This is a genomic window from Mycobacterium sp., assembly GCF_004298145.1.
In the GTDB taxonomy this organism is placed as follows: domain Bacteria; phylum Actinomycetota; class Actinomycetes; order Mycobacteriales; family Mycobacteriaceae; genus Mycobacterium.
The window spans coordinates 340,441-384,008 of record NZ_SCRH01000038.1 but is presented as its reverse complement, the minus strand read 5'-3'; the positions used below and the strand labels follow the sequence as shown (position 1 = coordinate 384,008).

Here is a 43,568-nt window from a genome sequence, read left to right as displayed (position 1 = left end):
TTCTCCGACCGATACAGCCGACGAATCTCCGCCCAATCCTCCACAGTGATCACTCTCCAATCAGAAGGGTGCTCACTTTTCGACCGGAACTACCTGCTCACTTTTCAACCGGAGCCGACAGGCAGATTGTTTGACGGTTCGGATTGCGTGTTCTAGTCGGTCGCAACGCAAGAGGGCTGCCTGCAGGCGGCAATTCTCTGCCTAGCCGAGCGGGCATACACAACGAAGGAACAATCGGAAAACTAGACGCGCGGCAAGTCCCGGGTTGATCTTGGCCACGATCGAATACCGGGGGGTGTGACAAGCGAGCAGGCCTACAACCGCCGAGCGTCTACCCCGCGATCACAATTGGCCATAGCGGGCCCGCTGAGCCCGCCCGCCACCTTCGAGGCGGTAGTGGCATACCAGCTGCCCCATGGAAGTGGTGCAGCGGACCGGGACAGAGGACCGAACATCGGCGCCCGGAGCACTCTTCGCCCCTATGTAAGCGGTACCCGGAAATAAGAGATCTTTTCCGGGTTGGGGTCGAAAGGACTTATGTTCAGCTCCACACTGGTGTAGCCCAACGTGTCCTTAGGCCAAGCGACCAGAGAAGTCCCATAATCGGGAGGTTTGAGTTTGCTGACCGTCTCGGCGGGTACGGGTACTGCGCAACTGTTACTGACGATTACGCTCGCTCCTAAGGCGAGGACGTCATCGGTTGCGGCCTTGTGCTCCCAGAAGAACCGCCTGATGGGCTCTGAAAAAATTGGGACGAATATCAACGTAGGACCATGTTCAACAAGATTGGCAACTTCTTGGACCAAGCGGCCGTGATCTTCGCAGATGAGTATGGCAACACGGCCTGCCCGGAAGTCTCGAATCCGGCGGACTGTCCCCTCAGTCATCCCTTCAACGAGGTCTTGCTTCCCTAAATAACTGGCCAGTTGCCAACGATCAACCGTATCGGCCGACATGTCAAACGGCCGGAGTTTGTCTTGGCCCATAACTTCGTCGCCACCGTCACTCAGAAGCATCGCTCTATTGGGCGGTAAGGGGCCACCGTGGCTCGACCCCAGCTTGCCCGTGCCCGCCAGGAGCCATTGAGGGCTGCGTGTGCTCGCTCGGAGCTTGGCTTGCCATGCCTTCAGTAAATTGTTGCTTAGGGCTAATTCTGGCAGGATAGCAAAGTGAATCTTCTTCGATTCAAGTTCGCGCAGAATCCGATCCATTCGATCTTCCCAGTACGCAAGCGTCTTACCTGGCTGAATGGAGTAATAATTGGTGCTCGGTGGGGCGAAGAGACCGTGTGTTATGTCTAACTCGTTGTATTGGCCTAAAAACGGTATGCAGGCAATTTCTAGAGTGTCTGTACGGCGTATTTCTTCAACAGTCATGTCGTGCTGCGGGTCGGCTATTGCATAGTCGATGGAGCTCGTGGGAGAGGGCTGTATCAGTAAGAGATGCTCGAACTCTTCGTCCAGCTTTTCGGGATTTCCGCGACCACGAACTGGAATAGCTCTGCGAGGCAAGACGCGCGCCGGAGACGCCAGTCCGGTATCCAGTCGGTTGTCCTTCCACAGCCGTGCGCGGTACTTCCAAAGCTCGTCCCGGTCGTCGCTTCTAAACGGGTCGAGTCCGGCGAAGGCTCTGTCTATACCGAGCAATAACGCAAAGGCCTCTTGAATGGCCTCCATTCGGTCTGTCGGATAGCCCAGATTAGTGATGATCTCATCGACGAGGTTGGCAGGTACCCCGCCAGTGTTGGTAACGGCGTCGGCGATCGCAGCGATGCGGTCAACGACAAGTGGGTCCACCTTCCAGTTGGCCCGGGTCTGACGGGACGGATTGTTGGCCTCCTGCGCGAGCAAGGGCAGCACCTGGGCAAATGCGTCGCAAGCGTCGGCTATATCAACACTTGACATAGGTTTGACATCCTCTGATACTGGAGTCGTGCTGGTGTATGAGACCCTAACCGGCTGCGGAGGTGAGTGGTGAGTGCATTCGAGAAGTACGCGGATGCGTTGGATGCCGCGCGGAAGTTAGGCGCGTACGGCGTTGACGGCACGCGCGCGAGTAGACAATCGCGATTCCAGGAGCTTGTTGACGCTGGCGTTGTCGGCCTGCACGATGGCTCACTCAACCAGCGTTGGTTTCGAGGCGTTGCCCATCTGCTAGCCCTGGCTATCGCCCAAAAGGACGAGCCGGCCTTGCTGTCAGCGGAAACTGCATTACGCGACTTGTATTTGGCGATTGAGGCAGTCGATTGCCAGCCAATGGACGGCAACAGGCGGGTGAACCTGGGCCAGGATTTCACAGCAGCAGGCCTGGAGATGGCTCAAGCCGGGCTTGCGGCCGTGGGTACTGAAGTGAGTGCCGACTTCGTGGACGGAAGTGTCGTGCGGAAGCAGTTTTTGTCGGCAGTCGCTGGAACTCCCGACATCGCCGGTAGGTCCCTCGCTGCGGCCCTTGGCAAAGAGGGTCGTCCGCTAGACGAGGGTCAGCTGAGCCGTACTGCCAAGGAGTTGAACGATCGAGGACTAGTCGATCGACGCAGAGTCGGTCGCAGGGTTCTTTGGCGTTTGACGCCTCGGGGGAAGCGTGTTGTTGAGTTGTTGGATTTGGCACCATTCTCATCTCTTCAATCTGCACCTGATGGGAACCAGTTATCGGAAGACCTGACGAACTTGTTGGCCGAATTTAAACTCGAGGCTTCTCCGGATCCATATGAGGCGAGACAAGGTTCGGCGAGCTATATCTCAGTGCCCCAAGCGGATGGGTCATTGGATCTTTTTATTGAGGGCACAAGCCTCAATGGCGACACGTTCGGGATAGTGTTGTGGAATTCGGAACACGTGTTTTACGGACGGTTCGCCGATGGCTTCGCGCACTTCGAACGAATCGAACCAGATGTCTACTCCGGAACTCTGACAAAAATGCACAACGTTGCCGGGGCGGAACTTGTGGAATTAGAGCCGCAAACGACGGTCGCGGCTACAGCTCGGGAGTTCAGAACCGCAGATGGAGCATTGCACGTAGCAATTCAGGCCCGGCCGAATCGCGTGCTTGAAGCAGCGTTTGAGACGACAGCATCGAGTTGGGGGGGCGAGGCCGCCGTATTGCAGTGGACGCGCGAGGATGGAGTAGACGAGAGGATCATTGCGCCGCTTGCTGAAATCAGCGAGGGGATATGGCGCGGGTCGGTCCACATGGAAGATGTAGCTGAATTGGGTTTACAAGTTCCAGCAGAGCCCGTGCTTTGGCGGGATTTGCCTGGTGATGACGAAACGGCGGCAATGGTCGTACGGTCGATTTCAGCCGCGAGCGATTCCCCGGATGCGCTCGCTGGTTGGCGCCATGCATCTGAACAAATGAACGAGCCCGTACGATCCGAAGCGACTGCCGCTCTTAAGGAATACGGTTACTGCTAAGCGACTACTCGCTGGTTCCACAGGACATGGCAAGGGCATCTGGCGAACTGGGCGGCGCTTCACCATATGGCTGTCGTCGGTTGTGCGGGTCGTCGCAAACCTCTCAACCATGAGCAGCATTTGTATCTTGGAGCAACCCCACGCGATCCCACTCGGATTCAGAAGTCGCTGCTGATGCGCGTAGTGGGTAAGTTTGAGTACCGCAGCGGCAAACTGATCGCGTTACCAGTGCCGGGCGCCTGGCAATCCCCCTTTTTGGTCAGCGCCTAGCCCCGATTTTTCGTCCAGGGTGGTGGTGGTCGGATTCGCTGCTGGGGTGTGTTGATGGGGCTGGGTTTTGTGGGTGGGGTCATGTTGGATGGTCCCGTGTCGCCGGGTGGTGCGGGCTTTCCAGTGCCAGTGGATCTTTCATCGTTGGTGGTCAAGGGTGTGTCGGATCAGCCGAAGGCGGTGCGGATGGTCTGCCAGGCGGTCGCGATGATGGCTGCCCAGCGCCAGGTGCGTCGATACGGAGTCGGACTTGGCGGGCGCTGCGGGTGATGCGGGCGGCCACGTGTAGGACGCGGTAGCGAACGTGTTGATCTCGGCGCGGGCCAGGCGGGGATGGCCGCTGAAGGCGATGAGTCGGGTCCAGGTGACCAGATCGGCGGCGGCCAGGACGATTTCGAGCCAGGCGGTGTTGGCGTCGAAGGAGTGACAGGGCAGGTTGGTCAGGCCGGTGGCTTTGAGTTCGCGGATACGGTCCGTGATCCGACCGCGATATTCTTCACCTGCGAGGTGCCTTCCCGTCAGCGATATCGAACCCTAGAGAAGTCCGATTATCTCTTGCAGGACAGGCACTTTCGCGTATCTACACCCCGAAACTCACAAAACCCCGCGAAAAATCCGGGCTAGAGTCCGGCGTGGCCGTTGAGGACTTGACCGCTGCATTGCGTCGCCGGACCGCCGAGCGCGATGAGCTGAAGGCCCGCCTTGAGCGGGCCGAAAGACCCAGCGCCATCTCTGCCGCGCAGATCAGTGAAATCGTCGAGGAGTTGGGCGGGCTGTCCGACGTGCTTGGTGCGGCAACCGGGGCGGAACGCGCACGGGTTTACGCCAGTCTGGGTCTGCGTCTTGATTACGACCCCTACCTGCGCCAGCTCAAAGCGACGGCGGACCTGAGTCGTGTCGCCCGATGTGTCCGAGGGGGGACTTGAACCCCCACGCCCATTAGTAGGGCACTAGCACCTCAAGCTAGCGCGTCTGCCATTCCGCCACTCGGACAAGGCCAAACCAGCATCGGTTGGCAGCTAAGGCTATCGGATTGCCCGCCGCGAACCCAATCCAGCTCGCCGGGACGTCCCGATACTCGGCATCGGAGCCGTCCGGCCCCGGCAATGGTAGGAAAGGGGGTTGTGACCATTCAGAGCGGGGCGACCGACGTGCCGACCAACCGGAGCGACGATGTGGTCGAGGTGGTCAGCAAGCTGATCCGGTTCGACACCACCAACACCGGCGAACCGGAGACCACGAAGGGCGAGGCCGACTGCGCGCAGTGGATCGGCGAGCAACTCGCCGAGGTCGGCTACGCCCCACAGTATGTCGAGTCCGGCGGCCCGGGCCGCGGCAACGTCTTCGTCCGCCTGCCGGGGGCCGACTCCTCGCGCGGCGGGCTACTGATTCATGGGCATCTCGACGTGGTGCCGGCCGAGCCGACCGAATGGAGCGTGCACCCGTTCTCCGGCGCGGTCAAAGACGGCTTTGTCTGGGGTCGCGGGGCGATCGACATGAAGGACATGGTCGGCATGATGATCGTCGTGGCCCGCCACTTGAAGCGGGCCGGCATCGTGCCCCCGCGCGACCTGGTCTTCGCGTTCATCGCCGACGAAGAGCACGGCGGGACCTACGGGGCGCAGTGGCTGGTCGACAACCGGCCGGACCTGTTCGACGGAGTCACCGAGGCGATCGGCGAGGTGGGCGGATTCTCGCTGACCGTGCCGCGCCGCGACGGCGGCGAACGCCGGCTCTACCTGATCGAGACGGCCGAGAAGGGGCTGTCGTGGATGAGGCTCACCGCCCGCGGCACGGCCGGCCACGGGTCGATGGTGCACGACCACAACGCCGTCACCGCCGTCGCCGAGGCCGTCGCCCGGCTGGGCCGGCACCAGTTTCCGCTGGTGCTGACCGACACCGTCGCGCAGTTCCTCGCGGCCGTCAGCGAGGAGACCGGACTCACCTTCGACACCGACTCGGGTGACCTGCGGGGGGCGATCGAAAAGCTCGGCCCGATGGCCCGCATGCTCAAGGCCGTGCTGCACGACACCGCGAACCCCACGATGCTCAAGGCCGGGTACAAGGCCAACGTCGTCCCGGCGATCGCCGAGGCGGTGGTGGACTGCCGGATCCTGCCCGGTCGCAAGGCGGCGTTCGAGGCCGAGATCGACGAGCTGATCGGACCGGACGTGACCCGCGAGTGGATCAAGGACTTCCCGTCCTATGAGACCAGCTTCGACGGTGACCTGGTCGACGCGATGAACGACGCCGTGCTGGCGCTGGACCCGGACGCGCGGACCGTGCCGTATATGCTCTCCGGTGGTACCGACGCGAAATCCTTCGCGCGCTTGGGTATTCGCTGCTTCGGTTTCAGCCCGCTGCGGCTGCCGCCGGATCTGGATTTCACCGCGCTGTTCCATGGCGTCGATGAACGGGTACCCATCGACGCGTTGCGGTTCGGCACCGACGTGCTGACCCACTTCCTGACCCACTGCTAGTTGACGAACGCAAGCCGATCACCCGAGAGGACCGCCATGACCACCGCGCCCGACCCGTACGCATTGTTGCCGAAGCTGCCGACGTTCACGTTGACTTCGCGATCGCTTACCGACGGTGGAACTCTGGCCAAGCCTCAGGTCAGCGGGATCATGGGTGCGGGCGGGGAAGACGTCAGCCCCCAGCTGAGCTGGTCGGGATTCCCGGAGGGGACCCGCAGCTTCGCCGTCACCGTCTATGACCCCGACGCGCCGACGGCCTCGGGGTTCTGGCACTGGGCGGTGGCCAACCTGCCGGCCGACGTCACCGAGCTGGCCGAGGGCGCCGGCGACGGCAGCAATCTGCCCGGCGATGCGCTGACGCTGGTCAACGACGCCGGGCTGCGCCGCTACCTCGGCGCCGCGCCGCCGGCCGGGCACGGTCCGCATCGCTACTACATCGCCGTGCACGCCGTGGACACCGGCAAACTGGATCTACCCGAGGACGCCAGCCCGGCTTTCCTCGGGTTCAACCTGTTCCAGCACGCCATCGCGCGGGCGGTCATCCACGCCACCTACGAACAGAAGTAGGGCGGTTCTCACCCGCGAAAGTGCAAATACCGACGCGTCTACTCGCGAAACGCGTCGCCCACTGCACTCTCGCGCGGCTCAGCGCGCCGCCGAGCCGACCGCGTCACTGAGCGAGGCGAATCCGCCGTCGTGCAGCCGCCGCGCGATACCGTCGTGAATCTGCTTGGCCCACAAGCCTCCTCCGTAGATGAAGCCGGTGTAGCCCTGCAGCAGCGAGGCGCCCGCGGTGATCCGCTCCCAGGCGTCGTCGGCGGTCTCGATGCCGCCCACGCTGATCAACACCAGGCGGTCGCCGACCCGGCCGTAGAGCCGGCGCAGCACCTCGACGGCGCGGCGCGCCACCGGAGGCCCGGAGATACCGCCGGCGCCCAGCGCCTCGACGCCCGGCGTTTTCAGGTCGTGGCGCGACACCGTGGTGTTGGTGGCGACGATGCCGGCCAGGCCCAGTTCGACCGCCAGATCCGCGATGTCGTCCACGTCGGAATCGGAGAGGTCCGGCGCGATCTTCACCAGTACCGGTGTGGTCGTCTCGGCGAGGACGGCCGACAAGATGGGCCGCAGCGACTCGACCGCCTGCAGATCACGCAGCCCGGGGGTGTTCGGCGAGCTGACGTTGACCACCAGGTAGGAGGCCAGCGGGCCGACCAGCCGGGCGCTCGCCCGGTAGTCGTCGGCGGCCTGATCCGACGGCGTTGCCTTCGTCTTGCCGATGTTGACCCCGATCGGCACCTCGGGCCGCTGCCGCGCGAGCCGCATCGCGAGCGCGCCCGCACCGAGATTGTTGAAGCCCATCCGGTTCAGCAGGGCCCGGTCGGCGGGCAGTCGGAACATGCGGGGGGCCGGGTTGCCGGGCTGCGGATGGGCGGTGACGGTCCCGACCTCGGCATGCCCGAAACCCAGCGCGCCCCAGGTGAGCACGCCCAGACCGTCCTTGTCGAAGCCGGCCGCCAGCCCCAACGGCCCCGGGAAACGCACCCCGAACACGGTGCTGGCCAGCGCCGGATCGGTGGGGGCCAGCAGCCGGCGCAACAATCGCCGCGTCCAGGCGACGGCCGTGACACCGCGCAGACCCGCGAAAACCAGTGTGTGGATGCACTCGGGCGGGATCGCGAAAAACAGCCTGCGCACCAGGCCGTACAACCGGTGGCCGCCCTGGCGTGGTCGGGCGGGCGTCACAGTTCGGGCTGGTCGGGCCGTCGCCCCTCGAGACCGGCACCGTCTACACGAGACTTCTTGCGGCGCAACAATACTCGCCTGCTTCCATCGGTGTAGAGCCGCACCCTGGTCAACTCCCAGCCGCGGTATTCGGCCTCGATGGACAATCGGGTGGACGCGCTGACCCGGGTCACTTCCGGGGGCAGGCGCAGCGGTACCCATTCATAGTCGTCGGACATCTCGGTGTCCCAGCCCGTGGGTAGCCGGCTCCGCCGCGCCGCGGCTTCGCTCGTCACGGATTGCCCGCCGCGTGGTCGATGACCTGAACCCCGGCACCGGAACCCGACACCACGTACAAGGTGTCTGACGCTTCGTCGAAGGCCAGCGAGTTCGGTTGCTGCACGGTCGGGTAACGCACCTTTTCGACGGGAATTCCGGTGGACAGATCGTAACCAATGACGATATTGGAAAGGGTCGCCGAAACCCAGGCCAACGCGCGGGAACCGGCCAGGCCGTAGGGCGCCTGGGGAACCGGGTAGGCCTGGCGCAGGATCAGCGGGTCCACGCCATAGACCAGCAGCTGGCCGCCGCGGGTATCGGCTACCAGAACCCGGCCCAGCGTATCGGCGGCCATCGTGGTGGCGCCCCTGCCCGCCCGCAGCGCCTGCTGGACGTGACCGTCGGCGCCGATCGTGGTCACCGACGTCTGTCCGCGGTCCAACACGACCGTCGTATTACCTTGTGTGGCAAGCCAATCGACGCGCGCGAAGATCTTGTTCCGGTTGGCGACGCTCGCGCTGGTCACCGCGCCCGGCGTGGGGGAGTCAAGGGTGTAGACGGCGCCGTCGGCGCTGCCCAGCACCAGCTTGCCGTCGGCGCGCCGGGCCACCGCGGTGAATTCGGTGTCGGGGGCCCCGGCGACGCCCACCCGCGCCGTGTGACCGGTGGCCAGGTCGACCACGAAGTAACCGCCGCGCGCGGCGAGGTAGACGGTTCCGTGGCCGTCATCGGTCAACGCGGTCGCCGGCCCCGGCAGGTCGACGACGCGCGGCGGAGCCTGTGGGCCACCGAAGACGGTGACGCTGGCCGGGGCCGCCGGGTCGGCACCTGGCGCCAGGACCGCCAGCTGATGGGTGCCGTCATCGAACACGGCGGCCGCGGCGTGAGCGGCCAGGGGGCGCACCGCGCCGGCCGGAGGTTGCGACACCGGCGGCGACACGGCCGCCAGCGCGGGTTCGATGGTGGGCGGCGCGCTCTGAAGCGGATTCGATGAACAGCCAACCGTCGCACCGAGCAAAACCGCAATGCTCAGTAAACCGCTGTGAGCTGCGAGTTTGTGGCGTCCTTGTCGTGACAGCAATTCTCTTCCCTCGTGGTGCGGCGGTGGAACACAAATTCTAGGGAATGCTTTCGCATGCAACAGGGCCATGCCGCCCGCATCCAGCCGCACTGGCGAGGTATCGTCGGCTGATGGCCGTCGTTGCTGACCGTCATATGACGCAGAATGAGTTTGCTGTCGAAGACATGTCGACAGGTATTTGCGCTAGCGGATACGGACAAGTCGGTGATGGACGAAGTTTTTCGTTCCACATCGAGAACGGATTACTTGTCGTCGAGGTTTACCGGCCGCGTCTCGCCGGGCCCGTTCCGCAGGCCGACGAGGTGGTCGCCACCGCAGTCCGAAGCCTGGTCGATCTCGACCTCACCGACGAACGAAGCCTGAGTGCGGCGGTTCGCGACTCCGTGGCGCGCGCGGTGCCGGTTTCTCGCTAGTGGCGATCGCCAGCGCGGCGTAGCCGGGTGCAGCGGGTCGCCACCCATGGGGCCAGTGGCGATCGCCAGCGCGGCGTAGCCGGGTGCAGCGGGTCGCCACCCATGGGGCCAGACCTCCGGTCGCGGAGCCGCGTACCGGGTAGCGTCGTGGTCGACATGACCGTCATTCTGTTGCGACACGGCCGATCCAGTTCGAACACCGCGGGCATTCTCGCGGGTCGTTCGGAGGGCGTCGATCTCGATGACAAGGGTCGCGAGCAAGCCGCCGGGCTGATCGACCGGATCGGTGATCTGCCGATCCGGGGATTGATCAGTTCGCCGCTTTTGCGCTGCCGTCGCACCCTCGAGCCGCTGGCCGACTCGCTGTGTCTCGCGCCGCTCGTCGACGATCGGCTCGCCGAGGTCGACTACGGGGAATGGACCGGCCGCAAAATCGGCGAGCTGGTGAGCGAGCCGTTGTGGAAGGTTGTGCAGGCCCATCCCAGCGCGGCGGTGTTTCCCGGTGGGGAGGGTCTGGCACAGGTGCAGGCGCGGGCGGTGGCCGCCGTCCGCGAGCACGATCGCCGGCTCGCGGCGGAACATGGCGGCGACGCGTTGTGGGTCGCCTGCACTCACGGCGATGTCATCAAAGCGGTGATCGCCGACGCGTACGGCCTACATCTGGACGGGTTCCAGCGCGTCACCGCCGACCCGGCGTCGGTGAGCGTGATCCGGTACACCGAACTGCGCCCGTTTGTGTTGCACGTCAACCACACCGGCGCCCGGCTGGCCGCGGCGTTGCGGGCCGGGCCCCCGCCGAAGGAAGAGACAAAGGCGGAAACGGACGGGCAGTCCAACGGCGAACCGCAGGCACCGGCCACAGGAGTGCCGTCCAGCGACGCCGTGGTCGGCGGTTCGACGGATTAATTCGGCTGCCACCTTGATCGGATCGCGCGGCGACGGCAACAGCCGGTATTTTGGAGGTGCCATGTCCCGCGCAATTCACGTCTTCCGCACCCCCGACCGCTTCGTGGCCGGGACCGTTGGCCAGCCCGGAAATCGCACCTTCTACATCCAGGCGGTGCACGACGCCCGGGTGGTGTCGGTGATCTTGGAGAAGCAGCAGGTTGCCGTGCTCGCCGAACGTATCGGTGCGCTGCTGCTCGAGGTGAATCGCAGGTTCGGCACGCCGGTTCCCCCGGAGCCCGCCGAGGTCGAGGACCTGAAACCGTTGATCACCCCGGTGGACGCCGAGTTCCGGGTCGGAACCATGGGCCTGGGCTGGGATTCGGAGGCCCAAACCGTGGTGGTCGAGTTGCTGGCCGTCACCGACGCCGAGTTCGACGCGTCGGTGGTGCTCGACGACACCGAGGAGGGCCCCGACGCGGTGCGGGTGTTCTTGACGCCGGAGTCGGCGCGGCAGTTCGCCACCCGCTCCAATCGGGTCATCTCAGCGGGTCGTCCGCCGTGCCCGCTGTGCGACGAACCGTTGGACCCTGAGGGCCATATCTGCGCACGCGCCAACGGCTATCGGCGCACTGCGCTGCTCGGGTCTGACGATGACCCCGAGATATGACGACCGTGAGGTGTTGCGCAACGGCGAGCTGACGGTCATCGGACGGATCCGCTCAGCTTCCAACGCCACCTTCTTGTGCGAAGCGACGCTCGACGAGCGCGCGGTGCATTGCGTCTACAAGCCGGTCGCCGGCGAAGCGCCGCTGTGGGACTTTCCGGACGGCACGTTGGCCGGCCGCGAGCTGGGCGCGTACCTGGTGTCGGCGCAATTGGGGTGGAACATCGTGCCCTACACCATGATTCGCCACGGGCCGGCGGGCCCAGGCATGCTGCAGCAATGGGTGCAGCAGCCCGGCGACACGGTGGACAGCGATCCGCGGCCGGGGCCGGATCTGGTCGACCTGTTTCCCGCCGGCAAAGCCCAGCCCGGCTATCTGCCGGTGCTGCGGGCCCACGACTACGCCGGTGACGAGGTCGTCCTGATGCACGCCGACGATATTCGCTTGTGGCGCATGGCGGTGTTCGACGTGCTGGTCAACAACGCCGACCGCAAGGGCGGCCACGTCCTGCGCGACCTCGACGGTCACATTTTCGGGGTCGACCACGGCGTGTGCCTGCACGTGGAGGACAAGCTGCGGACCGTGCTGTGGGGATGGGCCGGCAAGCCGATCGACTCTCAAACCCTGACGGCCGTCGCCGGCCTGGCCGAGGCCCTCACCGGTCCGTTGGGTGACGAACTGGCCGAGCAGATCACCCGCGCGGAGATCGCCGCGCTGCGCATGCGCGCGCACGCACTGCTCGACAATCCGGTGATGCCCGGACCCAACCGTCATCGTCCGATTCCGTGGCCGGCTTTTTAGCGGCGATCGCAAGCGCGGCGGGGCCGGGCGCAGCGGGTCGCCGCCATCGGGATTAGCGGCGATCGCAAGCGCGGCGGGGCCGGGCGCAGCGGGTCGCCGCCATCGGGATTAGCGGTGATCGCAAGCGCGGCGGGGCCATCGGTGACGGCCGTGGCATGGCGTCGGCGATACTGAAGCGGTGAGCCCCGCCGCCGATGACGAGCCGGACGAGATGACCGATGCCGCGCTGGCCGCCGATCTCGCCGCCGAAGCGGGGGAGTTGCTGCTCAAAGTCCGCGACGAAGTCGGGTTCGGCTATCCCTGGGCGCTGGGCGACGCAGGTGACAGCCTGGCGAACGAACTGATCCTGCGACGGTTGCACGTCGAGCGGCCCGGCGACGCGGTGCTCAGCGAGGAGGCCTACGACGACCTGTCCCGGCTGCAGCACGACCGGGTGTGGATCATCGACCCGCTGGACGGCACCCGTGAGTTCTCCACGCCGGGCCGTGACGACTGGGCGGTCCACGTCGCGCTGTGGCAGCGGCCCAGCAACGGCCAGCGCGAGATCACCGACGCGGCGGTGTCGTTGCCCGCCCGCGGGAACATCGTCTATCGCAGCGACACCGTGAGCGCCGGCGCTGCGCGCGTCGGCGTCACCGACACGATCCGCATCGCCGTCAGCGCCACCCGGCCCCCGGCGGTCCTGCACCGGATGCGGCAGACGTTGCCCATCCAACCCGTGGCGATCGGGTCGGCGGGCGCCAAGGCGATGGCCATCATCGATGGTGACGTCGACGCCTACGTGCACGCCGGCGGCCAGTGGGAATGGGACTCGGCGGCCCCGGCCGGGGTGGTGATGGCCGCCGGGATGCACGCGTCGCGGCTCGACGGATCACCGATGCGCTACAACCAACTCGACCCGTACCTGCCCGACTTCGTCATGTGCCGCGCCGAGCTGGCGCCGATCCTGCTGGGCGCCATTCGCGACGCATGGCGCTAGGGGCCTGACGTCGAGCCGGCGTCGCCCGTCTTTCGCTCGTCGACACTGAGCGACTTTGCTCGATACCGGACTTAACAAACCACAAATCACGCAGGGGCGATGGCGCTCCGGGGGTCCAGGTGGCCGGGCAGTTCGGTCGCACATCGTCGCCGCGCTTAGGCTGATTGCCATGCAGTCCTGGCCCTCCCCACAGGTTCCCGCGTTGGCGGGACGCGGCCCGGAGCTTCGGCTGTATGACACGTCTGACCGGCAGGTGCGCCCCGTGGCGGCCGGCTCGACCGCCACGATGTATGTCTGTGGCATCACCCCGTATGACGCGACCCACCTGGGCCACGCCGCAACCTATCTGGCGTTCGATCTGATCTACCGGCAGTGGCTGGATCTCGGCCACGACGTCCACTACGTGCAAAACGTCACCGACATCGACGATCCCCTGCTCGAACGCGCCGAGCGCGACGGCATCGACTGGCGCGCGCTGGCCGAGCGCGAGGTGTCGCTGTTCCGCGAGGACATGGTGGCGCTGCGCATGCTGGCGCCCCGCGATTACGTTGGGGCGACCGAGGCGATCGCCGAGGTCGTCGAGCTTGTCGAGAAGATGCTGGCGTCCGGGGCGGCCTACGTCGTCGACGGCGAATACCCGGACATCTACTACCGGGCCGATGCCACGCCCCAGTTCGGCTACGAATCGGGCTACGAGCGCGAAACCATGCTGCGGTTGTTCTCCGAGCGCGGCGGCGACCCGCAGCGGCCCGGCAAGACCGACGAGCTCGACGCCCTGCTGTGGCGGGCCGCGCGCCCCGGGGAGCCCAGCTGGCCATCGCCCTTCGGCGACGGCCGGCCCGGCTGGCATGTCGAGTGCGCGGCGATCGCGCTCAGCCGCATCGGCAGCGGCCTGGATATTCAGGGTGGGGGCAGCGACCTGATCTTCCCGCATCACGAATTCACCGCGGCGCACGCCGAATGTGTCCGGGGCGAAAGGCGATTCGCGCGCCACTACGTGCACGCCGGGATGATCGGCTGGGACGGGCACAAGATGTCCAAGAGCCGCGGCAACCTGGTACTGGTGTCGAGGCTGCGCGCGCAAGGGGTGGAGCCGGCGGCCATCCGGCTGGGGCTGCTGGCCGGGCACTACCGCCGCGATCGCTATTGGAGCGACCAAGTGCTCGACGAGGCCATCACTCGGCTGCAGCGCTGGCGCGCTGCGGCCGCGCTACCGGCCGGCCCGGACGCCGCCGACGTGATCGCGCGGGTGCGCCAGTATCTGGCCGACGACCTCGATACCCCCAAAGCGCTGGCCGCACTTGATGGTTGGACGACCGATGCGCTCGACTACGGTGGCCACGACACGGTGGCGCCCCGGCTGGTAGCGGCCGCGATCGACGCGTTACTGGGCGTGGTGCTGTAATCGCCGCGGTCGTAGCGTTCGTGCATCCATTCGCACCGGTACGGTGGCTGTCATGACATCGCTGCAGGACAAAGTCGTTTTCATCACCGGCGGTGCTCGAGGGATCGGGGCCGAGGTCGCCCGCCGGCTGTGCGCCCAGGGCGCGAAACTCGTCCTGACCGATCTCGACGAAGCCGACCTGAAGGCGCTCGCCGCTGAGCTCGGCGAAGACCGGGTGCTGACCGCCGTGGCCGACGTGCGCGATCTGTCCGCGATGCAGGCCGCCGCGGCGCGTGCCGTCGACCGGTTCGGCGGCATCGACGTGGTGGTGGCCAACGCCGGCATCATGAGTTACGGCTCGGTGGCCCAAGTGGATCCCGACGCTTTCGCGCGGTTGCTCGACATCAACGTCCTCGGCGTCTTTCACACCGTGCGCGCCGCATTGCCCGCGGTGATCGAGCGACACGGCTACGTGCTGATCGTCTCGTCACTGGCCGCGTACGCGGCGGCTCCCGGCCTGGCGCCGTACAACGCGTCGAAGGCCGGCGTGGAGATGCTGGCCAACGCGCTGCGGCTGGAGGTGGCCCGCCACGGCGTTCGGGTCGGCTCGGCGCACATGTCCTGGATCAACACCGCCCTGGTTCGCGACACCCAGACCGACCTGCCGGCCTTCAACCAACTGCTCGCCAGCCTGCCCTGGCCGCTGAACAAGACGACGACCGTCGACAAATGCGCGGCCGCATTCGTCAAGGGCATCCAGCGTCGGCGCACCCGCGTCTACTGCCCCCGCTGGGTGGCGCTGCTCCGCTGGATCAAGCCGGTGCTGTCCACCCCGGTCGGCGAAATCCCCTTGCATAAACTCACCGCCGAGCTGTTGCCCCAGCTGGACGCCCAGGTCGCCGCGCTCGGCCGCTCGATGTCGGCGTCCAACGTCGAGTTGTTGCGGGAAGACCGCGGGGGTTCGGCACCCAACTAGTCGACGCTCGGCGCGAGGTTATTTGCGCCGGCGACGCAGATATCGCTCGAACTCGGCGGCCAGCGCGTCGCCGTCGATCTTGCCCAGCGCGTCATTCATGTCGACCTCGGCGTCGCCGCGCTGTTCCAGCGACAGCACGTATTCGGCGAGGTCCTCGTCCTCGGCGGTCATCTCGGTGACCGCCTGCTCCCATTCCTCGGCATCGGTCGGAAGATCCGCCAGCGGAACCTCGATGTCGAGCACGTCTTCGACGCGGCGCAGCAGGGCCACCGTCGCCTTCGGGTTCGGCGGCTGCGACACGTAATGCGGCACCGCGGCCCAGAACGTCACCGCCGGGATCCCGGCGGCCACACAGGCTTCCTGAAACACCCCGGCGATGCCGGTGGGGCCCTCGTAGCGGCTCTCCTCGAGACCGAAGCGCTTGGCCGACTCGGGAGAGTAGGCCGCGCCCGAAACCGGAACCGGCCGGGTGTGCGGGGTGTCGGCCAGCAGGGCGCCCAGGATCACCACGGTGTCCACGTTGAGCTTGTCGGCGATGGCCACCAACTCTGCGCAGAAGGTGCGCCAGCGCATGTTGGGTTCCACCCCGTGCATCAGGACGACGTCGCGATCGCTGCCCGGGGGCCGGCAGTGCGAGATCCGCATCGCCGGCCACACCAGCTCGCGGGTGACCCCGTCCACCTGCCGGATCACCGGGCGATTTACCTGGTAGTCGTAGTAGGACTCGTCGTCGATCTCCAAGATCGGGTCGGCTTCCCAGATGGCCTCGAGGTGTTCGAGCGCGTCGCTGGCCGCGTCGCCGGCGTCGTTCCAGCCCTCGAACGCGGCGACGACGACGGTGTCGTGCAGTTCGGGCAATGCGGCTGCGCCAAAGGGAGGGCCGTCAGGCGGGGTCACAGAATTAGCGTACGGCCTTCCGCCCGGCGACGATGCGGACCGTGCGCGCTCCGGTGCGGAGTCGGGCAATTGGATCGCGGCCCCGATCTTCGGGGCGCGGTGGCCGCGGAGTGCCGGCCGATCGCCGCTCGACCGGGGGTTTTGCATAGGACGACTAATCTTATGGCGTGACCGCCGCTAACGAACGCCGCTACGACACTGACATCCTCGACACATTGGCGCAGCGCGTGGTGGTCGGCGACGGCGCAACGGGCACCCAGTCACCGGCCGCGGACCCGACCCTGCACGACTGCGACAACGGCTTCGCCGCGGTCAAGGCGCGAAATACGTTCGGCTGCAAACTGGTTAACCTTGGTAACTACGACATTGCCGACAATCCGCAAGCTGGCGCTCTCGGGCACCGCGGTCGCCAAGCGGCTCGGGTCGAGCTGGGCGTCCGGACGTCGGGTGGCAACGTAGACTTTTCTGGTCGAGAGGCGTTGCAACGGTTCCGGGCCCCTGCCCGTATCCGCCACGCTCGGCAGAGTCAAGGACGCCTTCCGCTATGGAAGGAGTGCACGTGACCGCTGTTGACTCGAAGACCTTTGAGCCGAACATCCGCCCCGACTGCACCGACGAACTGACGGCCGCTCTGCGCCAGCGGATCATGGTGATCGACGGCGCGATGGGGACGGCGATCCAGCGGGACCGGCCGGACGAGGCCGGCTACCGCGGCGAGCGGTTCGCGGAGTGGCCGACCGCTCTTCAGGGCAACAACGACCTGCTCAACCTGACGCAGCCGCAGATCATCGAGGGGATCCACCGCGAGTACCTCGAGGCGGGCGCCGACATCCTGGAAACCAACACATTCAACGCGACCGCGATCTCGCTCTCCGACTACGACATGGCGGATCTGAGCTATGAGCTGAATTACGCCGGCGCCGCCCTGGCGCGGGCGGCCTGCGACGAGTTCAGCACCCCGGAGAAGCCCCGCTACGTCGCCGGCGCCATCGGGCCGACGACGCGGACCGCGTCGATCTCGCCGGACGTCAACGACCCCGGAGCCCGCAACGTCTCCTATGACCAGCTGGTGGCCGCCTACCTCGAAGCCGCCAACGGCCTGGTCGACGGCGGTGCCGACCTCCTCATCGTCGAGACGATTTTCGACTCGCTGAACGCCAAGGCGGCGGTGTTCGCCGTCGAGACGCTGTTCGAGGACCGCGGGCGGCGCTGGCCGGTGATCATCTCGGGCACCATCACCGATGCTTCCGGGCGGACGTTGTCCGGTCAGGTCACCGAAGCATTCTGGAACGCGATCAGGCACGCGAAGCCGATCGCGGTGGGCCTCAACTGCGCCCTGGGGGCGCCGGAGATGAGGCCCTACATCGCCGAGATGGCGCGGATCGCGGACACGTTCGTCTCCTGCTACCCGAACGCCGGCCTGCCCAACGCCTTCGGCGAGTACGACGAGTCCCCGGAGCGTCAGGCCGGCTACATCGCCGACTTCGCCGAGGCCGGCCTGGTCAACCTGGTCGGTGGTTGCTGCGGAACGGCGCCGCCGCACATCGCCGAGATCGCCAAGGTCGTCGAGGGCAAGCCACCGCGCGAGCTGCCGACGATCGAGGTGGCCACCCGCCTGTCGGGCCTGGAGCCGCTCAACATCACCGACGATTCCCTATTCGTGAACATCGGTGAGCGCACCAACATCACCGGCTCCGCCCGGTTCCGCAACCTGATCAAGGCCGAGGACTACGACACCGCACTGTCGGTCGCTCTGCAACAGGTCGAGGTTGGTGCGCAGGTCCTCGACATCAACATGGACGAAGGCATGATCGACGGTGTCGCCGCGATGGACCGGTTCACCAAGCTGATCGCGGCCGAGCCGGACATCAGCCGCGTCCCGGTGATGATCGACTCCTCCAAGTTCGAGGTCATCGAGGCGGGCCTGAAGAACGTGCAGGGCAAGCCGATCGTCAACTCGATCTCCATGAAGGAGGGCGAGGAGAAGTTCATCCGCGAGGCACGGCTGTGCCGCAAGTACGGCGCCGCCGTCGTCGTGATGGCCTTCGACGAGCAGGGTCAGGCCGACAACCTGGAGCGCCGCAAGGAGATCTGCGGGCGCGCCTACCGGATCCTGACCGAAGAGGTCGGCTTTCCGCCCGAGGACATCATCTTCGACCCGAACTGCTTCGCGCTGGCGACCGGTATCGAGGAGCACGCGACGTACGGGATCGACTTCATCGAGGCCTGCGCCTGGATCAAGGAGAACCTTCCGGGGGTGCACATCTCCGGCGGTATCTCGAACGTGTCGTTCTCGTTCCGGGGCAACAATCCGGTCCGCGAGGCGATCCACGCCGTGTTCCTGTTCCACGCCATCAAGGCCGGCCTGGACATGGGCATCGTCAACGCCGGCGCGCTGGTGCCCTACGACTCGATCGACCCCGAGTTGCGGGAGCGCATCGAGGACGTCGTCCTGAACCGTCGCGAGGATGCGGCCGAAAGGCTCCTGGAGATCGCCGAACGGTTCAACAGGTCGGAGACCTCCGAGGATCCGGCGGAAGCCGAGTGGCGCAGCCTCCAGGTTCGCGAGCGGATCACGCACGCTTTGGTCAAGGGCATCGACGCACACGTCGATGCCGACACCGAGGAAATGCGGGCCGAGATCTCCGCCGCGGGCGGTCGCCCGATCGAGGTGATCGAGGGCCCGCTGATGGACGGCATGAACGTCGTCGGCGACCTCTTCGGCGCGGGCAAGATGTTCCTGCCCCAGGTCGTGAAGTCGGCCCGGGTGATGAAGAAGGCCGTGGCGTACCTGCTGCCGTTCATCGAGGCGGAGAAGCAGCCCGGCGAGGGCGATCACACCAACGGCACGATCGTGATGGCGACCGTGAAGGGCGACGTCCACGACATCGGCAAGAACATCGTCGGGGTCGTGCTGCAGTGCAACAACTACACCGTCGTCGACCTCGGTGTGATGGTGCCCGCCGACAAGATCCTGGCCGCGGTCAACGAGTACGACGCCGACATGGTTGGCCTGTCCGGCCTGATCACCCCGTCGCTGGAGGAGATGGCCGGCTTCGCCGCCGAGATGGAACGCGAAGGTCTGGAGATCCCGCTGCTGATCGGCGGCGCGACCACCTCGAGCGCCCACACGGCAGTGAAGATAGCGCCGCGGCGCCGTGGTCCGGTGATCTGGGTCAAAGACGCGTCCCGCTCGGTGCCGGTCGCTGCCGCGCTGCTCGACGACAAGCAACGGCCGGCATTGCTGGAGCAGACCGCGGCTGACTACGCGTCGCTGCGGGAACGGCACGCTCAGAAGAACGAGCGGCCGATGGTGCCGCTGGAGAAGGCCCGTGCGAACCGGACGCCGATCGAGTGGGACGGCTACACGCCGCCGGTGCCCGCCCAGGGCCTCGGGGTCCGAGAGTTCCTCAATTACGACCTCGCCGAGTTGCGCGAGTACATCGACTGGCAGCCGTTCTTCAACGCTTGGGAGATGAAGGGCCGCTTTCCCGACATCCTCAACAACCCGGCTTCGGGTGAGGCGGCCCGCAAGCTGTACGACGACGCCCAGCAGATGCTTGACAGGGCGATCGAGGAGAAGTGGCTGACGGCCAACGCGGTGATCGGGTTCTTCCCGGCCAACGCGGTCGGTGACGATGTCGAGGTCTACACCGATGAGACCCGCACCGAGGTGCTGACCGTGTTCCACAACCTGCGCCAGCAGGGCCAGCACCGGGCGGGTATCCCGAGCCGGTCGCTGGGTGATTTCATCGCCCCCAAAGAAACGGGTCTGGCGGACTACATCGGCGCCTTCGCCGTCACCGCGGGGCTCGGCAGCGGCGAGAAGATCGCCGAGTTCAAGGCAGATCTCGACGACTACAGCGCGATCCTGCTGGAGTCGGTCGCCGATCGGCTGGCGGAGGCTTTCGCCGAACGGATGCACCAGCGGGTTCGTAAGGAGTTCTGGGGATTCCAGCCGGGCGAGGCCTTGGACAACGAGGCACTCATCGCCGAGAAGTACCAGGGAATCCGGCCTGCCCCGGGCTACCCGGCCTGCCCGGAGCACACCGAGAAGGCGACGATCTGGAAGTTGATGGACGTCCACGAGCGCACCCGCATCGAGCTGACCGATTCGATGGCGATGTGGCCCGGTGCCGCCGTCAGCGGCTTGTACTTCTCGCACCCGCAGTCGCAGTATTTCGTGGTCGGTCGGTTGGCCCAGGACCAGGTCGCCGACTACGCGAAGCGCAAGGGCTGGACGCTGCCCGAGGCCGAGCGCTGGCTCGGCGCCAACCTCGGTTACAACCCGGAGGACTGAGCGCTACGTACCGCGCGAAAACCGTGCGACTGCTGGACACCGAACGCATCGGCATGACGCTGTCGGAGGAGTTGCAGCTGCACCCCGCTGCCTGCCGGGTCCGCAAGCCCGGTATGAGGTGAGTTTCATTTGTGCTAACACCGGCGCTAGCGCAGATGGGATTCACCTACTGGGTTGACGCGCCGCGGCGTTTGGGGGCGAGTCATCAGATGTCGTGCGCCGGTCTGCTCAGATGCGCAGCACGGAAGCCAAGGCGGACAACGGGATATGCGCCTGCACCGTGCCGCCGTCCATGAACCACTGCATGACGCCGGGCGTGAAGCTGATCGGGCTGTCGTGCGCCACCGGGTAGTCCGGCATGTAGAGGATCAGCTCGTCGGGCGTCACCGCCCAGGCCTTGTACGCCCCGGAGTAGACCTTGTCCGGCGTCCAGCGGTCCACGACGAACGGGTAGGTGCCGGGGTCGTGTGGCGGCGGTGCCTGATCGAGCGCGGTCTGGACAAACGGTTGAGCCAGTGGGGGAATGGCGGTCAGCGGATCTGACGTCGTCAGGTCCGCCAGCTGTACCCGTCTTCCACTTGCCATGTCGAACGTGAAGGTCCGGTAGGCGTTGTTGGGCTTGGGCCCGTCGGCGTGATAGTCCTCATGAAACACCGCGCTGAGCAGGTTGGCGTGCCGGAAGGCTTCGAAGTTCTCCTCGCCGTAGCTGTCGGCGGCCATGCTGGAATTGGCATTTCGCCAGTTGTTGACCAGGGTGTGCAGATAATCGCGGATCACCGGGCCCGTGGCCGGATTGTCGACCAGGTCCTCAGGCACGGCGACCTTGATGTCGCGCACGGCATTGCGCTCCGAGGTCACCGAGGTGTGGCAGTACTGGCCATCCCAGTCGCCGCCGAGCTCACCGCAGAACGACGGCGCCGATGCGTGGGCGTGGGCTGTGGCGGGAAGCGTTGCGGCGGCGGTCAATACGGTGGCCGCTACGATCTGGCGTATCACAGCAGCTGCACTTTGCTTGCCCGCCAGCGGCCGTCGACCTTCTCCATGGTCATCTTGATCCTGCTGCGATCGATGCGCGGGTCGGGTGCGGCCGTGTTGGTGACGGTCTGGTCGATGAACACCAGCACCACAACCTTGTTCGTAGATCCGGACTGAATGGCCGAATCCACCACCACCCCGTGCGCGGTCGCCTTGTTGTCGATCAGCAGCTGCCGAAGTTTCACGCTGGACTGGGTGTACATGTCCTTGAACTCGCCGGTCGCGCCATCGAGCACCTGCCGGAAGTTCTCATCCACCTTGTTCGAATCGATGCTCGTCAGCACCTGCGCGTAGGCGATGGCCGCCTGTTGGGCCTGTTCGCCGGCCAGTTTGACCTGATGCTCTTGCCACTGCTGCCACCCCAAAAATCCCGAAACGGCAAGTGAGACGACGAATAACAGCGGCATGACGCTGCGACGCAGATACCGCTTCCAGGGCCGCTTGCGGCGCCCGGACTCGGGCTGCTTGCGGTTGAGCAGGCCACCCTCGCCGTCGTCCTCGTGGGGTTGCTCGTCGGCCGCACCGGCGGCCTCGTCGTCAACATTGTCAACGCCGTCTGCGCCGTCGACGTGTGCCTCGTCGGTCGCGGCCTCCGATAATTCGGCGTCCGGTTCCGCTTTGACTGCCTCGGACTTCGGATTCTTTTGGGAGGTCACGATCACGATCATCTCCTAGGGATCGGCTCGGATGGTTTCGGGCCTAGTGCGGCGGTTCGATCGGCAGTTGCGGGCCGCCGTACGGGGTGGGAATGGTGTAGCGGCCCTTGGGGGTCGGATCCGTTCTGCGGCCCAGGTCCGCCCCCATCGGCGGGCCGGCGGTATCGTCGCCCCCCGGCCGCGGCGCGTTCTTGGCCCCCCGGATCGAGACGGCGGGGTCGTCGTCGCGGCAGTAGGTGTACATGAACGGCTCGTAGTAGTCGGCGGCCGAGGGCGGGTGCGAGGGTGTCCCGTAGTCGCACACGTAGCGCGGGTAGAGATCGGCAATCGCCCAGACTCCGTTGTCGTGAAAGACGCTCGTCACCGCGTCCAAGACCGACCCACGGTAGTCCGGGAACAGCGCGTTGAGCGCCGGGACCCGCAGATACAACAGCTGCGACATGGTGGCCATGCTGCCCAGCAATTGCACCATCGTGTCGGAGTTGTCGGCGAACAGGTTGTCGACGGCCGCAAGTGTGCGCGGTGTCTGCGCAGTCAAGCGACGATAGCCGGCCTGCATCCTGGCCACGCCGGTCAGCGTTTGGTTGAGTTCCGTTGCGGTAGCGCCTAATCCGGAGTTCTTGTCGCTTGCCAGGGTGAACACCACCCGGCTGGTCTTGATGATGCTGGTGGTTTGGGGCAGCACCGAATCAAGCGTCGAGAGCAGGAACGTGCCGCCGTCGACGATGGCGGTCAGCTTCGCCGGGCCCTCCTTGCTCAGGCTCAGTTCCTTCTTGATCAACTCGATCTTGTGAGGGTCCACCTGGGCCAGCAACCCGTCGGCGTCGCCGAGCAACCGCGCCAGGCTGACCGGGACGTCTGCGTGGTCCAGGGCGATACGGCTGCCGTTGTGCAGGTACGGACCGGCGTCGGACGCGGCTTCGAAGTTGATGTACTGCTCACCGGCCGGCGAGAGCGCCGAGACGTGCGCGACGCTGTTCGCCGGGATCCGCACCCTCGAGGTGATACTGGCAATGGCGTTCACCCCGTTGTCGGTGATCTGCAGCGCCTCGACACGGCCGACGCGGACCCCCCGCAGCGCGACATCCTGATTGGGTAGCAGGCCGCCGGATTCGGGCAACTGCACGGTCACGCGGTAGGACGAGGCGAAGGGCTTCACCCGCAACGCGCCGATGAGCAGGTAGGTGGTGGCGACGACCAGGATGAGCACCAGTCCGGCCACCGACAGCCAAACCTGTTGCCGATGGCCGGTGCGCACCGTCCGCACGACGAGATTGGCGAAGTTGGCGATGGCGCGGATCATGGTTGCGGTCCCGGTGGCGGGGCCGGTGCCGGTGGGGGCCCGGGGGCGACATCGATTTGGCCGGGGATCGTCGGGTCCGGGATGACGGGAACCTGCGGCGAATTCGGCCCCCGGCCGACCACGCGTTCCTGCAGACGCCACAGCGTGTACTTGAGGGTGCCGACGAGCAGGTTCACGTTGTAGTGGTGCGGTCCGTGCAGCCCGATGTCACCCGGGAAGCCGATATCGGGGAGCGATCCGAGCAGGATCTTGTCCACGCTCACGTTCACCGAAATCGAGTTCCCCGCCGTCGATTTGACCAACGGCGGGATCAGCCGGTTCACCGAGAGCCAGCTGGTGTCCGGGCTCACCGCGACGTCGTTGGCGGCACCGGCGACCGTGTTCAGGTCGCGGATCAAGCTGCGGCCGCTGGTGTCGGTCCCACCGATCGACGGGAACCTGGCCAGCAACCGGGAGGTGTCACCCACCTGCAGCGCCAAATTGGAAAGCTGGGTGGTGTTGTCGGCCAGGGCCGAAGTGGCGGGGCCGGCCGCAGCCATCAGGTCGCTGACGGTGTGATTCTTGGCGTCGAGTTGATCGGCCAGACGCGACAATTGGGTCAACGCGTCCTTGATCTGATCGGACCGGGAGCCCAGCGTCCCGAGCAACTGGTTGGACTTGCGGATCATGTCCCCGAACGCCTGGCCCTGCTCACCGGTGGCCTTGCCGAAACCGTTGATGATGTTGGTGAAATTGCGTACCGCCCCACCGTTCACCAGAATCGCCGCCGAGCTCAGGACCGACTCGACCGTCGCGGCGGCCGCGGTGGAATCCAGGCCGATGGTGTCGCCGTTGCGCAACAGCGGCCCATCCGCATCACCCGCGGCCGGTGGCTTCAGCGCGACGAACACGTCGCCCAGTGGTGTCGCGGTTCGCAATTCGGCGGTGCTGCCCCGGGGCAGTTGCACGCCGTCCCTGATCCGCAGCCTCGTGAGGGCGGTGTAGTTGCGTGCGATCATCGATTCGAGCTGCCCGACGTCGGCGCCGGCCAGCTTGACCTTGGCGTTCATCGGCAGGTTGAGCGCGTTGGAGAACACCGCGTTCAGCGAATAGCCCCCCGAACCTAGCCCCGGCGCCGGAAGGGGCAGGCTGGCAAGGCCGTTCGTGGCGCATCCGGCGGTCACCATGGCCGCGGCCAGCGCCGCCGGCAGTCCCCGCGTGCCGACGGTCATCATTTCTGCCCCATGGCGGCCATGCCGTCGAGCACATAGGTCAACCCGAAATCGGGGCCGAAGTCCTGTATGGTCCCGGTGCTGCATCCCAGCTGCCGAAGGCCCATCAGGTTGCAGATCTCTTTGGTGTATTGGCTGTCGAAGATCAAGCGATCCGTGAGGAAGCGTGCCCGCACGGCGCCGTTGGCCCGGTCGATCATGTTGTAGGCGTTGTCCGCCAGCAGCGGAGCCACGTCCAGGAGTTCGGCCAAATCGCGCCGCTGGTCGGTCACCGTCTTCAGCGTGGTATCGCCGTTGACGACGACCTGCTTGATGTTGTCGCGGTTAGCGTCGAGCAGGTCGCCGGCGCGCTGGATCAGGTGGTCGAGTTTGCGTCCCGTGCTGCCGGTGCCAAGGTCCTCGTCCGCCATGATCTGGCTGACTTGGTGGATGGTGGAGGCGAATTGGCGCAATTTCGTGTCATTGGCGGCCACGGCGTCGAACAGCGTGCTGATGTTTTTGACGATCGTGGTGATCTGCTCGCGGGTCGTCGCGCCGCCGTCGCTGGACAGGCGCAGCGCCTTGGACAGCTCGCCCAGCGCCGATTTGATCTTTTCGCCGTTGCCCTTGACCACCTCGGTGCCACCGCCCAGCACATCGGCGATCGGTCCGCCACCGTGGCCGTCGCCCTCGAGTGACTTGGTCACTTTGTCCAAAACGTTGAGGACACTGCTGAATTCGACGGGTGTCTTGGTCCGGGGCAACCCGATGGTGTCGTGGTTCTGCAGGGTCGGCCCGTCGTGATAGGGCGGCGTCAGTTCGATCTGGCGGTCGGTGAGGATGGAGGTCGACACCGTGACCGCCTGCGCGGTGGCGGGAACTTTGATGTGGCGGTCGATGGTGAAGTCGACTTCGACGTAGCCGCCCTTGGGTTTGATTTTGGTGACCTTGCCCACCGGTATGCCCAGCACCGCAACCACGTTGCCTTCGTAAAGGCCTGAGGCACTGTCAAATTGGGCGGTCACCGTGATCGTGTCGTCGTCGGAGCGCAGGAGCCACCAACCGGTGCCGACCACCGCGGCGACTGTCGCGACGGCGGCGACGATGGTCACCACTTTGACGGCGAGGGTGGCCCCGGCCTTGTTCGACGGGCCCTTCACTTGCAGTCCTTGAAGTACTGGATCATGCCGAACTGCTTGGCGCGGCCACTGATCGCGCACATCCACGAGTCGATCAACGGAACGTTGGGGGCGTTGAAGTTGACCGCATTGCCTTCACCCGTGAGGTTGGCCGCCTCCCGGAAGAAGATCGGGCTGATTTGCAGCATGCTGTGCAGCAGGTCGTCGTGCGCAGACATCAAGTCGGTGAAGTCGCGCATGTCTTTGACCAGCGAGTCCAGGCCCGCCCGGTCGTTGACCACGACCTCGCTCATGGTGTCGACAAGACTCGAGAGGGATTGCATCATCGCGTGGAAAACGGCGCGTCGCGCGACGAACTGGCCCAGCAGGTCTTGGCCCTGGTTGACCAGATTGCCGATGCCGGCCTGCTGGCGCCGCAGCGTGTTGGTCACCTGCTCAGTGCTGCGCAGCAGCTGTCCCAGCTGGTCACGTCGCACCGCGATGATCGACGACAGTGTGTTGATGTTCGTGATCGCCTGCGGCACAACCGCGGGCAGGCCCTCGAGCTGTTTGCCCAGCACCGCCAGCGACTGTGCGAACCTGTCGGAGTCGACCTGCTCGAAAGTGGTGGTGGCGTCCTGCAGCGCGGATTGCAGGTCGTAGGGCACCTCGGTGTGTGCCAAGTCGAAGGTGTTGTCGGGCAGGTGTGCCGGCCCGTTGGGTTCCAGCGCGAGGTAGCGCGAACCCAGGATGGTGGTGACCTTGATCCGCGCACGGGAGTCCTTGCCCAGCGCGATGTTGTCCCGAACCTTCAGCCCTGCCTCGACATGGTCGCCAACGAGTTTCATGCTCGTGACGTTGCCCACCGGGATGCCCGCGACCACGATAGGGTTACCGGCCCGCAGCGAGGCCGCTTGGAGAAACTCCGCGGTGTAATGCCGATATCCGGCGCCGACGGTATGTACCAACAGCATGACTCCGATCACCACCGCGACCACCGCGACGGCGATGAACCCAAGCCACGTCTTGTTGTAGCTTTCCAGCGGGCGTTGCCTGCTCCCCGAAAGCCGCTGTCGCACAGACGCCTCAGCCATCGACCGTGCTCCTGCATCTCGGGGTGTGCCACGCCTTGTTTCCCGGTGTGGCCGCATTGATGATGATCGGCACGACATCGTTGAGACCGGGGAAGAACCCCAAGAAGTTCACGTCGCACACATAGGCGTTGCCATAGGCGCCTTGATTGCCGACCCGGATGAGTCCCTTCAGCAGCAGCGGGATGTTGTCGCCGAAGAACGCCACTTGCGGTTCGACGTCCATGATGTGTCTGGTGACACCGGGCTGGCGGTCGATGAATTCGCGTAACGCCGGGTACACGTCGGACACCGAGGTCGACAGTCGGCCGGTCACCCGTGCCAGCGAACCCACCGAGGCGACCAGGTCGGGGCGCCGCCGGTCGAGCTCGCCGACGACGCTGCGGGTCTGTGTGATGACACCGTCGAGATTGTCGTTCTGCTCGGCGAGGTTGCCCACCACCTTGTTGAGGTTGGTGATCACGCTGCCGAGGGCCTGATCCCTACCCGCGAATGTGTCTGTGAGCGTGGAGGTCTGGCCGACGAGCGTGGCCAGCGATGACGTGTCGCCCTGCAACGACGCGATGATGCCCTTGGTGAGGTTGTCGGCGTCGTGGGGGTTCAACAGGCTGAACAGTGGTTCGTAGCCGTTGAGTAGCGTGGTGACGTCGAATGACGGCTCGGTGCGTTCCAGCGGGATGGTGCTGCCCGGGGAAAGCAGTTCCGGGCTGCCTTCCTTGCCCAAAGACAGTCCGAGGTAACGCTGGCCGACGATGTTCTGGTAGGTAACCGACGCGAGGGTGGTTCCGAACAACCGTTGTTCTTGCTGGACCACGAACGAGACTTTCGCCAGTTTCCCGTCGAGCTCCACCTTTTCCACTCGGCCTACGCGCACTCCCGCCATGCGGACGTCGTCACCCTCGCGAAGCCCGTACACATCGGTGAACACCGCCGCATACCTGGCCGTGTCGCCGGACACGTCACGCCGCAGGCTCACATACACCAGCCAGGTCAGCGTCAACGAGACCACCATGAACAGGGCCAATGCGATGAGTGGGCCGCGTAACTTCATTTGGCCTCCCCGGGCGGATGAGCCAGCGACACGGTGCTTCCACGGGCGACCGGACCGAGCAGCAGCTCGGTGGCCGGCGTGGCGGGCGCTCCGGTGATCACACCCAACAGGTTTCGTTCGTACTGGCTCCCAACGGGTCCCACGTTCCCCCCGAAACGAGAGCCCCCGAACGAGGCCTGCGGAATCCACGGCGCCTTGGGCGCCACCGGCGCGACCCACGGCTGGTGCGGTTGTGGGGTCGCCGGCGCCCCCGGCGACGGGTTGTCCGGATTCGCGCTTCCGGGCACGGGCGGTGACGGCGTAATCCCCGGGGCCAGCGGGGGATTGGGATCGGTCAAATTGGGATTCGGGTTGATCAGCGGCGGGCCCACGGCGACCAGGTTTCCGTCCGGACCGATCACGGTGCCCGGCGGCGGCGCGAGATCCTTGGGCGGATGATAGTTCTGCGGCAGCAGCACCTCGGGCAGATCGGGCCGCACCGGAATCAGCGGCGCGGTAAAGCAGCTGGGTCCCTTCAGCTCGCCGTAATGGGGACAGTCGGCGCGCGTGTAGGTGGAACTGGGCGTGAAGGTCAGCATCGCGTGCATGTTGCCCAGATTTTTTTCGGGGTTCCAGACCTGCTCCATGAACTGGTTGGCCAGGTTGTCCAATTTGGTCACCGCGGGCACGAAGTTGTTCGACTTCTGCGCCAACACGCCGAGCACCGGCGTGAAGTCGGTGGTGATCCGGATGAGTTGGTCGATGTGGTTGTCGAAGGACTGGCGTGTGGTGCCGACCGTGTAGTCGGCACCCGACAGCAGTGAGGTCAGCTGCCCACGGGTCTCGGCGAAGGTCCGCATCGGCTCGACGGCCTGATGAAGTGCGTCGAGAAGATCGGGGGCGGTCTGCGCGAGCCCGCTCGTCGCATCCAGCAGCGCGGACACGGTCGACGGTCCGGTGTCGGTGCTGACGATCGAATTGAGTTGGTCGAGAAGACGATTCAATTGTGCACCGGCGTTGAGCAGGCTGACACGGCGGTGGTCGGTGGCCGCGCCCAGGGCGGCCAAGATCCCCACGGACCGGTCGTCACGGCCGCGTCCCGCAGCGGCGAGCAGGTCGCGCAACTTGCTGACGGTCGTTTGGAACAACACGGTCGGCAGCCGCTTGTCCTCCGGAATGTGCGCGCCCTGGCCGATTTTCGCGCCCGGGCCATTGCCCACCAACTGGACCGACGAGACGGCGAATACATTGCTCGGCACCACGCGCGCGGTCACCGCGGCGGGAATCGACTTGGCGTATTCCTCTTTGAGGTCGATGTGGACATAGTTGGGTTTGCCATGCGCCGCCGGGACGACGTCGTTGACCATTCCGACAAGCACGCCGTGATATTTGACGTCCGATTTCTGCGGAAGACCATCGCCCACATTGACCAGATCGGCGATCACCCGCACGTAATCATTCAGCCTGCCAGTGGATTTGACCAACATCGCGATGGTGATCAGGGTGCTGACCACCACGACCGCGATACCGATGCCGAACAGCTGCCGGTCCGACGGGCCCCGTCCGTCCAGCTCAAGGGAATTGCGCATCTGCCACCGACCTCGCCACGGGCCTACCCGCCGAACCTTGCGCCGGAGTCGACGCCCCAGAGCGCCATGGTGAGCAGCATGTTCACGATGATCACCACCGTGATGCTGGCCCGCATGCCGTGTCCCGCGGCGACCCCGACACCTTCGGGCCCGCCGCCCGCGTAATACCCGTAGTAGCACTGGATGGTGGACGCGATCCACACGAAGATGACGGCCTTGATCAGCGAATAGATGATGTCCTGGCCGGCCAGCATCAGTGTGAAGTAGTGCAGGTAGGAACCGGTCGAACCGCCACTGCTGATTCCCACCACCATTTGCGTACTCAGATAGCCGATCGCCAGGCACGCGGCATACAGCGGGACGATCGCCACCACCGAGGCGATCAGCCGGGTGGTCACCAGGTAGGGAATCGGGCGTATCGCGATCGATTCCAGCGCGTCGATCTCCTCGGCGATACGCATCGATCCCAGCTGGGCGGTGAAGCGGCAGCCGCCCTGCATGGCGAAGGCGAGCGAGGCCATCAGCGGGGCCAGCTCGCGGGTGTTGACCAACGAGGAGACGAACCCGGTGGCGGGTCCGAGGCCGAGCAGGTCCAAAAAGTTGTAGCCCTCGATCCCGACGAGTGCGCCGACGGTCATGCCGAGCACGACGGCCACGCCGGCGGTGCCGCCGCCCACCACGATCGAGCCGTTGCCCCAGGTGATGTTCGACAGCAGCCGCAAGAATTCGCCGCTGTACTGGCGCAAGGCAAGCGGCACGGCGGCCGCCGCCCGGACGAAGAAGACCAGCAGATGGCCGAGGCGGATGATCGGCGCCTTGCCGCTGCGGTAGAGCCGGACCAGCGGGAGCGTAATCGGCGCAAAAGGCTCATAAGCCGACGCCGTCATTCAAAGCCCCGTCCGGGGTGACAACATGACGTAGAGCTGGCTGATGGCGACGTTGACGATCATCAGCAGCAGGATCGCCTCGACGACGGCGGCGTTCACCGAGTTCGCGACACCCGTCGGTCCGCCCTTGGTGGACAAGCCTTTTTGGCTCGCCACGACGGCCACGATGGCGCCGAACACGATGGCCTTCAGCAGCGCCAGCACCATGTCGCCGGTCGTCGCGAACGACGCGAACGTCGACACGAAGCTGCCCGGGGCGCCGTCCTGGAAGTACACGTTGAACATGTAACTCGCGAAAAATCCGGCGAAGCACACGACGCCGGTGAGGGCCACGCCGACCATGACCGCCGCCGCGAAGCGGGGGACGACCAGGCGCCGGATCACCGAGACCCCCATCACCTCCATCGCGTCGGTTTCCTCGCGCATGGTGCGCGAACCCAGATCGGCGGTGATGGCCGACCCGACCGCCGACGCCATCAGCACCGCGGCCACCAGCGACGCGCCCTGTCGAATGACCGCGAGCCCGCTGGCCGCCCCGGCCAGCGAGGTGGCCCCGACCTGACCGGCCAGCAAGGCGAACTGGATGGACAGGGTGACGCCGATCGGCAGCGATACCAGGATCGTCGGCAACACGGCGGTGCCGGCCATGAACGCGCCCTGCCGGACGAATTCGTGCCATTGAAATCGCCCGGTCATCAGGTCGAAGAAGAAATATTGAACGGTGCGCACACCCAGGACGAACTGTTCACCCACCGTCGTCAGTGAGGCGATCGGGTGACGTCTGACATATCCGACGGACCAGTTCCGGATGGCGACAACGCCGTCGAGTTGTGCCGTCGTCATAGCGGCGTGACCTGCGGTCCATCTAGCAAACCCGTGGCACAGGTCATCGCGTACCAGCTACCGCTTTCATCGGCCCTCTTCCCACCCCTAAGTCCTGAGTGCCGAGCAGAAAACGCGGGGCGGCCGTTAGCGCTATTTTCATTAAAATAGCGCTAACAGGCACCACGACTCTGCAGTTCATCGGTGTGTGCTGCATCACGATAGCCTATTTGATAGCGACTTTCAATAGTGTAGAGTCACTCATCTGGGTTCGTCGCTGGACGGCACGGTGGGGTTCGAATGTCGGATTGACGAAAGTGATGGCATGCCCTCAGCAAACACCGGTTCATTACGGGACCGACGCCGCGCCGAGCTGCTGTCCCAGATCCAGCAGACCGCGCACCAGCTGTTCGCCGAACGCGGCTTCGAGGCGGTGACGACCGAGGACATCGCCGCGGCCGCCGGAATCTCCATCAGCACCTATTTCCGCTACGCACCCACCAAGGAGGGGTTGCTGGTCGACCCCGTCCGGGAGGCCGCCGCCGAGATCGTGGGTTCCTATCGGGCCAGACCGCCACACGAGTCGCCGGTCGAAGCGCTGATTCAACTGTTCGTCACGCACGCCAGGGATGTCAGCAAGGTTGACAACCTCGAAACCTGGCGTCACGCCGTCGCCACCGCACCCCACCTGTTGAGTAAATCGGTGCTGGTCAGCAAAACCGATCACGGCAACCTGATCCAGCAGGTCGCTCACCGGATGGGTGTCGACGCGATGGTTGACATTCGGCCCGCATTGTTGGTCCACACCAGTTTGGCCACAGTCCAATTCGTCCTCGACGGATGGCTGACCTCGGATATCGACGAGAGCCCGCCTTTTCACGAGCAATTGGAAGCAGCACTGCGGCTCACCCTCGCCGGATTCGACTGAACCAGGCGCCGGCGAGCGCTGGGCCGAATTGCCCAGGTCCTCAGCGCGCCGCTGCGCGGCTCGCATCGTCGCCGAGCGTAACCGCCGTGACTTTGCCGGCCGCCGCGTGAAACAATCGCTGGCCGTGAAGACCTTCGAGGATCTGTTCGCCGAACTGGGTGAGCGCGCCCGCACCCGGCCGGCCGGCAGCGGCACGGTCGCCGCGCTGGACGGTGGCATCCACGGGCTGGGTAAAAAGATCCTCGAGGAAGCCGGCGAGGTGTGGCTGGCCGCCGAACACGAGCCGGACGACGCGCTGGCCGAAGAGATCAGCCAGTTGCTCTACTGGACGCAGGTGCTGATGGTGGCGCGTGGGCTGTCCCTCGACGACGTGTATCGGAAGCTATGACCATGCTGCGGGTTGCGGTTCCCAACAAGGGCACGCTGAGCGAGCCGGCCACCGAGATCCTGGCGGAGGCCGGCTATCGGCGGCGCACCGATTCCAAGGACCTGACCGTCATCGACCCCGCCAATCAGGTCGAGTTCTTCTTCCTGCGGCCCAAAGACATTGCCATCTATGTGGGTTCGGGCGAGCTGGATTTCGGCATCACCGGGCGCGACCTGGTGGGCGATTCCGACGCCCCGGTGCGCGAACGTTTGGCGCTGGGATTCGGGTCGTCGAGTTTTCGCTACGCCGCCCCGGCCGGGTGTGACTGGGAGATCACCGATCTGGCCGGCAAACGGATCGCCACCGCGTACCCCAACCTCGTCCGAAAAGACTTGGCGGGGCGTGGTATTGAGGCGACCGTCATCAGACTCGACGGCGCGGTGGAGATCTCGGTGCAACTCGGCGTCGCCGATGCCATCGCCGACGTGGTCGGGTCGGGGCGCACCCTGAGCCTGCACAACCTGGCGGCCTTCGGTGATCCGCTGTGCGATTCGGAAGCCGTGCTGATCGAGAGCGACCAGAGCAGCCGGTCCGGGACGCAGGCGGCGCGCGATCAGCTGGTGGCACGGATCCAGGGTGTGGTGTTCGGTCAGCAGTATCTGATGCTCGATTACGACTGTCCCCGATCGGTCCTGGACAAGGCCACCGCGATCACGCCGGGCCTGGAGTCGCCCACCATCGCACCCCTGGCCGACCCGGACTGGGTTGCCATCCGGGCGTTGGTCCCGCGTCGGGGCGTCAACGAAATCATGGATGAGCTGGCCGCCATCGGCGCCAAGGCGATCCTGGCGTCCGATATCAGGTTTTGCCGGTTCTGATTGCACACGCGGTGCGAACGCCGCGGCTGTGTTAGCGTCCGCCTCGGGGGACTGCCCGGGTTGGCGTGTGGGCCGTCCCTGGAAAAGGTCGCCGGCTGTCGTCCTCCAGGAGGTCTTCGTGACACACGCGCTTATTCTGTTGCTGGCTTTGTTGATTGGCGTTGTCGCGGGGTTGCGCTCGCTGACGGCTCCCGCCGTTGTCGCCTGGGCCGCCGCCCCCGCTCTCCTTGGCTGGATCGACCTGCACGGCACCTGGGCAGCCTGGATGGCCAGCATCATCGCGGTGATCGTCTTCACCGTCCTCGCCGTCGGCGAAATGGTCAACGACAAGCTGCCCAAGACCCCGCCCCGCACGGCGCCACCGGTCTTCGCGGCCCGCATCGTCATGGGCGGGCTTGCGGGCGCGGCCCTGGGCGCCTGGCCGCACTGGACCTTTACCGCGCTGGGCGCCGGCGTCATCGGCGCGGTGCTCGGTACGCTCGGCGGCTACCAGGCGCGCAAGCGACTGGCCGCCGTGACCGGTAAGGACCTGCCGATCGCGCTGCTCGAGGACGCCGTCGCGATCGTCGGGGGTTTCGTCATTCTGGCCGTGACGGGTCACGTGCTGACGGAGTACCTGCTGACGGCGGTTAAGTGACAGAACATTTCGACGCGATCATCGTCGGTGCGGGCCAGGCCGGCCCGCCGCTGGCGGGGCGGCTCACCGCAGCCGGGCAGCGCGTCGCGATCGTCGAACGCAAACTGATCGGCGGCACCTGCGTCAACACCGGATGCATCCCGACCAAGACGCTGGTGGCCTCCGCGCACGCCGCGCATCTGGCGCGGCGCGGCGCGGACTACGGCGTCGGCACCGGCGAGATCAGTGTGGACATGGCGAAAGTCAAGGCCCGCAAGGACGAGATCATGCTGGGTGACCGCAAGGGTGTCGAAGATTGGCTCGAGGGCATGGGCGGCTGCACCGTCGTTCGCGGGCACGCGGTTTTCGAGGATCCGCACACATTGCGGGTCGGCAAGGACGTGCTGCACGCCGACCGCATCTTTCTCAACGTCGGCGGCCGTGCCGTGGTGCCCGACCTCCCGGGCCTGGACGAGGTCGAGTTCCTCACCAACGTGTCGATCCTCGAACTCGACACGCTGCCAACACATCTCGTCATCGTGGGTGGCAGCTACATCGCGCTGGAGTTCGCGCAGATGTACCGGCGCTTCGGGGCTCGGGTGACGGTCGTGGAGCGGGGCCCGCGGCTGGCGTCCCGCGAAGACGAGGACGTCTCGGCCACCGTCGAGGAAATCTTGCGGGCCGAGGGCATCGACATCGTCGTCGGTGCTGACGATGTGCGGGTCACCAAGACCGGCAACGGATTTGATCTCACCCCGCGCGACGGCGCACCGCCCATCCGGGGGAGTCATCTGCTGCTGGCGGTGGGCCGGCGGCCCAACACCGACGATCTGGGCCTGCAGGCGGCCGGTGTGCAGACCGATGCCCGCGGCTACATCGTGGTCGATGACCAGCTCAGGACCAGCGTGGATCACATCTGGGCGATGGGCGACTGCAACGGCAAGGGCGCGTTCACCCACACGTCGTACAACGATTTCGAGATCGTCGCCGCCAATCTGCTCGATGACGATCCCCGACGGGTGAGCGACCGCATCACGACCTACGCCCTCTACATCGATCCACCGTTGGGTCGTGCCGGCCTGAGCGCCGATCAGGTCCGCGCGTCGGGACGCAAGGCGCTGGTCGGCAAGCGCCCGATGACCAGAGTTGGTCGGGCGGTGGAGAAGGGTGAGACACAAGGCTTCATGAAAGTCGTCGTGGACGCCGACACCCAGGAGATCCTGGGGGCCACCATCTTCGGGGTCGGCGGCGATGAGGCCATTCACTGCATCCTGGACGTCATGGCGGCCAAAGCGCCGTACACCACGCTGTCACGCACTATGCACATCCACCCCACCGTCAGCGAGCTCATTCCGACGATGCTGCAGGAGCTGTCGCCGCTTTGACCAGTGGCGATCGCAAGCGCGGCGTTGCCGGGCGCAGCGGGTCGCCACCGTCTGGCCAGTGGCGATCGCAAGCGCGGCGTTGCCGGGCGCAGCGGGTCGCCACCCTTTGACCAGCCGCCTACGCCGCAGGTTCGGCCGAATGCGAATCGGTCTGCGCACCAATCGATTCCGGCCAACCCGGGTAGGGTGGCGGTGTCCCACCGAAAAGCGGGCAGTGCTGCTGGTGGGGACACCAGTCGCACAGTCGCGACTGGGTGGGACGGAAATCGCCTGTCTGGCCGGCAGATTGGATGGCCCGCCAGATCGCGATCAGGGTCTTCTCGAAGCGCAGCAGCTCATCGTGATCCGGCGAATAGTCCAGCACCTGGCCGTCCGCCAGATAGATCAGCCGCAGCCGGGTGGGCGGCACACCGCGCGAACGCAACAGGGCCACCGCGTAGAACTTCATCTGGAACATCGCCTTGAACTCGGCCAGTGCCCGTGCGGCCGGCGGCGCCTTTCCGGTCTTGTAGTCGACCACCCGTAGCTCGCCGGTGGCGGCAACGTCGATGCGGTCGATGAATCCACGCAGCAGCGTGCCGTCGGCGAGTTCGACCTCCACACGTTCTTCGCAGCATTGCGGGTCGAAACGGGTGGGGTCCTCGAGCCGGTAGTAACCGGCGAGCAATGCCTGGGCCTCGGCCAGCAGCTGGGTGTGCTGGGCAGGATCCAAGACGGCTGCCATCTCCGGCGTCGCGGCGATCATCTGTTCCCACGCGGGCGCCAACAGCGACATGGCGGTGTCGGGGCCGCGCTGTGCGGCGGGCAGGCCGTAAAGCTGCTGTAGGGCGGCGTGGACCAGTGACCCGCGCAGTTGCGCCGGCGACGGCGCCTCGGGCAGGCGGTCGATGGCCCGGAACCGGTACAGCAGCGGGCATTGCTTGAAGTCCGCCGCCCGCGACGGCGACAGCGCCGGGCGCGACAGCTTCCTCACCGGGCCCGTCACCGGCTGCGGCGCCTCCGGCTGGACGATCATGTCCAAAGCCTATGACCGGGCGCCGACAACCCCCAAGCACCTGCTGCGGTGAGTCGGCTGGCACGCTAGACCGTGTGTCCGTAACCGGCCCGTTCACCGTGGGCGAGCGCGTTCAGCTCACCGACGCCAAGGGTCGGCACTACACGATGGTGCTCGCGGAGGGCGCCGAGTTCCACACGCATCGCGGAGCGATCCCCCATGACGCGGTGATCGGGCTCGAGCAGGGCAGCGTGATCAAGTCCAGCAACGGCGCCGCGTACTTGGTGCTGCGGCCACTGCTGATCGATTACGTGATGTCGATGCCGCGCGGCCCGCAGGTGATCTACCCGAAGGACACCGCTCAGATCGTTCACGAGGGCGACATTTTCCCGGGCGCCCGGGTGCTCGAGGCCGGGGCGGGTTCGGGCGCACTGACCTGTTCACTGCTGCGCGCGGTCGGGCCCGAAGGGCGGGTGGTCTCCTACGAGCAGCGCGCCGACCATGCCGAACACGCCCGACGCAATGTGTCGGTGTTCTCCGGTGGCGACGCGCCGGACAACTGGCAGCTGATCGTCAGCGATATCGCCGACTCCGACCTGCCGGAGCGATCTTTCGATCGCGCCGTGCTCGACATGCTCGCCCCGTGGGAGGTGCTGGAATCGGTGGCGCGGCTGCTGATTCCCGGTGGTGTGTTGATGATCTACGTGGCCACGGTCACCCAGCTATCGCGCACCGTCGAGGCGTTGCGGGCGCAGCAGTGCTGGACCGAACCGAGGTCCTGGGAGACGTTGCAACGCGGTTGGAACGTCGTCGGCCTCGCGGTGCGCCCGCAGCATTCGATGCGCGGGCACACCGCCTTCCTGATCTTCACGCGACGGCTCGCTCCCGGTGTGGTCGCGCCCGCGCCGCTGGGTCGCAAGCGCGAAGGCCGCGACGGCTGATCAGTGGGGATCGCAAGCGCGGCGTTGCCGGGCGCAGCGGGTCGCCACCCTCGGCTACGCCAAATCCTCGCTGCGCAGCAGCGAGCGCCGCGCCGACAGCAGCTCGAACTCGGGATGCGCGGCCACCAGCCGCTCGGCCGCATCCAGGACGTCGACGGCGTGGCCGCGGTCGCCGGAGACCAGGGCGACGCCGATGCCGGCCCGTCGATACAGCTCATGCGAACCCGTCTCGGCGGCCGAGACGCCGAACTTGCGCTGTAACTCGGCGACGACGGGACGAATGACCGATCGCTTCTGTTTGAGTGAGCGAACGTCGCCCAGCAACACGTCGAACTCGAGCCAGCCGATCCACATCCCGCGGGTCAGCCTGGCGGGTTTTGGGAAGGTGCGGGTTCCGGAGCCGGGGCCGGCGGGGGAGGCGGGGGCGCCGGTGGCGGAGCGGGTTCGGGTGGCGGCGCGGGAGCCGGGCTCGCGGGAGCCCCGGAAGTCGGTGACGCGGGCGACTTGCCCAGGGCCAACAGCATTTCGGCGGTTCGCCGGGAGAGCTGCCAACCGCCCTGGAAGGGAGCGAATTCCATCGGGAAGGTGAAGTTGGCGTTGTTGGCCTGGGCGGTGTGGACGGCGATGCTGGCTTTCACATTCGACGGGTTCTTGTCCGACCAGGCGATGTCGTTCGCGGTGAAGGTCATGGGCAGGTAGCCGTTGTCCCGCAATGCGTTGGTGAATTTGTCCAGCGTGGCCGCGCTCTCCGGGGTGGCGCCTTCGACCAGACTCACCTTGGCTGCGCCCGGGACGTTCGGATCCGCCAGCCGGGTGAGGACATCGGTGAGGGCTTCCGGCGGCGGCAGGGGAGCCGTGACGGGCGCGCCAACCTGAGTGGACGTGGCCGGTGGCAGCGAAGAGACCGTCGACGACCCACTCGGCGGCTGATTCGACGCACACGCCGCGAGCCCGACCGCCGCCAGGGCGGTGGCGGTGCACAGCGCTACGGACAGTGGTCGGTGCATCCAGTCGGTCGGCCGGCTAGGCGGCTCTGGCCGCTTCGGGTGGGTGAGATGTCGCTAAGGTCGGGCCGATGGGTGCAACTGAACTCACACCGGTGGCGGTGGGGGGGACGGCGACGCGAGCCGAGCCTGTGGCGAGGCTTTTTGCGGTCACTGTGCCACCTCCCATGGCCCTTTCGATCATCACGATTAGTGGCCGAGATTACCAGCGTGACGAAAATCTTAACTATTCGTGGGTATTTGACTACGCACATCAAGCGGCAATCGCCGGTAGCTTTGAAGTATCCGCCGCGCCAATTCGGTGTGGGAAAGGAGCGCAAGATGGGTAGCTCAGAGCGTTCTGAAGCTTTCGGAACCCCCCACGAATCAGACCCGTCCAGCGGTGACGAGGCCGAGTTGGAGCAACTACGCCGTGAGGCGTCGATGTTGCGCGAGCAACTCGACCATGCCGTCGGCGCGCAAGGCGGCGCCCGCTCTGCTCGCGATGTGCATCAGCTTGAAGCCCGCATCGACTCCCTCGCGTCCCGTAACTCGAAGTTGATGGAGACCCTCAAAGAGGCCCGCCAGCAACTGCTGGCGCTGCGCGAGGAAGTCGATCGGCTGGGGCAGCCGCCCAGCGGCTACGGCGTCCTGCTCGGCACGCACGAAGACGACACGGTCGACGTGTTCACATCCGGCCGCAAGATGCGCCTGACTTGCTCGCCGAACATCGAAATCGCGTTGCTGCGGAAGGGCCAGACCGTTCGCCTCAACGAGGCCCTGACCGTCGTGGAAGCCGGCAAGTTCGAATCGGTCGGCGAGATCTCCACGCTGCGTGAGCTCTTGGCCGACGGTCACCGGGCACTGGTCGTCGGCCACGCCGACGAGGAACGCATCGTCTGGCTCGCCGAGCCGCTGGTCGCCGAGGACCTGCCGGAGGGTCATCCCGATGCTCTCAACGACGACACCCGGCCCCGCAGGCTGCGGCCCGGTGACTCGTTGCTGGTCGACACCAAGGCCGGCTACGCGTTCGAGCGCATCCCCAAGGCCGAGGTCGAGGACCTGGTGCTGGAAGAGGTGCCCGACGTCAGCTACCTGGACATCGGCGGCCTGACCCGCCAGATCGAGCAGATCCGCGACGCCGTGGAGTTGCCGTTCCTGCACAAGGAGCTGTACCGGGAGTACGCGCTGCGCCCGCCCAAAGGTGTGCTGCTCTACGGTCCGCCCGGTTGCGGTAAGACGCTGATCGCCAAGGCGGTGGCGAATTCGTTGGCCAAGAAGATGGCCGAGGTGCGCGGTGACGACGCGCGCGAGGCCAAGTCGTACTTCTTGAACATCAAGGGCCCCGAGCTGCTCAACAAGTTCGTCGGTGAAACCGAGCGACACATCCGGCTGATCTTCCAGCGCGCCCGCGAGAAGGCGTCGGAAGGCACACCGGTGATCGTGTTCTTCGACGAGATGGACTCGATCTTCCGCACTCGTGGCACCGGGGTGTCTTCGGACGTCGAGACGACGGTGGTCCCGCAGCTGCTCAGTGAGATCGACGGCGTGGAGGGGCTGGAGAACGTCATCGTGATCGGCGCCTCCAACCGTGAGGACATGATCGACCCCGCCATCCTGCGGCCCGGGCGCCTCGACGTGAAGATCAAGATCGAGCGGCCGGATGCCGAAGCGGCGCAAGACATCTTCTCGAAGTACCTGATCGAGTCGCTGCCGCTGCACGCCGACGACCTCGCCGAGTTCGGCAACGACCGCACCGCCTGCATCAAGGCGATGATCGAGAAGGTCGTCGAGCGGATGTACGCCGAGATCGACGACAACCGGTTCCTGGAGGTCACCTACGCCAACGGTGACAAGGAAGTCATGTATTTCAAGGACTTCAACTCCGGGGCGATGATCCAGAACGTCGTCGACCGGGCGAAGAAGAACGCGATCAAGTCGGTGCTGGAGACCGGGCAGCCGGGTCTGCGCATTCAGCACCTGCTCGATTCGATCGTCGACGAGTTCGCCGAGAACGAGGACCTGCCCAACACCACCAACCCCGATGACTGGGCGAGGATTTCGGGCAAGAAGGGCGAGCGGATCGTCTACATCCGCACGCTGGTCACCGGCAAGAGCTCGAGCGCGTCGCGGGCCATCGACACCGAGTCGAACCTGGGTCAGTACCTGTAGTGGCCGCAGGCTGTGGTTGATCTGCAAGCAACGCCGGACCCCGTTTATGAGCACCTGCTCGCGTAAAGGTTGCCACGCAACAGCATCGTGGGGCCTGCTGTGGAACAACTCCAAGATTCATACCGCCGAGCGGCGGAAAGTATGGCTGGCGTGCGATGAGCACCTCGAGTACCTCAGCGAATATCTGTCGATGCGCGGCTTCCTCAAGCGTGTCGTCCCTGCGGGCGAGCTGGAGCGCACCGCCGACGAGTAAGCCTCGCGGTCACGCGACGCGGGAATCAGCGTCGAGCGGGGTGGTGCTTGTGGGTCAGTCGGTGACCAGCGAATAGCTGTTGGTCAGATTGTCCTGCAGCACCTGCGCGGGCCGGGTGGTGGTGTCCACCCGCAGCTCACTGGCGAGCACGCGCGCTTGGTAGGCCCACCCGTGCGGCAGGTTGAGCCGGCCCGCCAAGCCGGGCAGCTCGGCGTGCGACAGGGTGGGGTCGGCGACCTGGCTCCAGGTCTGCATGACCCAGCGCTGCCCGCCGGGGTCGACGAGTTCGTAGACCTCTTTACCCGGGTTGAAGACGAAGACTGTGTGACGGTTGACCCGATTGGCGGTGTAGGGCGCGGGATTCATCGACGACAGCAGGACCGTGGCCTGCTGAATCATCTCAATGCCGCCGAACGTCTTCGTGATCTGCGGCCCTTGCCGCTGCTTCTCGATGGCGTTCATCAGCCAGTAGCGCGGACCGTTGAGCAGCGCCGTGGCCGCCCCGTGTTCCTTGGCGATGGCCTGGGCGTCGAGCTTCGACCACAGCTCGGCCGGACAATCGTTGAGCGGGAAGCTGTTGTAAACCGTGGCCTGCGGTCCCGCCTCCCCGGGGGTCACGAGAAGCACTTCGCCGTAACGCTTCCCGGATAGGTCGGTCATCCCGTGAAGCTAATCACCGCCGTCAACGTCGTCAACAGCACACGCGGTCATCGATGAGCCAGTTGTCGGTGCAGGTCAACTTTGCGCGGCTCTAGGGCGCCGACGCCCCGGAGAAGGTCAATTCCGCACCTCGCCTAGTCTTTGAAGCATGCAACGGATTATCGGAACGGAGGTCGAATACGGCATTTCATCGCCATCGGACCCGACTGCCAACCCGATCCTCACGTCGACACAGGCGGTTTTGGCGTATGCGGCGGCGGCGGGCATTCAGCGCGCCAAGCGCACCCGTTGGGACTACGAGGTGGAATCGCCGCTGCGTGACGCCCGCGGGTTCGACCTGAGCCGCTCGGCCGGGCCGCCCCCGGTGGTCGACGCCGACGAGGTCGGAGCGGCCAACATGATCCTGACCAACGGGGCCCGGCTCTACGTCGACCACGCGCACCCCGAATACTCCGCACCCGAATGCACCGACCCGCTGGACGCCGTGATCTGGGACAAGGCCGGCGAGCGGGTGATGGAGGCGGCCGCCCGGCACGTCGCCAGCGTGCCCGGGGCCGCGAAATTGCAGCTCTACAAGAACAACGTCGACGGCAAGGGCGCCTCCTACGGGTCGCACGAAAACTATCTGATGTCGCGGCAGACGCCGTTCTCGGCGATCATCGCCGGGCTGACCCCCTTTCTGGTCTCGCGGCAGGTGATCACCGGCTCCGGACGGGTCGGGATCGGACCCTCGGGTGACGAGGCCGGCTTTCAGCTGTCGCAACGCTCGGACTACATCGAGGTCGAGGTCGGCCTGGAAACCACCCTCAAGCGCGGCATCATCAACACCCGCGACGAGCCACACGCCGACGCCGACCGGTACCGACGGCTGCACGTCATCATCGGCGACGCCAACCTCGCCGAGACGTCGACCTACCTGAAACTGGGCACCACTTCGCTGGTGCTGGACCTGATCGAAGAGGGCCCGGCACACGGCATCGACCTGAGCGACCTGGCGCTGGCCCGGCCGGTGCACGCGGTGCACGCGATCAGCCGCGATCCATCGCTGCGTGCCGCGGTGGCCCTGGCCGATGGTCGGGAGCTGACCGGGCTTGCCCTGCAACGGGTTTACCTTGATCGGGTGGCGAAGCTGGTCGATAGCCGCGACCCGGACCCGCGCGCCGCCGACATCGTCGAAACCTGGGCGCACGTGCTCGACCAACTGGAGCGCGACCCCATGGAATGCGCCGAGCTGCTGGACTGGCCCGCCAAGCTGCGCCTGCTCGAAGGGTTCCGGCAGCGGGAGAACCTGAGCTGGTCGGCGCCGCGGCTACACCTGGTCGACCTGCAATATTCCGATGTCCGGCTGGACAAGGGCCTGTACAACCGGCTCGTCGCGCGCGGCTCGATGAAGCGTCTGGTGTCCGAACACCAGGTGCTCGAAGCGGTGGACAATCCGCCGACGGACACCCGCGCGTACTTTCGCGGTGAATGCTTGCGCCGGTTCGGCGCCGACATCGCCGCGGCCAGTTGGGACTCCGTGATCTTCGATCTGGGGGGCGATTCCTTGGTCCGCATTCCGACGCTGGAGCCACTGCGCGGCAGCAAAGCGCACGTGGGAGCGCTGCTGGACTCAGTGGACAGCGCCGCGGAACTGGTAGAACGACTCACCAGCTAGACGCCGGTTCAGCCGGGGAACGTCGGGGTTGACCGGTAGGGTAGGAAAGACCAACGGGCAAGCGTGGCCTGACATTGAACGTGACAATGAAAAGCCATTCAGCAGGCCCAGACAATGCAGGAGGCGGCGATGGCGCAGGAGCAGACCAAGCGTGGTGGCGGTGGCGACGACGAGGACGACTTCGCCGGCAGCACGGCCGCGGGCCAAGAGCGCCGGGAGAAGCTGTCCGAGGAGACTGACGATTTGCTCGACGAGATCGACGACGTTCTCGAGGAGAACGCTGAGGACTTCGTCCGGGCATACGTCCAAAAGGGCGGCCAGTGACCTGGCAGTTCTCTGATCGCCTGTCCATTAATTCCGCACTTCCGGGAAACCCCGCAGTAGACCTTTCCTCGTTTGCTGACTTCCTGCGCCGCCAGGCGCCGGAGTTGCTGCCTGCCAGCCTCGGGGCCGCCCAGTCGGGAAGCG

General features: G+C 65.9%; 43 protein-coding genes, 1 tRNA gene and 1 pseudogene (1 of these 45 running past the window's edge). 24 read left to right on the top strand and 21 right to left on the bottom strand.

The window, feature by feature from the left end:
- Nucleotides 1-479: 479 nt before the first annotated feature.
- Nucleotides 480-1,904 carry a hypothetical protein gene (locus EPN51_RS15460; RefSeq protein ID WP_293044041.1) on the bottom strand — a complete coding sequence of 475 codons (1,425 nt, stop codon included), beginning with the start codon at nucleotides 1,902-1,904 and terminating at the stop codon, nucleotides 480-482.
- A gap of 69 nt (nucleotides 1,905-1,973) precedes the next feature.
- Here EPN51_RS15460 and EPN51_RS15455 point away from each other — a divergent pair, with 69 nt between their 5' ends.
- A complete protein-coding gene (locus EPN51_RS15455) occupies nucleotides 1,974-3,410 on the top strand; it encodes a hypothetical protein (RefSeq protein ID WP_293044039.1) in 1,437 nt (478 codons plus the stop codon).
- Nucleotides 3,411-3,847: 437 nt separating this feature from the next.
- Here the strand turns inward: EPN51_RS15455 and EPN51_RS15450 are convergent.
- Nucleotides 3,848-4,163: pseudogene (locus EPN51_RS15450) on the bottom strand (transposase); the annotation flags it as partial.
- Nucleotides 4,164-4,312: 149 nt separating this feature from the next.
- Here EPN51_RS15450 and EPN51_RS15445 point away from each other — a divergent pair.
- Nucleotides 4,313-4,606: a hypothetical protein gene (locus EPN51_RS15445; RefSeq protein ID WP_293044037.1), complete on the top strand. Its 294-nt coding sequence runs from the start codon at nucleotides 4,313-4,315 to the stop codon at nucleotides 4,604-4,606.
- On the opposite strand, the gene EPN51_RS15440 is transcribed toward EPN51_RS15445, so the two are convergent.
- Nucleotides 4,588-4,673: transfer RNA gene (locus EPN51_RS15440), tRNA-Leu, on the bottom strand. The two genes, EPN51_RS15445 and EPN51_RS15440, sit on opposite strands and share 19 nt — an antisense overlap.
- Nucleotides 4,674-4,804: 131 nt before the next feature.
- Here EPN51_RS15440 and EPN51_RS15435 point away from each other — a divergent pair.
- Complete coding sequence (locus EPN51_RS15435) at nucleotides 4,805-6,160, top strand: M20/M25/M40 family metallo-hydrolase (RefSeq protein WP_293044035.1); 1,356 nt, start codon at nucleotides 4,805-4,807, stop codon at nucleotides 6,158-6,160.
- 36 nt (nucleotides 6,161-6,196) lie between these two features.
- Nucleotides 6,197-6,727: a YbhB/YbcL family Raf kinase inhibitor-like protein gene (locus EPN51_RS15430; protein WP_293044033.1), complete on the top strand. Its 531-nt coding sequence runs from the start codon at nucleotides 6,197-6,199 to the stop codon at nucleotides 6,725-6,727.
- A gap of 78 nt (nucleotides 6,728-6,805) precedes the next feature.
- On the opposite strand, the gene EPN51_RS15425 is transcribed toward EPN51_RS15430, so the two are convergent.
- The 3 genes from EPN51_RS15425 to EPN51_RS15415 are packed head-to-tail and all read right to left on the bottom strand — an operon-like array spanning nucleotide 6,806 to nucleotide 9,242.
- Complete coding sequence (locus EPN51_RS15425) at nucleotides 6,806-7,867, bottom strand: quinone-dependent dihydroorotate dehydrogenase (protein WP_293044106.1); 1,062 nt, start codon at nucleotides 7,865-7,867, stop codon at nucleotides 6,806-6,808.
- A 32-nt stretch (nucleotides 7,868-7,899) separates the two neighbouring features.
- Complete coding sequence (locus EPN51_RS15420; RefSeq protein WP_293044104.1) at nucleotides 7,900-8,121, bottom strand: DUF5703 family protein; 222 nt, start codon at nucleotides 8,119-8,121, stop codon at nucleotides 7,900-7,902.
- A 53-nt stretch (nucleotides 8,122-8,174) separates the two neighbouring features.
- On the bottom strand, nucleotides 8,175-9,242 hold the full coding sequence (locus EPN51_RS15415) for a hypothetical protein (RefSeq protein WP_293044031.1): 1,068 nt from the start codon (nucleotides 9,240-9,242) through the stop codon (nucleotides 8,175-8,177).
- A 110-nt stretch (nucleotides 9,243-9,352) separates the two neighbouring features.
- On the opposite strand from EPN51_RS15415, the gene EPN51_RS15410 reads away from it, so the two are divergent.
- From EPN51_RS15410 to EPN51_RS15380, 7 genes are all read left to right on the top strand, one after another.
- Nucleotides 9,353-9,655: a hypothetical protein gene (locus EPN51_RS15410; RefSeq protein ID WP_293044029.1), complete on the top strand. Its 303-nt coding sequence runs from the start codon at nucleotides 9,353-9,355 to the stop codon at nucleotides 9,653-9,655.
- Nucleotides 9,656-9,811: 156 nt separating this feature from the next.
- Complete coding sequence (locus tag EPN51_RS15405) at nucleotides 9,812-10,561, top strand: histidine phosphatase family protein (RefSeq protein WP_293044028.1); 750 nt, start codon at nucleotides 9,812-9,814, stop codon at nucleotides 10,559-10,561.
- A gap of 61 nt (nucleotides 10,562-10,622) precedes the next feature.
- Nucleotides 10,623-11,210, top strand: a complete 588-nt coding sequence (locus EPN51_RS15400) for a DUF3090 domain-containing protein (RefSeq protein WP_293044026.1) — start codon at nucleotides 10,623-10,625, stop codon at nucleotides 11,208-11,210.
- Entirely contained in the window at nucleotides 11,194-12,009 is an 816-nt protein-coding gene (locus EPN51_RS15395; RefSeq protein ID WP_366509442.1) for an SCO1664 family protein, read from the top strand. Before EPN51_RS15400 ends, EPN51_RS15395 begins: the two co-directional genes overlap by 17 nt.
- 211 nt (nucleotides 12,010-12,220) lie before the next feature.
- Nucleotides 12,221-12,988 (top strand): inositol monophosphatase family protein, encoded by a 768-nt coding sequence (locus tag EPN51_RS15390; RefSeq protein ID WP_293044100.1) that lies wholly within the window; start codon nucleotides 12,221-12,223, stop codon nucleotides 12,986-12,988.
- Between the two features lie 169 nt (nucleotides 12,989-13,157).
- The gene (gene mshC / locus EPN51_RS15385; protein ID WP_293044024.1) at nucleotides 13,158-14,393 is read left to right on the top strand and encodes a cysteine--1-D-myo-inosityl 2-amino-2-deoxy-alpha-D-glucopyranoside ligase; all 1,236 of its coding nucleotides are present in this window, start codon (nucleotides 13,158-13,160) and stop codon (nucleotides 14,391-14,393) included.
- 52 nt (nucleotides 14,394-14,445) lie between these two features.
- Nucleotides 14,446-15,348: an SDR family oxidoreductase gene (locus tag EPN51_RS15380; RefSeq protein WP_293044022.1), complete on the top strand. Its 903-nt coding sequence runs from the start codon at nucleotides 14,446-14,448 to the stop codon at nucleotides 15,346-15,348.
- 18 nt (nucleotides 15,349-15,366) lie between these two features.
- On the opposite strand, the gene EPN51_RS15375 is transcribed toward EPN51_RS15380, so the two are convergent.
- Nucleotides 15,367-16,245 carry a PAC2 family protein gene (locus tag EPN51_RS15375; RefSeq protein ID WP_293044020.1) on the bottom strand — a complete coding sequence of 293 codons (879 nt, stop codon included), beginning with the start codon at nucleotides 16,243-16,245 and terminating at the stop codon, nucleotides 15,367-15,369.
- Nucleotides 16,246-16,412: 167 nt separating this feature from the next.
- On the opposite strand from EPN51_RS15375, the gene EPN51_RS15370 reads away from it, so the two are divergent.
- Nucleotides 16,413-16,808: a hypothetical protein gene (locus EPN51_RS15370; protein WP_293044018.1), complete on the top strand. Its 396-nt coding sequence runs from the start codon at nucleotides 16,413-16,415 to the stop codon at nucleotides 16,806-16,808.
- Nucleotides 16,790-20,545 carry a methionine synthase gene (gene metH / locus EPN51_RS15365; protein WP_293044016.1) on the top strand — a complete coding sequence of 1,252 codons (3,756 nt, stop codon included), beginning with the start codon at nucleotides 16,790-16,792 and terminating at the stop codon, nucleotides 20,543-20,545. The genes EPN51_RS15370 and metH overlap by 19 nt, the downstream gene beginning before the upstream one ends.
- A 228-nt stretch (nucleotides 20,546-20,773) precedes the next feature.
- On the opposite strand, the gene EPN51_RS15360 is transcribed toward metH, so the two are convergent.
- From EPN51_RS15360 to EPN51_RS15315, 10 genes are read right to left on the bottom strand one after another with little or no spacing between them, the layout of a single operon-like run.
- Entirely contained in the window at nucleotides 20,774-21,541 is a 768-nt protein-coding gene (locus EPN51_RS15360) for a mannan-binding family protein (RefSeq protein ID WP_293044015.1), read from the bottom strand.
- Entirely contained in the window at nucleotides 21,538-22,248 is a 711-nt protein-coding gene (locus EPN51_RS15355) for a tetratricopeptide repeat protein (protein WP_293044013.1), read from the bottom strand. Before EPN51_RS15355 ends, EPN51_RS15360 begins: the two co-directional genes overlap by 4 nt.
- 31 nt (nucleotides 22,249-22,279) lie before the next feature.
- On the bottom strand, nucleotides 22,280-23,539 hold the full coding sequence (locus EPN51_RS15350) for an MlaD family protein (RefSeq protein WP_293044011.1): 1,260 nt from the start codon (nucleotides 23,537-23,539) through the stop codon (nucleotides 22,280-22,282).
- The gene (locus EPN51_RS15345; protein ID WP_293044009.1) at nucleotides 23,536-24,753 is read right to left on the bottom strand and encodes an MlaD family protein; all 1,218 of its coding nucleotides are present in this window, start codon (nucleotides 24,751-24,753) and stop codon (nucleotides 23,536-23,538) included. The genes EPN51_RS15350 and EPN51_RS15345 overlap by 4 nt, the downstream gene beginning before the upstream one ends.
- Entirely contained in the window at nucleotides 24,750-25,889 is a 1,140-nt protein-coding gene (locus tag EPN51_RS15340) for an MCE family protein (protein WP_293044007.1), read from the bottom strand. The genes EPN51_RS15345 and EPN51_RS15340 overlap by 4 nt, the downstream gene beginning before the upstream one ends.
- Nucleotides 25,886-26,941 carry an MlaD family protein gene (locus EPN51_RS15335; protein ID WP_293044006.1) on the bottom strand — a complete coding sequence of 352 codons (1,056 nt, stop codon included), beginning with the start codon at nucleotides 26,939-26,941 and terminating at the stop codon, nucleotides 25,886-25,888. Before EPN51_RS15335 ends, EPN51_RS15340 begins: the two co-directional genes overlap by 4 nt.
- Nucleotides 26,934-27,989, bottom strand: coding sequence for an MlaD family protein (locus EPN51_RS15330; RefSeq protein WP_293044004.1), 1,056 nt, complete (start codon nucleotides 27,987-27,989; stop codon nucleotides 26,934-26,936). The genes EPN51_RS15335 and EPN51_RS15330 overlap by 8 nt, the downstream gene beginning before the upstream one ends.
- Nucleotides 27,986-29,557, bottom strand: coding sequence for an MCE family protein (locus EPN51_RS15325; RefSeq protein ID WP_293044002.1), 1,572 nt, complete (start codon nucleotides 29,555-29,557; stop codon nucleotides 27,986-27,988). The genes EPN51_RS15330 and EPN51_RS15325 overlap by 4 nt, the downstream gene beginning before the upstream one ends.
- A gap of 23 nt (nucleotides 29,558-29,580) precedes the next feature.
- Nucleotides 29,581-30,444, bottom strand: a complete 864-nt coding sequence (locus EPN51_RS15320) for an ABC transporter permease (RefSeq protein ID WP_293044000.1) — start codon at nucleotides 30,442-30,444, stop codon at nucleotides 29,581-29,583.
- Entirely contained in the window at nucleotides 30,445-31,287 is an 843-nt protein-coding gene (locus EPN51_RS15315) for an ABC transporter permease (protein ID WP_293043998.1), read from the bottom strand.
- A 304-nt stretch (nucleotides 31,288-31,591) separates the two neighbouring features.
- Here EPN51_RS15315 and EPN51_RS15310 point away from each other — a divergent pair, with 304 nt between their 5' ends.
- The 5 genes from EPN51_RS15310 to EPN51_RS15290 all read left to right on the top strand — a co-directional run bounded on the left by EPN51_RS15310 (nucleotide 31,592) and on the right by EPN51_RS15290 (nucleotide 35,440).
- Nucleotides 31,592-32,194, top strand: a complete 603-nt coding sequence (locus EPN51_RS15310) for a TetR family transcriptional regulator (RefSeq protein WP_293043996.1) — start codon at nucleotides 31,592-31,594, stop codon at nucleotides 32,192-32,194.
- A 106-nt stretch (nucleotides 32,195-32,300) separates the two neighbouring features.
- Nucleotides 32,301-32,582, top strand: coding sequence for a phosphoribosyl-ATP diphosphatase (locus EPN51_RS15305; protein ID WP_293043994.1), 282 nt, complete (start codon nucleotides 32,301-32,303; stop codon nucleotides 32,580-32,582).
- Between the two features lie 2 nt (nucleotides 32,583-32,584).
- On the top strand, nucleotides 32,585-33,439 hold the full coding sequence (hisG, locus tag EPN51_RS15300; protein ID WP_293043992.1) for an ATP phosphoribosyltransferase: 855 nt from the start codon (nucleotides 32,585-32,587) through the stop codon (nucleotides 33,437-33,439).
- Nucleotides 33,440-33,557: 118 nt separating this feature from the next.
- A complete protein-coding gene (locus EPN51_RS15295) occupies nucleotides 33,558-34,076 on the top strand; it encodes a DUF4126 domain-containing protein (protein ID WP_293043990.1) in 519 nt (172 codons plus the stop codon).
- A complete protein-coding gene (locus EPN51_RS15290; protein ID WP_293043988.1) occupies nucleotides 34,073-35,440 on the top strand; it encodes an FAD-containing oxidoreductase in 1,368 nt (455 codons plus the stop codon). The genes EPN51_RS15295 and EPN51_RS15290 overlap by 4 nt, the downstream gene beginning before the upstream one ends.
- Before the next feature lie 118 nt (nucleotides 35,441-35,558).
- Here the strand turns inward: EPN51_RS15290 and EPN51_RS15285 are convergent, their stop codons facing one another.
- Complete coding sequence (locus tag EPN51_RS15285) at nucleotides 35,559-36,455, bottom strand: RecB family exonuclease (RefSeq protein ID WP_293043986.1); 897 nt, start codon at nucleotides 36,453-36,455, stop codon at nucleotides 35,559-35,561.
- A 74-nt stretch (nucleotides 36,456-36,529) separates the two neighbouring features.
- Here EPN51_RS15285 and trmI point away from each other — a divergent pair, with 74 nt between their 5' ends.
- Entirely contained in the window at nucleotides 36,530-37,375 is an 846-nt protein-coding gene (gene trmI, locus EPN51_RS15280; protein WP_293043984.1) for a tRNA (adenine(58)-N(1))-methyltransferase TrmI, read from the top strand.
- Between the two features lie 54 nt (nucleotides 37,376-37,429).
- Here trmI and EPN51_RS15275 read toward each other — a convergent pair whose 3' ends face one another.
- Nucleotides 37,430-37,729 (bottom strand): DUF503 family protein, encoded by a 300-nt coding sequence (locus EPN51_RS15275; protein WP_293043982.1) that lies wholly within the window; start codon nucleotides 37,727-37,729, stop codon nucleotides 37,430-37,432.
- 8 nt (nucleotides 37,730-37,737) lie between these two features.
- Nucleotides 37,738-38,382, bottom strand: a complete 645-nt coding sequence (locus tag EPN51_RS15270; RefSeq protein ID WP_293043980.1) for a hypothetical protein — start codon at nucleotides 38,380-38,382, stop codon at nucleotides 37,738-37,740.
- Nucleotides 38,383-38,700: 318 nt separating this feature from the next.
- On the opposite strand from EPN51_RS15270, the gene arc reads away from it, so the two are divergent.
- Nucleotides 38,701-40,530, top strand: a complete 1,830-nt coding sequence (arc, locus tag EPN51_RS15265) for a proteasome ATPase (protein WP_293043978.1) — start codon at nucleotides 38,701-38,703, stop codon at nucleotides 40,528-40,530.
- A gap of 46 nt (nucleotides 40,531-40,576) precedes the next feature.
- The gene (locus EPN51_RS15260; protein ID WP_293043976.1) at nucleotides 40,577-40,783 is read left to right on the top strand and encodes a hypothetical protein; all 207 of its coding nucleotides are present in this window, start codon (nucleotides 40,577-40,579) and stop codon (nucleotides 40,781-40,783) included.
- A 54-nt stretch (nucleotides 40,784-40,837) separates the two neighbouring features.
- On the opposite strand, the gene EPN51_RS15255 is transcribed toward EPN51_RS15260, so the two are convergent.
- A complete protein-coding gene (locus EPN51_RS15255) occupies nucleotides 40,838-41,443 on the bottom strand; it encodes a hypothetical protein (protein ID WP_293043974.1) in 606 nt (201 codons plus the stop codon).
- A gap of 148 nt (nucleotides 41,444-41,591) precedes the next feature.
- Between EPN51_RS15255 and dop the strand changes: the two genes are divergently transcribed.
- From dop to prcB, 3 genes are all read left to right on the top strand, one after another.
- A complete protein-coding gene (gene dop, locus EPN51_RS15250; protein WP_293043972.1) occupies nucleotides 41,592-43,100 on the top strand; it encodes a pup deamidase/depupylase in 1,509 nt (502 codons plus the stop codon).
- Between the two features lie 129 nt (nucleotides 43,101-43,229).
- Nucleotides 43,230-43,424 carry a ubiquitin-like protein Pup gene (locus tag EPN51_RS15245; protein ID WP_293043970.1) on the top strand — a complete coding sequence of 65 codons (195 nt, stop codon included), beginning with the start codon at nucleotides 43,230-43,232 and terminating at the stop codon, nucleotides 43,422-43,424.
- On the top strand, nucleotides 43,421-43,568 hold the beginning of the coding sequence (gene prcB, locus EPN51_RS15240; RefSeq protein WP_293043968.1) for a proteasome subunit beta. The gene runs 728 nt beyond the window's last position; 148 of the gene's 876 nt are visible here — the first part of the coding sequence; it begins with the start codon at nucleotides 43,421-43,423; its stop codon lies off the right edge, out of view. The genes EPN51_RS15245 and prcB overlap by 4 nt, the downstream gene beginning before the upstream one ends.

What these genes read in the sequence shown, in the direction of transcription:
- EPN51_RS15460 (WP_293044041.1), bottom strand. Translation starts at nt 1,904, where the DNA reads ATGTCAAGTGTTGATATAGCCGACGCTTGCGACGCATTTGCCCAGGTG.
- EPN51_RS15430 (WP_293044033.1), top strand. Translation starts at nt 6,197, where the DNA reads ATGACCACCGCGCCCGACCCGTACGCATTGTTGCCGAAGCTGCCGACG.
- EPN51_RS15420 (WP_293044104.1), bottom strand. Translation starts at nt 8,121, where the DNA reads ATGTCCGACGACTATGAATGGGTACCGCTGCGCCTGCCCCCGGAAGTG.
- EPN51_RS15410 (WP_293044029.1), top strand. Translation starts at nt 9,353, where the DNA reads ATGGCCGTCGTTGCTGACCGTCATATGACGCAGAATGAGTTTGCTGTC.
- EPN51_RS15405 (WP_293044028.1), top strand. Translation starts at nt 9,812, where the DNA reads ATGACCGTCATTCTGTTGCGACACGGCCGATCCAGTTCGAACACCGCG.
- EPN51_RS15400 (WP_293044026.1), top strand. Translation starts at nt 10,623, where the DNA reads ATGTCCCGCGCAATTCACGTCTTCCGCACCCCCGACCGCTTCGTGGCC.
- EPN51_RS15395 (WP_366509442.1), top strand. Translation starts at nt 11,194, where the DNA reads ATGACCCCGAGATATGACGACCGTGAGGTGTTGCGCAACGGCGAGCTG.
- EPN51_RS15390 (WP_293044100.1), top strand. Translation starts at nt 12,221, where the DNA reads ATGACCGATGCCGCGCTGGCCGCCGATCTCGCCGCCGAAGCGGGGGAG.
- mshC (WP_293044024.1), top strand. Translation starts at nt 13,158, where the DNA reads ATGCAGTCCTGGCCCTCCCCACAGGTTCCCGCGTTGGCGGGACGCGGC.
- EPN51_RS15380 (WP_293044022.1), top strand. Translation starts at nt 14,446, where the DNA reads ATGACATCGCTGCAGGACAAAGTCGTTTTCATCACCGGCGGTGCTCGA.
- metH (WP_293044016.1), top strand. Translation starts at nt 16,790, where the DNA reads ATGGAAGGAGTGCACGTGACCGCTGTTGACTCGAAGACCTTTGAGCCG.
- EPN51_RS15355 (WP_293044013.1), bottom strand. Translation starts at nt 22,248, where the DNA reads ATGATCGTGATCGTGACCTCCCAAAAGAATCCGAAGTCCGAGGCAGTC.
- EPN51_RS15350 (WP_293044011.1), bottom strand. Translation starts at nt 23,539, where the DNA reads ATGATCCGCGCCATCGCCAACTTCGCCAATCTCGTCGTGCGGACGGTG.
- EPN51_RS15345 (WP_293044009.1), bottom strand. Translation starts at nt 24,753, where the DNA reads ATGATGACCGTCGGCACGCGGGGACTGCCGGCGGCGCTGGCCGCGGCC.
- EPN51_RS15335 (WP_293044006.1), bottom strand. Translation starts at nt 26,941, where the DNA reads ATGGCTGAGGCGTCTGTGCGACAGCGGCTTTCGGGGAGCAGGCAACGC.
- EPN51_RS15330 (WP_293044004.1), bottom strand. Translation starts at nt 27,989, where the DNA reads ATGAAGTTACGCGGCCCACTCATCGCATTGGCCCTGTTCATGGTGGTC.
- EPN51_RS15325 (WP_293044002.1), bottom strand. Translation starts at nt 29,557, where the DNA reads ATGCGCAATTCCCTTGAGCTGGACGGACGGGGCCCGTCGGACCGGCAG.
- EPN51_RS15320 (WP_293044000.1), bottom strand. Translation starts at nt 30,444, where the DNA reads ATGACGGCGTCGGCTTATGAGCCTTTTGCGCCGATTACGCTCCCGCTG.
- EPN51_RS15315 (WP_293043998.1), bottom strand. Translation starts at nt 31,287, where the DNA reads ATGACGACGGCACAACTCGACGGCGTTGTCGCCATCCGGAACTGGTCC.
- EPN51_RS15310 (WP_293043996.1), top strand. Translation starts at nt 31,592, where the DNA reads ATGCCCTCAGCAAACACCGGTTCATTACGGGACCGACGCCGCGCCGAG.
- hisG (WP_293043992.1), top strand. Translation starts at nt 32,585, where the DNA reads ATGCTGCGGGTTGCGGTTCCCAACAAGGGCACGCTGAGCGAGCCGGCC.
- EPN51_RS15285 (WP_293043986.1), bottom strand. Translation starts at nt 36,455, where the DNA reads ATGATCGTCCAGCCGGAGGCGCCGCAGCCGGTGACGGGCCCGGTGAGG.
- EPN51_RS15275 (WP_293043982.1), bottom strand. Translation starts at nt 37,729, where the DNA reads ATGTGGATCGGCTGGCTCGAGTTCGACGTGTTGCTGGGCGACGTTCGC.
- EPN51_RS15270 (WP_293043980.1), bottom strand. Translation starts at nt 38,382, where the DNA reads ATGCACCGACCACTGTCCGTAGCGCTGTGCACCGCCACCGCCCTGGCG.
- arc (WP_293043978.1), top strand. Translation starts at nt 38,701, where the DNA reads ATGGGTAGCTCAGAGCGTTCTGAAGCTTTCGGAACCCCCCACGAATCA.
- EPN51_RS15260 (WP_293043976.1), top strand. Translation starts at nt 40,577, where the DNA reads ATGAGCACCTGCTCGCGTAAAGGTTGCCACGCAACAGCATCGTGGGGC.
- EPN51_RS15255 (WP_293043974.1), bottom strand. Translation starts at nt 41,443, where the DNA reads ATGACCGACCTATCCGGGAAGCGTTACGGCGAAGTGCTTCTCGTGACC.
- dop (WP_293043972.1), top strand. Translation starts at nt 41,592, where the DNA reads ATGCAACGGATTATCGGAACGGAGGTCGAATACGGCATTTCATCGCCA.
- EPN51_RS15245 (WP_293043970.1), top strand. Translation starts at nt 43,230, where the DNA reads ATGGCGCAGGAGCAGACCAAGCGTGGTGGCGGTGGCGACGACGAGGAC.